Below are 57,671 nucleotides of genomic sequence, written 5' to 3' on the forward strand. Positions count from 1 at the left end.
CGATACCGACGCCGAGCATACGTTCGACGTCGGACGAACATCCCCGGACGAGGTTACGTTTCACGGAAAACGCGGAGAGCTTGCCTATTATTTGATCGCTGGCGGCTCCCTCACGGAGCTGCTTGGCAAGTATATCCAATTGACCGGCCCTTCTGCGATGCTGCCTATATGGGCGTACGGCCTCAGCTTCATCTGCAACCAGCAGGCGACGGCCCGCGATATGATCGAGGACGCTCTGAAATTCAGGCGCGAAGGCATCCCGTGCGACATGATCGGACTCGAGCCAACCTGGATGGAAGGCTCGTTCGATTACGATACCCCAGTACGGTGGCATCCCGAGAAATTTTACATTCCGCAGTGGATGCCGGAAGGCGCGCACACGTTTATGGGCGCCCTGAGCACCATGGGTTTCAAGCTGAGTCTGGGATTGTATTTGCCGAAAAGCACCGGCTATGAGGCCGGTTCGGAGGCCGATTGGCCCAGTGCGTACAACTTTTTGAAACCGTTTGTCGCCCAAGGGGTGCAAGGGTTCAAGCTGTGTACGGATGTGCCCGTTCAGGAGCAGGTGCGTTTGTCCGCCGATTCCGGGGAGGAAGACGCCGAGGCGGGTCTGACCGTTGCCGCCTCAATCAGCAAGGTCATTCAGACGGGTTATGCGCTGCAGACCGGCAAAAGGCCGATCGTTTATACGCCGGTTGGATATACCGGCGTGCATAAATATGCCGCGATGTGGTCGGGAGGCCGCAATCAGCCGCATTTGTCCATGCTCAGCCTGGGCTTGTCGGGCATTCCAAATATGGGCGTCGATATGAATCTGCATAAGCCGGGGGGGATCCATTTCGGCTTTTTCCAGCCGTGGTCGAAGGTGAACAGTTGGGCGTACTGGCGGCATCCGCTGCTGCTCGACTCGGACCTGCTTGCCGTATTCAAGACGTACGCGAAGCTGCGCTACCGGCTGCTGCCCTACATCTATACGGCGGCCAGCGTCGCCTGCCGCACGGGGCTGCCGATCGCGAGAGCGATGGCCCTTGCCTATCCGGACGATGCCGAGGCTGTTATGCTGCAAAACGAGTACATGTTCGGGGACGAGTTTCTCGTTGCGGTGTTCACCGATGAAGTATACTTGCCCTCAGGTGAATGGATCGATTACTGGACCGGCGAAACGTTCGCTGGACCGTCCCGCCTATCGTATCGGACTCCGCCGCACGCCGGCGGGCCGCTGTTCGTCCGCGCCGGCGCGATCGTACCGATGTGGCCGGACATGGAGCACGCCGGACAGCGGCCGACGGATCGGATGGAACTGCATCTATATCCCGGCAGCGACAGAACGTACTCGTTATATGAGGATGACGGTGAGACGCTTGGTTATTTGCAAGGCGAATCGGCAGTCACGGACATCGTCTGTACGCATGAGCGCGGCGTCTACCGCATCGATATAGGACCGCGCACCGGCTGGTTCCGCAGTATGCCCGAGCGGCGCCAGTGGGATGTAGTTATCCATACGCGCGACAAACCGGCGATCGTCAAAGTGAATGGAGACGTATGGCGCGAAGCTGCGGGAGGGCGTAAAGCCCCGGCTCCGGCACATTGGTCGTTTTACCGCCGGGCCGGTCTGCTCCGGCTGTCGCTCGAGGAAACGGCGGACGGGTCGCAGCGGCATACCCGAGTGGAGCTGATCGATTCCGCAGAAAGGGATGTCCGTCGCTCCGAGCCGCTGCCCGCAGACAGCGGCAAAACAAACAAAACGTCCAGCGAACTGGAAAAAGAGCTCGAGATCGGACTGGAAACGGGCGACGAAGCCAAAACGCTCTCGGCACTGCGCCGGTGGTGGGAGGTCCGGATGGCGGCGGGCCGTTCGCCTGAGCTCCTTCGCGAGCATCTGCTGTATATGAATGGGCTGTACGTCCGCTCCATCGAGCGAAAAGGAAGGACGCTTGGCGAAGTGCTCGGCGAGGAGCCGCTGCCGCAGTACGAGCCAGGCGCGGACGATGAAGCCGCCCAGGCTTACGACTCGCTTGCAGAGATGGCGAAACGAATCGTGGCGTATGACAACGGACAGCGCGGCAAAACGAATGAAATCATTCGCCGGACGACCGACATTATTAGGCAGGAGCTCGATCTGGAGCTTTCGCTCCAAGCCGTAGCGGACCGGCTTCATCTGAATTCCTCCTACCTCAGCAGAAGGTTCAAAAAAGAGGTCGGCCTGTCGTTCTCCGATTATGTGCTGGAAAAAAAGATGGAGCTCGCGAAGGAGCTCCTATTGGCCGGCTCGACCGTTGGCGCGACGGCAGAGCGGACCGGATTTAAGGAAACGAGTTATTTCATTCGTGTTTTCCGCAAATATTGGGGAGTCACTCCCGGGGAAATGAAACGGTGACGACATTGTCGATTCGGAACGAGTGGCTCCCCGTCCATTCGGTCCCCGGAAAATGCGTCATTCGGGACGAACGACCCGCTGCCGCTCCGCTTGCGGCGGCGTCCGCATAGAGGAAGCCCGGGTCCCCGTCCAGGCCGATCGCGGTCTGACCGGATGGCGCCAGCGGAGTTACGGAGGCGATCGGATAAGCGGCGGTCGTACCGTCCGGATGCGTAATGACCACATACCGGCCAACGACGCTCCTCGGAATATCGCCGTCTACGATCAATGCGTGTTCCCCTCCGGTACGATCCGGTTGTCTGACGGCTTGGATGATACCCGTTATCGGACCGACTCCCTGCACTGTACGGTCGCCTGCGGTCAAGCGGCTGCCGCCGACAAGCATCATATATCGGACAACTCCGTTCTCGAAACGGATGAATCCGCCTTTGCCCTCTAGCTCCCACTCCCCTGCCCGAAGCGGCTCACTACCGTCGTAATGCGGAGCACTCATCAGCACATCGGTCACGCTGCCGTAAGTTACGGTCACGACCGCCCGTTTCGCAGCTTCGTCCGACAGCGGCACCTCCACCCGTTCGATGGCCGGTTTGACTCCGGCCGCGAAAGGCTCCATTACATGCACGAATTGGCTGTCCAGAGCGGAACCGTCCCGGCTGTCGCGCCGCACGATCCATTTCGGCATATCGTACAGCACCGCCTCGCTGTTGCGATCCCCGTCCAGACCGAGAAGGCGTGTCGATCTAATAGAAGGGGCCCGCCCCAGAAACAGCCGATTGTTCCCCTTCCCCACATGGCCGAATAGTTTAAGCCCGGCGCGAACCCGCTTCCCATCGCCGGAAGTAAGCGTCATGTCATATACGCCTTCGGGCAGCTTGGCCGTTTTCACCTGTTTTACGTAAGTATAAGCGTAATATTGGTTGTCGCTTGTGCCGCCATAATCGGTTTCCTGCTTCGGAAGGACGATTTCCGGCTGACCTTCGACCAAATACGGACCGTAATCCGTCATCCCGATGTTCGCCGCCATATCGGAATCCCCATTCGCCTCGCCGTTCAACGTATACTCGTGCCGCAAACCGCCGTTTACGCGGAACAGGTCAACCGTATACCCCTCGGCGCCGGCCGCTCCTGCAAAGCCGACAAACCACAGCTCCCGCGAATATTCCTCCACCTCTTCGTAGGCGGTCTCCTGACAGGCGCGAATAACTTGAACGTTACCTTCTGCCGCAAACGCCTGGATGCTGCCGCCACGCCGCGCTTCACCGTTTATCCGTGCATCCCGTCCATTCACCGTAACGGTATTATGGCCGAGTGTGGAAACCGACCACTGCCGGTAAAACGTGTGCGTATAACCGAGATCGGGCAGCAGCTCCGTCCGTTCGGCGTATAACGCGATGCCCAGCGGATCTTTGTGGTCATGGCCGTTATTGGGCGAAAAGGTCAAATACAGCTGCGCCTGCCCCGGCCCTTCGCCCCGCGTCAGCTTCGCGATACCCGCCTGCGGCACGACAAGCGAGCGCGTCGACCGGGGAGCGGGCGCTGTCTGGAACGCCCAAGTATCGTTTATGGGAACGTTTTTTCCGTCCGGATAGGCAAGCAGATCGGGCAGCTCCAGCATGCGGGCAAGCTGCGGAACGGCAGACCTGGAATCGAAGTTGTCGTAGCGCCGGCCGTCACGCGGACTTACATACCCCGGCGGATCGCTCCATCCGTCCAGAGCGCGGATGGTCTGGATCAAGCCGCCGTACGTCTGCCGATGATACGAAAGCGATATTTCTTTCCAGAAGCCGTCCGCGAGGTACGAGCTTTGTACGAAACGTATCATCCGTTCCACGGCCTCGTGCACGTACTGCGGCTCGCGAAGCGCCATGCCGAGCCGGATCAGGCCGATCCAGTTCGGGAATTCGATATTGTGCTGAAGCACCGGATAAGAAAGCACCGATTCGAGCGACGGACGCAGCATCCGTTCCACGATGCGGGCCCGAACGTCTGCCCCTGCTTCGGCGCCGAGCAGCTCGAAGGCATTCGTCCGCTCCACTTCGAGAAAAGCATCGATCAGCGGCAGCAAACCGTGCAAATCCATCGAGCTCCAGCGATCCCACAACCCGCCGAAATACGGGTAAGGCGGCTCGGCATAACCCGGTATCGGATGCTGCACCCAAACCGAGTCGTTAAAGCGAACCCAGCCCTCATACGCGATCGCGAAACGAAGCAGCAGACGCGCCGCGCCAAGCGGGTCGACGGAAGCGAGCTTGCAGGTTTCGGCGACGGCATATTTGCGCTGATGGTGCCATAGATGAGCCGACAAAAAGTAACGTCTGCCAAGCTCGTCCTCGTAATACGGGTAGTCGACCGGCTCCCCCTTCCGGTTGCGAACGGTCAGCTTGTTCGATTCCGGATACCGGTCGTTCGGATAGGACATTCCGCCTTCGTCCACGGATACGATACTCCAGGGCGATTCCGGCGACCAAGTATAGTTAGCCGAACGAAAGCCGAGCAGCGGGCGATGCGGCACACCGGCGGCAAAAAAGCCGACTTGGTTAGGAACAAGCCGTTCCAGAAATCGCACCTTCTCCGAGGGCGGGGCCGATGATACTTGCTTTTTTGATCCGCCAGAATCGCTTGGCAAAGCGGCTGCCGCTCCGGCCAAACGTTCTCCGGCGGCGATCAAGTCGAAGCGGTCGAAGCAAACGATGTCGAACCGCTTGCCATCCGCGCCTTCCCCGCCCGCGAGCAGCCGGAGCTGATACAACCCGTCCTCCAGCGGCTCGGGATGGCTGAAACAAAGCGACCATTCCCCGCTCGGTCCGACCGATACGCGCAGCGTTATCGACGTCCTACGGCCCGACGGGTCGATCCAGTGCATAACGAGCCCCTGCGCCAGAGCGGCAGCCGATCTATCGTCAACATGAAGAATAAGTTTTTTTTCCGTGAAACTAGTATAAAGAAGCTTGATCGCCGAGGACAGGCGGCCTCCCGGAGACTTCCCGACGAACACCGTCCCTAGCCGGCCCTCATTTGCCACATACAAGTCGAGATGGAACACCCTTTGATCCAGCGAGCGGCGAACGTCATCCATGCGGACCGTTCCCGTTCGGATCGGCACCCAGGAGGAGAGCGGAATCGCGCCCCCGGGACCGCCGTAACGGACGATCGCCAGCCCCCACTCCGCGCCGGTCCGTAGATCGGCGTCGTTAAAGGCGGTCAGCGGAATCGCCGCATCCGCTCGCCAGCTTCCGTCCTCTCCCTTCGCGACAACCGTACGAACGCCCGTTTCTTCTGTCAAAGTCACGATCGTTTGCCGCCGATCCTTCGGCTCCGCTCCCGTCCAATTGTTATAGCCGATTATCGTCGGATGCGAACCGGGCGATACCTCAATCGGAACCGAATAAAACAAGTTCCCGTCGGCAGGCGTGGCAAGCAGAATGAATACGTTCTCCGCGTCCGGAGACGTTTCGTCCGCCCGTTCGCTAGCCAGCCCGATGTGAAGATACTCTCCGTCGCAGACCAGCCGCGCCCGTGTGTCCGGGCCGGCAGGACCGTTATAAAATGCGGTCACGAAGCCTTCAATAGAACCGTCCCGCTGCCCAATACGATCCTGATCGTCGGCTGTTGGAGCAACCATGTCCATAACCGTCCACTTGTCTGTGTAGATCCGAACGGCGCCGTTATCCCCTTTAAGCGGATTCATCCAAACCGCCCCTTTCCCGAACCTCACTGCGCTGCCACAGGGCTCAGCTTCACGATCCGCTCCTCGGCAGCCGATACATAAGCGGCTTCCATCAGCTGCGTCAAAACGATTCCCTGCCGGACCGTAATAGCCGGGGCTTTATCGTAGAGACAATAGTCCGCCCATTGATCGACCGGCGACGGCAATCCCGGCGGAAGCTTATCCGGCCGGAGCCACCCGGAATGGGCGCCCGAAGGCAGAAGCGAGCTGCGCAGCTCCACCTGGTTGCCGAGCAGCAGGCAGCCTTCCGTTCCATACAGTTCCACGAGCGCCGGGCAAAACCTGCTCGCGAAACCCGCTTCGATAACCGCCATCCCCCCGTCCGGGTAATTTAGCGTAACGACGGCATTGTCCTCCACCTCGCGACCGGTCACGTAACCGAATCGGGCCGATACCGAATCCGGCATACCGAGCAGCTCATACGTCATGGCCATCGGATGACAGCCCAGATCGATCAGCGCCCCGCCTCCGCATTCCGATTTGTCGAAAAAATGCGCGGGCAACCAGCCGTCAGGCGCCCCTTCCCTGGGAAGCGCGCCGTCATGGGCCAGCCTCATGCGGACGAAGGTAATCCGTCCGAGCAGCCCCTGATCGATGACCGATTTGGCGTAGATCGTCCTCGGATCGCCGAGCCGCGGCAGCGACACCGTGAGCTTGACGCCGTTTTGAATCGCGGCCTCGTCGATCCTTAGGGCATCGGCGGTCCGGAGCGCGAGCACTTTTTCCGTAAAAATATGCTTGCCTGCGTTCGCTGCCGCTACGATCACTTCCGGATGCATGCTGGATGGCGCATTCACAACAACCGCGTCAACGTCGGGGCGTGCAAGTACGTCCCGCAGCTCTTCGATAAACGGCACGCCGAATTGCTCGGCCATCTGCCTGCCGCGCTCTGGCACCTCGTCCCACACGGCAACGATGGCGCAGTCCGTTCTATCGCTCAGTTGTTTCGCGTATCCCCGCGCATGCACATGCCAAAAGCTGAGTATCGCAATCCGAAGTGTCATGATACGCGCCCTCCCGCCACATCCGGCTGTTTGGCCGGCACAACCTCATACCCGGCCGCGGCATAGATCGTTTCCGTAAAAGTGACGACTTTCAAGGCATACTCGGCCGGAACCAGCACCTCATGCTTGCCGCGTATCGCGTCGATGAAGCTGCGGTCCGGATCGGTTACGGCTTCGGGCAGCTTCGGCTCCACAGGCTCTTGACCGTTCAACTGCAGCGTAATGCGGCCGTTATCGTAAAAAATGGCGCCGGCTTCGCCGATAAAAGCGTACGTTTCCTTCAGCTTGGCGAGCGGAACCAGCCCGACAATGTTCATGCTGCCGATCGCCCCTTCCGCAAAGCGGATCGAAGTGAACGTATCGACCTCCACCGGCGAGCCGTGGCATTCAAGCTGGACGGCTACGTGCTGCGGCGTCAGTCCGGTCGTCCACAGCAGGACGTCGATAATGTGGCTGCCGGAATCCATCAGCATGCCGCCGCCGGACAGCTCGGGCATTTGCCGCCAAGTCCCCTTCTGCGCGTCCTTCCAGTCTTGCAGCAGCGTCGCCGTGACCGACGTAAGCTTGCCGATAACCCCGTCCGCTATGGCTGAGCGAATATACAGGAACGGCGGCAAAAAATGCCGTTGAAACGATACTTGCAGCTTTTTTCCGCTACGTTCCGCAGCGCTCATCAACCGCTTCGCTTCCTCCGAGGAACACGTCATCGGCTTCTCGATCAAGACGTGCTTGCCGGCCATCAGCGCCTCCTCCGCATGACGGGCGTGCAGCGTATGCGGCGAGCAGATGATAACAGCATCCATAGTATCGCTTGCCAGCATATCCGTATGACTGTCGAACTCGGCAGCCTGCTCGAGCCCGAATTTTTGCTTCAGCAGTTGTCTGCCCCGTTCCCCCGGGTCTGCGAGCGCTACAATCTCTACGCCTTCCAGTTGCGACATTCGGAGTGCATGGCTGTGGGCGATATTGCCGCAGCCGATAAATCCGATTCGAATCGTGTCCATGCTCGTTCCTCCCCGCTTTTGTTCGTAACGATGCTCATTATACGAAGCACTCCCGGAGCGGACAATGCAATCCGATGCTCTCAAGATGTACTCTCATTACCTGTACAGACAACAGCCTGAAGTTTTCCCGGCAACGTCACGAAAGTGCTATATCGGCTTACTCGGATGCAGCCGGACAAAGCTTCATTTGCCCCGCCGAACGATAAACTTCTCATGCGAAGCTTTATAGAAGCCGCCCCAATCGTATATGATGGTAGCATGACGCAGCCATACATTCGCCCGCCAGGCATTATGGCGGCCATGTCCCGCCAAAGTAGGAGGATCAGACCGGATGGAATTCAGGCAATTGCAATACGCGATCCAGATCGCCGCCGAGAAAAACTTCTCGCGCGCCGCCGAGAAGCTGCATATCGCCCAGCCCTCGCTCAGCCAGCAGCTGTCCAAGCTGGAGAAGGAGCTTGGCGTCCTGCTCTTTTACCGCAATACCAATTCCGTGGAGCTGACGCACGCCGGCAGCCTGTTCGTCGAGAAGGCGCAGCACATTATCGATAAGATCGGGGAAATCCGTCAGGAGATGGACGATATTTCCCAGCTTCGCAAAGGCAGGCTGATCATCGGCAGCATGCCGATCACCGGCGCTCATATGCTGCCGGCGGTGCTTCCCGTGTTTCGCGAGCGGTACCCTGAGATTGAAATCGTGCTCGTCGAAGAGACGTCGGCAATCCTGACGCAGTTAACGGCCGAAGGACGCACCGATTTGAGCGTGCTGTCGCTGCCCCAGCAGGAGCAGGCGCTCGAATACGATGTGCTGATGGAGGAGGAAATTCGTCTGGCTGTACCCCCTCATCATCCGGTCGCGCAAACGGCCGCTGAGCAGGGAACGGTAGATTTGGCCCTCTTTAAGGACGAGCCTTTTATCGTGCTGAAGAAAGGGCAAGGCTTGCGGCAGACGGCGATCGATTTTTGTCTGGACGCCGGCTTCTCCCCCCGCATCGTGTTCGAAAGCAGCAATATCGAAACGGTTCAATCTCTGGTCGCCGCCGGAATGGGGGTCGCTTTCGTGCCTTCCATGGTCGAAAGAGGCAAATGGAGCGAGCATTCGCCGGCGTATTTATCGATCCGCAGCAGACCGACGCGGACGATCGTTATCGCCAGACGAAAAGGACGTTATGTCTCGAAAGCCGCGGAAGCGTTCATCGCGACGACGCTGGAGCTTTTGGGCCAAAAGTAAAGGAGTGTAACTCGGACAGTGGATCGGTTGACATTTTTGGGTACGGGGGACTCGATGGGGGTTCCAAGAATGTATTGCGAGTGCGGCGTATGCGCGGAAGCTCGCGTGACAGAGCGCAATCGGCGGTTTCGTTCGGCCGCCATGCTGCATACGAACGCCGGCAGCCTCTTGCTCGACTGCGGACCGGACTGGGTCGCCCAGATGGAGCTGCTCGGGGAGCGGCGGTTGGAGCGCGCCTTGATTACGCATCCGCATCACGATCATATCGCCGGCTTGCCGGAATGGTTCGACGCCTGCCGCTGGACGGAGCGAACCGGTACGGTTTACGCGCCCGGCATCGTTTTCGAAACGATTCGCAGACAATATCCGTGGCTGGAACGCCGCTTGGCCTACATCCCGAACGACGAGGGCATCGAATTCGGGGGATGGCGCATCACGCCGTGGGAAGTATGCCACGGCCGGAACGGCACCTCGTTCGCCTATAGGTTCGAGAAGGGCGAGTACCGCTGGGCGTACTGCTCCGATTCGATCAGGCTGACGGAGCAACAAAAAAAGCCGTTGCACGGCTTGAACATGCTGGTGCTCGGCACGAATTATTACAAGGAGGAAGCAGCTCCGGAAACGCGCTCCGTCTACGATATGACGGAAGCCGCCCAACTGCTCCTGGAAGTTCAGCCGAAGCTTACCTACTTCACGCATATGTCTCATAGGGTCGATATCGATGCCGGATACCCTCTTCCCGTAGGCGTCGCGCTTGCTTATCACGGATTAAGCGTTCCTCTCGGCCGGTGACGCGGCTACAGACAAAAGGGCTGCAACGTTTTACGTTCAACATGCTCCGGGCCGAACCGGGCATTCCGCGCCCGGCGTAAGCCGGATGATCCGTTTATTAACCCTCGGTGCCGCTTCTGCGTTCCAGGCGATACCGGTGCACGATGTTTCTCCAGGCGAGGTCGTGGCGCTCCAGCGACTTGACAAGCAGTTCGGCGGTCGCCAGATTGGTCGCAACGGGCACGCATTGCACGTCGCACAAGCGCAGCAGTGCGGATACATCGGGCTCGTGGGCAAGCGCGACAAGCGGATCGCGCAGGAAAATGACCGCGTCGATCTCATTTTGCGCCACGAGAGCGCCGATCTGCTGATCGCCTCCGAGCGGACCCGATCGCAAACGAACAACGCCAAGTTGCGTTTCCTCGGCAATTTTGTAGCCGGTAGCTCCCGTTGCGAATAACGTATGCTGCGAGAAGACGTCCCTATAGGCGATCACCAAATTCACCAGTTCTTCTTTCTTCACGTCATGAGCAATTAAGGCGATGTTCATCCTAACCCACTCCTTTATATTTTGTTAGAAATTATAACATCAACTTGTTCATGATTGAATCTTACACCAAATAACAAACCGATACAATAGTTTATGTTATGTTATATGACATTAAAAAGAAAAATATTTTTAATATTCACATATACGTCACATTAAGTGACACAAAGAAACTGACCTTCCGAAGGAGATCAGTCTCTTCCTTTGTTAAAGTTTATTTTGACAGTCGTTTAACGTTTTCGGCGAAAATGCTCCGCTTCGTTTCCTCCGCCACGTCCACCATGTCGACAATCGCAAACGAGCTTTTCAAACAGTACAGCGGGTGCTGCGAGCCGTACAAGATTTTGTTTGCGGGAATCAGCTTCAGCAGCTCTTCCAGCACAAACACCTTGTCCTTAAGCCCGCATGTGTCGACAAACAGCCGCGGAAGCTTGTTCAATTCCGCCTTCATCTCGGCAATCTCGTTGAAACGGATGTTCAGCACAACGATGTCCAGGTCCGGCTCGCTGTTTACAAAGGCGCGCAGCGCTTCGACGGACAGCGGCTGCGGCTTCATCAAGTAATCGAGACGTTCGTCCTCCATTCGTTTCGTCACGAACAGCGGCAGCACGTTCCGCTTCAGCTCCTCGCACAGCCGCACGACCGGTTCCCCGTTCAGGTCGTATTCGTGATACGTCGGATAGATGCGTACGCCGCGAATGTCGAACCGTCTCAGCCCCTCTTCGATGTCGCGCTGCCATCCCGGCAATGTCGGATTCACTGTCAGGACGTGTTTATATTCCGTACCGCCTATGAGCTCGTGCAGCTCCTCGTCGCCCTCGAAAGGATCGTTGTAAAAAATGCTGTTCAGCGAAGCCACATAACCTCCGGTTATGCCGTTGTCGCGATGCACGCCGCGGAGGTGCTCCAGCGTGTTTTTGCGTATTTTCCGAAACGGCCAGTGGCCCAGCAGAGCATTTACATCGGTAACCATCGTTCGTCCTCCCCCGCAAAATTCGCCCGTTTACGTAAGTCAGGCGTTCAGGCAAGCCTGAAGCTTCGATCGAACAGCTCCAGTGCGTTCCGGTACATAATACGGTCCTTCTGCTCTTGCGTCAAATCCGCCTCTAGAACCTGCCCGTAGTTCACCAAATACGTAATCGGCATATCCGAGCCGTACACGATCCGGTCCGCACCCACCCGCTCTACGGCATAGTCCAGATCGTCGCGGCGAAACGGGCTGCCTGAAAAATCGTGCCATACGTTGCGGTATCCGCGCACCGCCTTGATGCCGTGATAGCAATTGCCGCCGAAATGCGCCATCAGCAGCTTCGCCTGCGGGTATCGCTCCGCCAGATTGGCGACGTGAACGCCGGTCGTTTCGTACGCGAGCTGACCGACCGTTTTGTAGAACGAGTGGATCAGGATCGGGATGCCCGCCTCGATGCAGATCTCGACGAGCGGATATACGCGCGGGTCGTCGCAATATGTAGCCACCCACAGCTTCATGCCGCTCATTCCATATTGCTCGATGCCATGCCTAAGCACCTGCTCCGCATTCGCATGAGCGGGATTCACATAACAATACCCTTCGACGAGTTCCGGCTGCTCCCGCATGAAGCGGTATACGTCCCGATTGAGAGCGGCTACCTCCTCTTCGCCCGGGTAATGGGATTTCAGCCCCGACACGTGCAGCTTCGATATGCCGAACAGCTCGCACGCGCGCAGAAGCTCGCTCACGCTTTCGTCGTACCGGTCTCCCCATATATGAGTGTGCGCATCAATAATCATCCGGCTCCGCCTCCTCTCCGCTTGTCTTTCCGCCGATTACGCCTTACTTGGCCCTGGCTTCGGCAAGCTGCTTGCATGCAAGTTCCATACGTTCCAGCGCTTCCGTTATGTCTGCGTCCTTGTGGCTGTAGTTGACGTAAGATACGTTGTACAGCGATACGCCGTTACGATAAGCAAGCCGCATAAACTGCTCCCGCACCGAAGGGCTTGCCCCGGTCTTCAAGGTGAACGTCGGACACGGCCAAAAGCCTTTCAGCTCCAGCGGCACCTCGTATCGGTCGAAGAGGCCGTTTAATCCGCCCCACAAATGCTCTCCCTGCCGCCAAAGATGTCCGACGACGTCCTGTTCCTTATATACGGTCATCGTCGCTTTCGACGCGGCGAGTGACAGCGTTTCTCCGCCGAACGTACTCGAGATGACGGTGCCTCCCCGGTCGCAAGCCTTCATCACGTCTTTACTGCCCACGTAAGCGGATAGTGGCATCCCGTTTGCCATACCTTTGCTGAATACGGCCAGATCCGGCTGTACGCCGAAATATTGCTGTACGCCGCCGATCGCGATACGGAAGCCAGTGACGATCTCATCGTAAATGAGCAGCGCGCCATGTTTGCGCGTAAGCTCACGGACGGCCGGGTAAAACGTTTTCCCGTCCGCCATCGAAGCGTAATCGGCTGCAATGACGACGGCGGCAATCTCGCTGCCGCAATGGTCGAACCAGCGTTCGAGCGCGGCGATATCGTTCCAGGGCGCTGCATGGTGCAGCTCGCCGACCGCGTTTGGCACGCCGGGCACCGCTTTCCCCGACGCCGCCTGGCCCGGCAGCGACTGGCCGCTTCCCGACAAACTGTTGACCCAGCCGTTGTAGCCGATCTGGATGATCCGGTCGCGTCCCGTATACGTGCGGGCAATCCGGATGGCGGCTGCGATCGCTTCTCCCCCGGTTTTCAGAAACCGCGCCTGCTCCGCGCAAGGAACAAGCTCGCACAGCAGCTCAGCTACCTCCGCTTCGAGCGGGTGAGCATGTCCGAAAATAATCCCGCTGCCAAGTTGGTCCCGGATCGCTTCATCGACTTCCGGGAACTGATACCCGAGCGTTACCGGCCCAAGTCCGTTGCGAAAATCTATATATTCGTTGCCATCGGCGTCCCAGACCCGGCAGCCCTTCCCCTTTACGATGACGGCCGGCTCCTCCGGCAGCAGCGAAGGCGCTTTCGAGCAAGTGCTCGAGCCCCATGGGATTGTCTTCCGGAGCCGTTCATGCCACTCTATCGTCGATGTCATGTTCGCCTTCTCCTTCTCGTCGCTAATTTTACATACAGGTTATGCACCTGTAAAAATTCAACCACAAAGCAGCTCCTGTTGCAAGACGGCTATAACTTCCAAAACGGCGGCAAAAGGTTGTTTCCCGCCTGTTCCTGTACAATTCGGCGCTTAATCGCGATAGGACGAAAAAAAGCGCCTGCCTATGCAGACGCCCGAGTTTCCACGGTGTTTATGCCGGTACAATTCGCGTGTTTGAAAAACGCTGCACGCAGGAGTACCGCGATTTATCGCAGCGAATACGTATAGGAGGCAAGCCGTTTAGTACAACTCCGGACGGCGATCGGCAAATACTGGAATCGTGCTCCGCACCTTGTCCACCACGGCCAAATCCAGCTCGGCGGTCAAAATCGTCTCCGCTTCGCCGCCCTCCGCCACTATCTCGCCCCACGGGTCAATAATCATCGAATGGCCGAAAAAGTGCGTCGTGCCGCTCGTTCCGACCCTGTTGCACGCCACCACGTACATCTGGTTCTCGATCGCGCGCGCCGTCAGCAGCGTGCGCCAGTGATGAAGACGCGGATGCGGCCATTCGGCCGGTACGATCAGCAGCTTAGCGCCGCCTAAAGCAAGCCTTCGAGTCAGCTCCGGGAAACGGATATCGTAGCAGATCATCATCCCCGCCGGAATGCCGTCCACGGCCAGCTCGCCGACCCGGTCGCCCGCCTGCAAATATTTCTCTTCATCCATAAGCCGAAACAGATGAATTTTGGAATAACTGCCAGTCCGGTTGCCCTCGCGGTCGAACGCATAGATCGTATTGCGCACATGATCGCCGCTTTTTTCGGCAATCGAGCCGGCTACGACATTCACTGCATGTTTGCGGCAAAATTCGGAAACGAACCGGATCGTCCTTTCGCCGCCGATATCCGCAAGGTCGTGAATCCGATCCAGCGCGTAGCCGGTATTCCACATTTCCGGGAATACGATCAAATCCGGCTTGCGCTCGGCGGAGACGGCCGACTCCAAAAGCTCCGAAAGCTTGGCAAAATTCGTCTCCGGTTCGCCGACCGTAATGTCCATCTGCAGGATGGCTACGTTCAGCTTTGCTTGTTCAGACATGTCGCGTTCACTCCGATTTCGTAATGTTCCTATTCATCATAGTCGATCGGGCACGGATGAGCAACGACGGACGGCAAAATATCGCTTTGAAAAACGGCTCCGGACAGGTATAATCCAAATGTAACGAGTTATTTAAGTCTATTATTCGGAGTGAAATACTATGAATTCGCCATTGAATCCGACCTCATCTTTCCGGATCGAAGCCGCCGACAGGATGAAACGGCTGCCTACGCAATTTTTTGCTTCCCTTGTCAGCAAAGTGAACCGGCAAATCGCCGCCGGGCACGATGTCATCAACCTCGGACAAGGCAATCCGGACCGGCCGACGCCCGCGCATATCGTCTCTGCCCTGCAGGAAGCAACGCCAAATCCGGCTTACCATAAATATTCCCCGTTCAGCGGGTTTACGTTTCTGAAGGAAGCGATAGCCGCCCGCTATCGCGAAGATTACGGCGTGAGTCTCGATCCGGAAACGGAAGTCGCTATTTTGTTCGGCGGCAAAACGGGGCTGGTTGAAATAAGCCAGTGTCTGCTGAACAGCGGAGACGTCTGCCTCGTACCCGATCCCGGCTACCCGGACTACTGGTCGGGCGTGGAGCTCGCCGGCGGACGGATGGTGTTCATGCCGCTGAAGGAAGATAACGCATTTCTTCCCGACTATTCGGCGTTGTCCGCTGACGATGTGAACAAGGCGAAGCTAATGTTCATCAACTATCCGAACAATCCGACGGCGGCTTGTGCCCCGGATTCGTTTTATGACGATACGATCCGGTTCGCCGCCGCAAACGGCATCGTCGTTGCGAGCGATTTCGCCTACGGCGCCATCGGCTTCGACGGCAAACGGCCGGTCAGCTTCCTGGAGCGGCCAGGCGCGAAGGAAGTCGGCGTCGAGTTTTATACGATGTCCAAAACGTACAACATGGCCGGCTGGCGCGTCGGCTTTGCTCTCGGCAACGCAGAAGTCGTCAGGCTGATCAATCTGATCCAGGATCATTACTATGTCAGCCTGTTCGGCGGCATTCAGGCGGCTGCGGCTCATGCGCTTACCTCTCCGCAGGACTGCGTCCGGGAGCTGAACGCCGTCTACGAGAGCAGGCGCAACGCCCTATTCGGCGCTTTATCGCGGATCGGCTGGGAAGCTACGCCGTCGGCCGGCTCGTTTTTCGCCTGGCTTCCCGTACCTAAGCGGTACACGTCGGCCGAGTTCGCAGACCTTCTGCTGACCGAAGCGAACGTCATGGTTGCGCCGGGGATCGGCTTCGGCACTCACGGCGAAGGCTACGTGCGCGTCGGGCTGCTCTCCTCCGAAGCGCGTCTCGAGGAGGCGGTAGAGCGGATCGGCCGATTGAACTTGTTCGGGTAGTCGATAAGAGGAGCGGAGTGGAACATTTGCATCTGGAGCAGCGAAGCGGTCGCCTTTACAATCGGATTTCAACCTTAGCATACTTCGATCAAGGAATCCGATTGTAAGAGCGAGCGGAAGATCAAATGTTCCCGCAGCGGCCGTTATACCAGCAAATCCACTAATACTTTCTTGTCACAAATCTCTTTACAAACTAGCGGCGGAATGCTATTCTATACAGTAATAATTTCGATCCCAAACGTGATGACGGGACCAGTAGGAACAGCCCACGCGTCCAGAGAGTAAATTCCGACGGCTGCAAGAATTTACCGTGATGGCTTTGCCGAAACCCACCCCCGAACGGCCAACGACGAGTTGGACAGCGCCTTGCTGTTAACAAGGACACAAGATGACGAAGCGTTATTTGCCGCGCTCGTTAATTAAGGTGGTACCGCGAAAGCCGGACTTTCGTCCTTAACAAGGATGGAGGTCTTTTTTTGTTTTGGGCCGGATTTGCATACGCCGGCTGACGATATTACGGTATACAAGGTGGGAATCAGGATGCAACAACGGATCGTAGTCAAAATCGGCAGCAGCTCCCTCACATCGGACGAAGGCGGGCTGAATCGCGCCAAAATCGAATATTTCGCCGCAGAACTATCCCGCCTCCAGCAAGCCGGCTGGAGCGTCGTGCTCGTCACTTCCGGCGCCGTGGCCGCCGGTTTCCGCAAAATCGGCTATGCGAAGCGGCCGAAAGCGCTGCACGAGAAGCAGGCGTCGGCTGCGGTCGGGCAAGCCTTGCTCATGCAGAGTTACAACGAAGCGTTCGGAACGCACGGTCAGACGGTTGCGCAAATTTTGCTGACCCGCTCCGACTTCCGAAGCCGCGTACGGAACCATAATGCGCTCATGACGATGCAGGAGCTGATGAGCCGGGGCGTCATCCCGATCATTAACGAGAACGATACGGTGGCCGTCGACGAGCTGAAGTTCAGCGAGAACGACACGCTGTCCGCACTAGTCGCCAACCTGCTCAAGGCGCAAAGATTGGTGATCCTCACGGATACGGACGGTCTGTACACCGACGACCCGCGGAAAAACAGCAATGCGCGGCGGATCGAGCGCGTCGAGGAAATTAGCGAGGACATTTACCGGATTGCCGGCGGCTCCGGGTCTTCGGTCGGCACCGGCGGAATGCGTTCCAAGATCGAAGCGGCGCGAATCGCCACGAGCGGCGGCGTGCAGGTATTCATCGGCAGAGCGACGGAGCCGGACGATCTGCTGCATGCGGTGCAGGGCGTCGGGAGAGGTACTTATTTCGATACGAGCGCACATACGTTGTCGACGAAAAAGCAATGGATCGGCTTCCACTCCGAGCCGCAAGGCAAAGTGAAAGTCGATCTGGGGGCGGAACGCGCTCTCGTGGACGGCGGTAAAAGCTTGCTGCCGGCTGGCGTAACCGAGGTAGACGGGGAATTCCACCCGGGCGATGTTGTCGAAGTCACCGACGCGGAAGGCCGAACGCTGGGACGCGGAGTCGTCAACTATGCATCGTGGCAGCTCAAGGCGGTTGCCGGATTATCGACGGAAGAAGTCCGCAAACGTGTCGAAGTGCCGCGCATCGAGGTCGTCCATCGCGACGAATGGATCGTATTTGCCGGGAGGTGACGTAAAGAAATGAGATTAAATCAGACGCTGATCCCTACTTTGCGCGACGATCCGTCCGACGCAGAGGCGAACAGCCACCGCTTCATGATCCGAGCCGGTCTCATCCGGCAGCTCGCCTCCGGCGTTTATTCGTACCTCCCGCTCGGCTACCGCGTGCTGCGCAAGCTCGAAGCGATCATTCGCGAGGAAATGGAGAAGGCGGAAGCCGTCGAAGTGCTGCTGCCGTCTCTCCATCCCGCCGAGCTGTGGCAGCAAAGCGGCCGCTGGGACCTATATGGAGACGATCTGATGCGGCTTAAGGACCGGCACGGTAGGCCGTTTGCGCTGGGCGCGACGCACGAAGAGGCGATCACCTCGCTCGTTCGCGACGAGGTCAAGACGTATAAACGGCTGCCGCTGACACTGTTTCAGATTCAGACCAAGTTTCGCGACGAACGAAGACCCCGGTACGGCTTGCTGCGCGGACGCGAATTTCTAATGAAGGACGCTTACTCGTTCGACGCCGACACGTCTGGGCTCGATCGCAGCTATAGCCGCATGTACGATGCGTACACGGCTATCTTCACCCGCTGCGGCTTGCGGTTTCGGGCGATCGAAGCGGATTCCGGCTCGATCGGCGGCACCGATACGCATGAATTTATGGCCGTTTGCGACATCGGCGAGGATACGATCGTGCACTGCGGCGGATGCGGGTATGCCGCCAATCTGGAGCTGGCTGTATCCGCTTCGTCGGCAGCCGAGCCAGGAAGTGCCTTAACCGCCCCGTCTCTCGCCGAAACGCCAGGCGTGCGGACGATCGCCCAGCTCACCCGTTTCCTGAACGTGATGCCTGAGCAAATCGTTAAATCGATCGCCCTGCTCGCCGATGAACGGCCGGTTCTCGTACTCGTGAGAGGCGATCGCGAAATGAACGAGACGAAGGTGAAACGTCTGCTCGGCGCAGCCGACGTGCAGCTCATGGGCGAGCTCGAAATAACCGGACTGCTGCGCTCGGCACCGGGCTTCATCGGGCCCGTGAACATTCCCGAGAACGTAATGATCGTGGCGGACGAAGAAGTTCGCGGCTTGCGGGACATCGTTATCGGAGCGAATGAGCTGGACCGTCACTGGACCGGGGTTACCCCGGAGCGCGACTTCCGGATCGACCGGTATGGCGATTTGCGGTCGGCGGCGGACGGAGACCGCTGCTGCCGCTGCGGACAGCCGCTTCTGTTCGATAAAGGCATCGAAGTCGGGCACGTCTTCAAGCTAGGCACGAGATACAGCGAAGCGATGCGGGCTTCGTTCTTGGACGACAGCGGCCGCTCCCTCCCCTACATCATGGGCTGCTACGGGATCGGCGTCTCCCGCCTGCTCGCCGCTATTGTGGAGCAGCATCACGACGAATCCGGTATCGTATGGCCCGAGAGCATAGCGCCGTACCGTGTTCATTTGATCGTCATTCAGCCGAAAGACCCCGTCCAGCTTGAATTGGCGGAGCGGCTGTATCGCGACTTGCAGGCGTCGGGCGTAGAGGTGCTGTTCGATGACCGCAGCGAGCGGCCGGGGGCCAAATTCGCCGATGCCGATCTGATCGGTATTCCGCTTCGAATTACCGTAGGCAAACGGGCGGCGGACGGTTTCGTTGAGTGCAAACGCAGATACGAGCCGGATTCGTTCGAGCTGGAAGCCGCGAAGCTGGGCGAACACCTGCAATCGGGCAAATAAACCGAAGACCGAAGGAGGAATCTATATGAGTGAAGTACGCGAAAAAGCGGCCAAAGCAAAAGAAGCCGCAAGACGGATGAACCGCGTAACGACCGAACAAAAAAATGAAGCGCTCCGCCTGATGGCCGACCGGCTTGTAGCCGAAAGCTCCGCCATCCTGGAGGCGAATGCGATCGACCTCGTAAACGGCAGGCAAAACGGAACTTCCGAGTCGCTGCTGGACCGGCTGGCGCTGAACGACAAACGGATCGGCGCCATCGCCGAAGGGCTGCGCCAAATTATCGACCTGCCGGACCCGACGGGTCGGCTGCTCGACGAGACACAGCGCCCGAACGGCCTCCTCATCCGCAAATACAGCGTCCCGCTCGGCACGATTGGCATCGTTTATGAGGCTCGGCCGAATGTGACCGTCGATGCGGCGGGCTTGTGCCTCAAAAGCGGCAATGCCGTCGTGCTTCGCGGCGGTTCGGCTGCGCTCGAATCGAACAAGGCGATCGTGCGCATCATGCACGAGGCGCTGGCCCAGTCTTCTCTGCCGGCGGACTGCATCCAGTTGATCGAAAGCTCGGATCGCGCCTCAGTCGATGAAATGCTGAAGCTGAACGGACTGATCGACGTCATCATTCCTCGCGGCGGACGCTCGCTCATTCAGAATGTAATCCAGAATTCGACCGTGCCGGTCATCGAGACGGGCGAAGGCATCTGTCATACGTACCTCGACGAAGAGGCCGATCCCGTTCAGGCGGAAGCAATCGTCATTAACGCCAAAGTCCAGCGCCCCTCGGTATGCAATTCGCTGGAAACGCTGCTCGTTCACGAAAGCTATGCGGAAAAGTTTTTGCCCGCCCTAGCAAACAAGCTGAAGGAACTGGGCGTCGAGCTGCGAGGCTGCGACCGAAGCCGCGCGCTTGTTGCCGGCATGGAAGCGGCGACGGAGGAAGACTGGCGCACCGAGTACAACGATCTGATTTTGTCCGTCAAAGTTGTCGGGGGTCTGGACGAAGCGCTCGATCATATCGCCAAGTACGGCACGCTTCATTCGGAGTGCATCGTGACTGCGAACGCCGAACGCGCCGAACGTTTTCTTCTTGAAGTCGACGCCGCCGCCGTTTATCATAACGCTTCGACTCGTTTTACCGACGGCTTCGAGTTCGGCTACGGCGCGGAGATCGGCATCAGCACCCAAAAGCTTCACGCTCGCGGGCCGATGGGCTTGCCTGCGCTGACGTCGACCAAGTTTGTCGTGCACGGCAGCGGTCAAATCCGCCGCTGATCGGCGTGCTGTCCCAAGACTGATTCAGGCAAGGAGAGAAAATATATGAGTGATACGGAACATCCATCTGCAATAGCTTTCATCGGCGCGGGCTCGATCGCCGAGTCGATTATGAGCGGCATTATCGAGAAAGGGATCACCGGGCCGGAACGGATCTTCGCCGTCAACCATCAGAATGACGAGCAATTGGCGTATTTGCGCCGCACGTACGGCATTCGCGCCTCCCGCATGCCGGAAGAGCGCGATCAGGCGATCCGCGACGCGGCGATCGTGATCCTGAACATGAAGCCGAAAGACGCTGCAGCCGCCATTGCCGACTACCGGCATTTGCTGCGCCAGGATCAGCTGATCGTCTCCGTAATCGCCGGACTATCGATCCGTACGATCCAGCAGCTGCTCGGCGGCGCTTACCCGATTGTCCGCACGATGCCGAACACATCGAGCACGATCGGTCTCGGGGCTACCGGCGTCAGCTTCTCGGCAGAAGTTTCGCCGCAGTGGCGCGAGACCGCACTGGAGCTGTTCCGTTCGATCGGCGAGATTTGCGTCGTCGACGAGGATCGGCTCGATATCGTAACCGGCGTGTCGGGCAGCGGCCCCGCTTACATTTATTATGTGATGGAGGCGATGATGGCTGCCGGCGTACAAGGCGGTCTGTCGGAGGAAGCCGCCCGGACGCTCACGATCCAAACCGTTCTTGGCGCCGCCCAGATGGCCAAAGCGACGAACGAAGCCCCTGCGGAGCTTAGACGGAAGGTCACTTCCCCGAACGGCACGACGCAAGCCGCCATCGAGCTGCTGGACGCAGGCGAAGTAGCCGGGCATATCTCTCGCGCCGTCTTGCGCGCAGCCGAAAGAGCCCGCGAAATCGGACAGGCGCTGGCCGAACAATCATTACCGAGCGGAAAGCAGGTGTAACGTAAAGTGAACTATTGTGTAGCGACGTACCGCTGTCACGACGACAAAGCGGACTTTCACAAAAAAGCGCATTCGATCGCGATCGGACTTACGGTCGGAAGCTGGACCGAGCTGCCGGCGGCGAAGCAAAAAGAAATGGAGAAGCATCTCGGCGTCGTGCTTTCCGTCGATGTGTTTGAGCCGTCCGGGTCCGCAGACGGTTCCGGGCGTTATGCGGATATTCGCATCGCCTACCCGGACATCAATTTCAGCCATGACATTCCGGCTCTGCTCATTACTGTTTTTGGCAAATTGTCAATGGACGGGAAAATCAAGCTGATCGACCTGCACTTTTCCCCTTCCTTCCTGAGCAGCTTTGCCGGTCCGAAGTTCGGCATCGGCGGCATCCGCGAGCTGCTAGGCGTACAAGACCGTCCGCTGCTCATGAGCATATTCAAATCGGTCGTCGGTCACGATCTCGAGGAGCTGGGCCGTCAATTTTACGGTCAGGCCGCGGGCGGCGTCGATTTGATCAAGGACGACGAAATTTTGTTCGAGAATCCGCTGACTCCGATCGAGAAGCGGGTGCAAACGTGTATGGAGGCCGCTCGGCGTGCCGAAACGGTAACCGGGCAAAAGCTGCTGTACGCCGTCAATATTACAGGTCCGGCCTCGAAGCTAGCTGAGCAAGCGAAAAAAGCGATTGCCGCGGGCGCAAACGCGTTGTTGTTCAATGTGCTCGCCTACGGCTTCGATACGCTGCGGGAGCTAAGCGCCGATCCGGATATTTCCGTTCCGATTGCGGCCCATCCCGCTTTGTCCGGAGCGATGTACCCATCGCCGCATTACGGCATCTCCGCTTCGGTATTGCTCGGCAAGCTGATGCGCCTCTGCGGAGCGGATCTCGTGCTGTTCCCGTCTCCTTACGGCTCGGTCGTGATGCCGAAGGAAGAGAACATGGCCATTCGTCATGCGCTTGTAACCGACGAGTTAGCCAAAGACTATGTGTACTTGTCTCCCGGACAAGCCGGCTCCGAAGCTCCGATCGCCCTGCGTGAAAGCTTCCCCGTTCCGTCGGCGGGCATTCATCCCGGGCTGGTTCCGTGGATCATCCGCGATTTCGGCGTCGATGTCGTCGTGAACGCCGGCGGCGGCATTCACGGCCACCCGCTCGGCACCGCGGCCGGCGGACAAGCGTTCCGGCAGGCGATCGACGCGGTTATGGGCGGCGTTACGCTTGAGGATTACGGCCGGACGCATCCCGAGCTTCAGGCGGCGACCCAGCTGTGGGGGGCGAAGCAATGAAACGACCTGTTATCTTTTGCGATTTCGACGGGACGATCACGGAGAGCGACAACATTGTCGCAATCATGAAACACTTCGACCCGCCAGGCTGGGAGCCGCTAGTCGAACAAGTCGTCACAGGCAAGATAAGCATCCGGGATGGAGTAGGACGCATGTTCGAGCTGCTCCCTTCGGCCAGCAGGGCGGAAGTGGCGCAATTCGTCTTCGATACCGCGAAGATCAGGGCGGGCTTTCCGGAGCTTCTCTCGTACTGCGACCGGCATCAGATCGAGTTTTTGGTGACGAGCGGCGGCATCGACTTTTTCCTGCTGCCTCTGCTGGGGCCGTTTCCGATCGCGCAGGACCATATTTACTGCAACGCCAGCGATTTTTCCGGCGAACGCATCCGCATCGTCTGGCCGAATCCGTGCGACGAGAACTGCAAGAACGATTGCGGCATGTGCAAAACGACGGTCATCCGCCGTTACCCGCAAGATAGTTATGTACGCATCCTTATCGGGGACAGCGTCACCGACTTCGAGGGAGCGAAGCTGGCCGATCTCGTCTTCGCCAGATCGCATCTGATTACGAAATGCGAGGAGCTCGGCCTCCCTTATGTTCCGTTCGAAACGTTTCACGACGTGGTCCGGCATTTAGGCGAGAATACGATTCAGGAAGGTGTGTAAGCTTTGAACGATCCGATCTATACGCTGGAGCAGCGCCAGCAAGCCTTCGCCGAGCTGCGCGAAGTGAAAACCGAGCTGGCTGCCCGCGGCTGGTTTCCCGCCACCAGCGGCAACTTATCCGTCCGCGTCGGCGACTTCTCGCCGGAGCGGTTCGCCTTCGCGATTACGTCGAGCGGCAAAGACAAATCGAAGCATACGCCGGACGATTACTTGATCGTCGACCGTGCCGGCAAAGCGCTGGAGACGACGAAGCTGAAGCCGTCCGCCGAAACGCTCATCCACTGCGAAATTTACCGGCTTACCGGCTGCGGAGCCGTCTTTCACGTGCATACCGTGTACAACAACATCATCTCCGAGCTGTACGCGGAGCAAGGCAGCGTTCCGTTTCAAGGCGTAGAGCTGATCAAGGCATTCAATATTTGGGAGGAAGACGCGAAGATCGAGGTACCGATTTTGCCGAACTATGCCGACATACCGCGGATCGCCGAGCTCGTAGAAGGGCGGATCGATCTGAAGGTTCCAGGCATCGTGCTTCGCAACCACGGCATCTATGCTTGGGGAGCGAACGTGTTCGAAGCGAAGCGGCATTTGGAAGCTTTCGAATTTTTGTTCGAGTACGCTTATCGCTGGAAAGCGCTGCGTTCTTAATTTCATCGAATCTGTTTGCGGCCGAAAGGCCGCTTTTTTGTTGGCCTCGAGAGCTAACTTACTCTGGCAAAAAAGCCGCCTCGCGGCCCAAACGGACCAGCGAAAGCGGCTCACAGACGGACGAACCATGGCTTAAAAAACACCGAGCCCTTTCCCTTCCTCAACGGGCTCCCCTGAACTTCTGCGTGTACTGCCGCGCCTGCTCGGGCGTCTGCACCCGGTTGCGGCTCCATTCGAGCAAGATCCGGTCGATATAGCGGAAATGGATAACCCCGGCGAATACCGCCTCCTTCAGCGCCAGCAGAATCAGCTCCTCCGGGTAACGGTCGCGGTCGAGCCACTGCGAAATGTTCTCGCATTCCATCGGCGTCAGTGGCCGGGCGAATTCCTTCTCGAATATGGTGAAAATGTTGTCGGTATCCGCTTTGGCCGGCATAACCGCTCCTCGTGCCGGTATGTTCGGCTTCTGGCGCTCCACCGTCTCCTCGAACCAGGCTTCGGCCAGCTTGCGGTACATCAAGGTCAGGTTGTAGTTTTCACTTAGAACGCCGGTCGATTGATCGATGTCGTCGTCGATCTCCAGGAACTCATCCTTCAGCAGCCGCTGCAGCGCCTTAATGACCGTCTCCGGCGGGGCGGACATCCGCTCCTGCAATTCCTCCAGCGTCGGAAACTCCTTGCCCTCCTTCTCCCTGTAAGCGATCAGGTGAACGAGCAGCATCGCCTCCGTATCGGAAAGATTCATTCGTTTGTACAGCCGAAGCAGCAGCATCGGAACGGTGACCCCGCCGACCTCCAGCGCCGCCATCAAGCCTCGCTCCAGCGTCTTGCGGTCTTCCCCTCTCGCCATGCGAACGCCCCCTTCGATTAAAGGCGCTTTCCGAAATGTACTTCAACTTCGGCAAGCCTCCTAAGGATACAACCGGTACAGCAGCCGCGGGAACGGAATCGTCTCTCTCACATGCTCCAGCCCGCATATCCAGGCGACGGTGCGTTCCAGTCCGAGCCCGAAGCCGGAATGCGGCACCGTGCCGTATTTGCGCAAATCCAAGTACCAGCGGTACGCGTCTTCCCCGAGCTCATGCTCGGCAAATCGCTGCTGCATCAGCTCCGGATCGTCGATGCGCTGGCTTCCGCCGATAATCTCGCCATACCCTTCCGGCGCGATCATATCCGCACATAAAACGACTTCGGGCCGGTTCGGATCGGGTTTCATATAAAAGGCTTTAAACGATGCCGGATAGTGGGTAATGAACACCGGCTTGTCGAACTGCTGCGCAATTTCGGTCTCGTGCGGCGCCCCGAAATCTTCCCCCCAAGTAATCTCATGACCATTTTCCTGAAGCCGCCGGATCGCTTCGTCATAAGTGATTCGCGGAAACGGGACCGTCACGCTCTCCAGCTTCGAAACGTCGCGACCGAGCGTTTCAAGCTCCTTCCGGCAATGAACCAGCACATTTTGCACGATGTAGGAGATGAATCGCTCCTGCACGACCAGATTTTGCTCGTGATCGACAAACGCCATCTCCGGCTCGATCATCCAAAACTCGATCAAATGCCGGCGCGTCTTCGATTTTTCCGCCCGGAAGGTCGGACCGAACGAATACACTTTGCCGAGCGCCATGGCCGCCGCCTCCATATAAAGCTGGCCGCTTTGGGTCAAATAGGCGTCCTCGTCGAAATATTTGGTGTGGAACAAGTTCGTCGTCCCTTCGCAGGAGGAAGGGGTCAAGATCGGCGGGTCGACCAAGTAAAACCCGTTCTCGTCAAAATATTGCTGCACGGCGCGGATGATCTGCGCGCGAATGACCATAATCGCCCGCTGGCGCGGAGAACGTAGCCACAAGTGGCGATGATCCATCAGGAAGTCGACGCCATGCTCCTTCGGCGTAATCGGATAATTGACGGCGACCTGGATGATCTCCACACCGCTGACGTCCAGCTCGAAGCCGCTTTGACTACGCGCATCCTCCCGCACGGTGCCGTTCACATAGAGCGAGCTCTCCTGAGTCAGCTTCGATGCTTCGTCCCATACGTCCTGCGAAACTTCATTTTTCACGACGACGCCTTGAATGAAGCCCGTTCCGTCGCGAAGCTGGAGAAACTGGATTTTACCGCTCGATCTTTTGTTATGCACCCAGCAGCCTATTCGTACCGTTTGGCCGATATGCTTGTGTACGTCCCGAATCGTCGTAAGCTCCATGCCCATCCTCCTATGTAATCGAAATCGTAGATCCGTATGTTCCGTCCGGAAAAAGATTGCCTCGCAGCCCGGCCGCCACGCCGCTTCTGCGGGACAATCCCTTCCTCGCACGTGCAAGTACACCGGGTGGTGCTAGCTTCCCGTTTGCTTCCTTAACAGGTGACCGCTCCCGCTTCTTCATCGGACAGTCCCCTAATTCTGGCCGCTTCCCGGAACGTATCCCGGGCAATGACCAGCTCTTCGTTCGTCGGTATAACCCAAACGTCCACTTTCGAGTCGGGAGACGAAATTTTACGGTCGCCGCCGCCTTTGCGCTCATTCGCTTCCGTGTCCAGCGTCAAGCCGAGATAGCTCAGCTGACTGCAGATCACCTCCCGCAACAGCGCGCTGTTTTCCCCGACTCCGGCCGTAAAGATGAGCGTATCGAAGCCGTTCATCGCGGCCGCGTAAGCGCCGATATATTTGCGCAGCCGGTATTCGTACATGTCGAAGGCAAGCCGCGCATTGCGGTCTCCTTCCTTCATCGCTTCCAGCACCTCGCGCATATCTCCCAGCCCGCCGGATACAGCGAACAAGCCGCTGTGCTTGTTCAGCATCGAGTTCACTTCGTTCACCGACAAATCTTCCTTGTCCATCGCAAACGGCACGATGGCCGGGTCGATGTCGCCGCTTCGCGTGCCCATCATTAAGCCTTCGAGCGGCGTCATGCCCATGCTCGTGTCGACCGATTGGCCGTGCTTGATCGCCGTAACGCTGGCGCCGTTGCCGATATGGCACGTAATCAGCTTCATTGTCTCGATCGGCTTGCCGCTCAGCTCGGCGGCCCGCTGGCTCACGTATTGATGCGACGTGCCGTGGAAGCCGTACCGGCGAACCCCGTGCTTTTTGTAGAACACATTCGGAATCGCGTAGCGGAACGCGACCGGCGGCATCGTCTGATGGAACGCGGTATCGAAAACGACCACTTGCGGGACGTGCGGCAAATTCGCTTCAACCGCTAGAATGCCCGTTAGCGCTCCCGGATTATGCAGGGGCGCCAAATCGAATAACCGCCGAATCTCCGCCTTCACCCGCTCGTCGACGAGAACCGAGCCGGAAAACGACTCGCCGCCGTGAACGACGCGATGTCCGACCGCGTGCACATCCTCCATCGAGGTTAGAACGCCCTCCTTCGGATCGATGAGCACGCGCAGCACTTTGCGGATCGCGGTCGTATGATCCCAGATCTCGCTAACCTCACGGAATTCCGACCGGCCGGCCGGCTCGTGCGACAGCATTGCGGTTTCCATGCCGATCCGCTCTACCTTTCCTTTGGCCAGCACCGATTCCGTTATCATATCGAACAGCTGATATTTTAGAGACGAACTTCCAGCATTGATGACGAGAATATTCATAGTCTGTCGCCGTCCTCATCGTAATGGAAAAAGCCTTCTCCCGACTTGACGCCGAGATGCCCCGCGCGAACCATCTGCTTGAGCATAAAGGAAGGGCGGTATTTCAAATCGCCGTATTCGCGGAACATCCGCTCCATCGCCGCCAGCACCGAATCGAGGCCGAACCGGTCGGCCAGCTCGAGCGGTCCGTACTTGAAGTCATATCCGACCTTCATCGCCTTATCAATGTCCTCGGCTGAGGCAACGCCTTCGGATAACGTATGCATCGCTTCATTAATCAATGTGCAGATAAGCCGGGTCGTGACAAATCCGGGCGATTCGTACACCATGATGGCCGTTCGCTGAATATGGCTCTCGACGAACCGGCGCACCGTTTCGTACGTTTCGTTTGACGTTTTGAGACCTCTTACAATCTCGACGAGCGGACTTCTGCCGGCCGGATACGTAAAATGAAGGCCGATCACCCGCTCCGGCTGCTTCGCCGCCCCGGCAAGCTCCGTCAAGCTGAGCGTCGACGTATTGCTGGCCAGAATGGCGTCCGGGCAAGCGACGCCGAGCTTCGCGAACACTTCCTTCTTGATCTCCAGATCTTCGGTCACGGTTTCAATAATCAAATCGCATGAGGCCAACTGCTCGAAAGTTATCGTTTTATGAATTTTGCTAAGTGTAAGCCTTTTCTCGGCGTCCGTGATCGCCCACTTCTCCAACTGCTTCAGCAGGCTGAGCTCGATATTCCGGATCGCATGTTCGAGCTGCTCCGGCGTATGCTCGAGCAGCAGCACGTCGATTCCTTTCGCCGCAAGCATTTCGGCGATGCCTTGCCCCATCGTTCCGGCGCCGACTACGCCAATTTTCGTAATTTGCACGGTTTATCTCCTTTACGCGCCTGATCTCGATGACTGAACTTACGGCTATACCTAAATGATACAACGAATAAGCAAATATTTCACGCCAGGACACAAAAAGGTCGTAAATGAACCCACAAACGATGAAGTTTGTGGGTCATTTTTTTAAAACGATATGGACTATGCAAGGCCCTGAGTCGACACGGGTGTAGCGTTTGTCTGTTCGACCTTGCCGAGCAGTTCCCGGAACTGGTCGCCGGTCAGCACTTCCTCGCGAAGCAAAATGTCCAGCGATTGCTCGAACACGAAGCGGAAGCGCTCCAGCATTTCTCTTGTAGCCTGGTGCAATCCGTTCAGGATGGACGCGTTCTCTTTCATCAATTGCTCCTGCGACACCATCTCGCTGTCGATGATGCCGAGTGATGTAAGGCCGGAATCGATCATCGTACGAACAAGGCGAAGCGCCTGTTCGAAGTCGTTTCGCGAGCCGGTGCTCCGGCCTCCGTAAAACATCTCCTCGGCAACGGCGCCGCCGAGCGCGATCATAATTTGCTGCTCCAGCTCGGCACGCGTGTACAAGTACTGATCCTGCGGCGGATTATGCCGTACGTATCCGAGCGCCTGACCGCGCGGACTGAGCGAAACGGTTGAAACCGTACCCGGCTTCACCTTCTCCGCAGCGATAGCGTGCCCGAGTTCGTGAAGCGCAACGCGCTTACGTTCTTCCATCGTCGCTTCACGGTCGGTTTTCTCCCCCATCATGACCTTATCGATCGCAAGCGAAAAATGCTGCTGGCCGATCTCGGCCCGCTCCTCCCGCATAGCATAGATGGCCGCCTCGTTCATGACGCTTTCGAGCTGTGCCCCGGAAAATCCGAACGTCTCGCCGGCGACCCGCTCGAGACTGGCCTCTGGCGACACCGGTTTATTGGCGGCATGAAGTTGCAAAATATGCCGACGTCCTTTTTTGTCAGGCAGATCTACCCCGATATGCCGGTCGAACCGCCCCGGACGAAGCAGAGCGCTGTCCAGCATCTCCTTGCGGTTGGTGGCGGCGATGATCAGGATGCGCGGCGTATCCGACGTATGGATACCGTCCATTTCGGTAAGCAGCTGGTTCAGCGTCTGATCGTACTCCCGGTGTTGACCGCCTTCCCGCTTGCCGCCGATCACGTCGATTTCGTCGATAAACAGGATCGCGCTCTCTTTGTTTTCCTTTGCGGCGCGGCTGCGCGCTTCCTTGAACAAATCTCGGACCCGGCTGGCGCCGACGCCGACATACATTTCCACGAACTCGCTGCCGGAAGCCGAGACGAAGACGGAATTCGTATAAAACGCCGCCGCTTTCGCCATCAGCGTTTTGCCGGTTCCCGGAGGTCCCGTGAGCAAGATGCCTTTTAACGGACGAATGCCGAATTTGCGTATTTCCTCATGCTTGATCAGAAAGTCGAGTGCTTCCATCAGCTCGTTTTTCGCGCGGTCTTGGCCTCCGATATCGTCGAACGTCAAATACGAGGGCGTCCGGCTTTTCCCTTTGCGCTCGGAAGAAGTTCCCCCGATATTCGCGCGCATACGCGTAAGGTACAATAGCGAAACTAACAAAACACCGACAAGAACGACCGGCATTACATTAACGCCCAAAAAGACGAGGAAGACGAGCAGCACTGGCACGAACCCGATGAGCATTTCTTTGCCAAGCTTACTCATTAGGCCACACCCCCATTTTAGGCGTGGTACGAGGCAGCAGCACATATTTGTCATTCGTACCGTCTGTCATATGAACGTACACGTATTTGTCGTCCATTTCCGTGCTGACCTGCATGCCCGGATAAGTCGACTTCTTCGCATCCAGCGCCGCCGGAATCAAGGCATATCGCTTGCCCTCCATCGCTTCTGCTACATCGAACAAAGCATCGGACCACCAACGGTCCAGCTCCGGCGTACTGGAGTCCTTGATCGCAAGCTCCACATCGCGTTTGCCTATAATCGAGCTGCCTTTTTCCGTAATCGATTTATATATTTCGCGGATGCTTGCATCCTGCTTCGGTGTTAGTTCTATTGTTACTTTGTCGCTCCCGACGCTAATCTGCGACGGTCCGACACCCGGCGTCTCCTGCACGATGCGGGAAAGAGGATTCTCCATCGCCAGGCTGTCATATAGAAACCAACCTCCGAACAGTACGACCGAAGATACAATAATGCTCGCCGCAATCGGCAGCCATCTGAGCTTCATTCGGACGTCCCTCCTTCATCCTTATAGAATTGTTATAGTTAAATTTGAGTCTGGATTTGAATACAATCTGTATATCACTGAATCAATACTGAAAGTATATCACATTCAGCATAGCAAATTCCGATGCAACTTGTGGTAAAGCTGGTATGACCGCCGGCGGCAGGCATAAAAAATCGAGCTGACGATAGAAAGGAACAAAGGAATGAAAGCGCTTCACGACGAATACGTATATCGTTGTATTTTGTCGAACTATTACGATAAGGGAGGATAACGTATGGGTGCTCGTTTCATTCAGGTATCGGTTATTTACTTTCTGATCGGAGTCGTGGTGGGGCTTGTGATGGGAATTGCGGAGCAATTTCAGTATACGTCCACTCACGCCCATATCAACTTGCTCGGTTGGGCGTCGCTTGCTTTGATCGGCGTCATTTACTCGGTATTTCCGGAGGCCGGGAATACGAAACTCGCCAGCGTCCAATTTTGGCTGCACAATATCGGGCTTCCGCTGCTGATCATCAGTATGATCTTGTTCGCTAACAATCTGTTAAGCGTCGGCATTCCGACCGCATCGGTAGGCGGCTTGCTCGTAATCGCTTCCGTCGTGTTGTTCGTCGTTAATGTATTCGGTAAGATTAAAGCCCGCACCTAAACTCAGAAAGGGCCGCCGCACGACAATAGGGCTGACCCGCCATTCTAGCGGATCAGCCCTATGCAGGACTAAAGAGGTAGCATTTTCCACGTATCAACTTCAAGGCCGTTGTCGAACCGGTAGTACGTATAGTAATAACGGTCCATGCCGTCTTCCTTACGCTTGTACAGCACTTCCCATACATACGCTTCATTCAGTACGCCCGGCATTACACGCAAAATGTCGTTATTCTCCTGCTGCTTCATCACTTGCTCGCGAACCCACGACTCGGTCACGCCGGCGGTTTCGTACTCCATATGGACTTCGCCCTCGTGAACCCAGGCGATGGCGGGTTTGCCCTCGCCGTCTTTGCCGAATACGATCCGGTACGAATCCTCGCCGACGAAGTTCTCGACCTTGTCGATCGTCCGCATGTACGTGCTGGCCGTAACGGTTTCGATGGCGGCGGCACGGTCCGCCCACTCCGCGCTATGTATCGTCCGGTAGAAGAATACGAGGGCAACCACAATCAGCAGCAGCACGGCAATCAAGCTGTACATGATTTTTTTGCCCATCGCCTTCTCCCCCCTTCCCGCACGTAGCCGCATCTTAGTTCGTCAAAAGCTCGAAACGCCGCTGCGCTTCGTATTTGATGCGCTCTTCATCGAGCGTCAGCGCTTCCCCGCCGCGAACGATTTGTTTGCCGTCAACAAATACGTCGGTTACGTCTTTCGCCGAAGCGGAATAGACGATATGCGATACATAATCACTTTTCGGCAGGAAGTGGGCTTGATCGACATCCAGAGCGATAAAATCAGCCTTCATGCCGACTGCGAGCGTTCCGACACGATCGAGCCAGATCGATTTCGCACCGTTCACCGTTCCCAGCTTGAGCGCTTCCGTCGCAGGGACAGCAAGCGGATCGCCGGACACGCCTTTATGGATAAGCGCCGCTAGACGCATTTCCTCGAACATGTCCAGATTGTTGTTGCTCGCCGAGCTGTCCGTCCCCAGGGAGACGAGAACGCCGGCCTTCAGCAAGTCAGGTACGCGAGCGACGCCGCTGGCCAGCTTCAGATTGCTACCCGGATTGTGCGATACGTGAACGTTATGTTCGCGCAGCGTCTCGATCTCGCGATCGGTCAGATGCACGGCGTGGGCCACGAGCGAAGGACGCGAGAACAAGCCCAGCTTCGCCAGATGATCAACCGGGCGCAAGCCGTACTGCTTCTCGTTTTCCAGCACCTCATGAAGCGTTTCGGACATATGGGTATGCATCGGCAGGTCGAGGTCATGCGCCGCTTGGACAAACTTCTCGATAAAGTCGGGCGGGCACGTATACGGGGCATGCGGCGACATCATCGTCGTAATGCGGCCATCCGCCTTACCGTGCCAGTCTTTGGCAAACTGGATCGCTTCCTGCAGCTTCTGCTCCTGTACATCGGGCGGACAGAGGCCGATCGCACCGCGGGTCAAGCAGCCGCGCATGCCGGATAACTCAACCGCTTGCGCAACCTCGTTCATATGATCGTACATGTCGACGAAGCTGGTTGTCCCGCCCTTGATCATCTCGAGGATGGAGAGCAGCGTTCCCCAGCGCACGTCTTCGCCGGTAAATTTCGCTTCGTTCGGCCACATTTTTTCTTGAAGCCATACTTGCAGGGCAAGGTCGTCCCCATAACCGCGCAGAAGCGACATGGCCGCGTGACAATGCGTATTGACGAGTCCGGGCATATACAATTTGTTCGTTCCGTCCATAATAACATCAAACGGCACGGAAGCATCCGGCTCCTTGTCCGACAAATAAATGATCGTATCGTTGTCAAATCCCATAAATCCGCGAACGAGCGGAGCTTCATCATTTACGGTAACGAACGTGCCGTTCCGGATTAAAGTTCTTGTCACTTCTTCATCAGCCTTTCCCCGTATAATTCGAATCATTGCATTTAGGCGCGATCAAAAAAATAGCGGACCTGCTGTTGATCTCGTCACACGCGTCACTACGCCTTTTCTGGACAACGGATGGGTCAACTATTTTTTTTGATCGCGCTTTACGCTTCAAATAGTACCCTTTAAATAAGTCAAAATCAAGAGAAACGGGATGAGAGCACCTATAATTCGCGAATATTCGTCATGATTCGTTTGCTTTTTTCTACCGCGATATGATAATTTTAATTTTGTGTAAACGACTGTATCCATCTATATCACTAATGGGGGTTATTCGCTTGATGATTTTTAATAAAAAAGGCGAGATCGATTTCCTGAATCTTCTCATTCAGGCTGCGGAAAATACGCTGAAAGGCGCGCATATGTTCCGTAGTGCCATGATGGGAAGCGAACCGCCTGCTACATATTTCACAGCATTGAAGGAAATCGAAAACGTGGGCGACTCATATACCCATGAAATTTTCAAAGGATTGAACAAAGTGTTCATTACGCCGCTCGACCGGGAAGATATTATGGAGCTGGCTGTCAGGCTCGACGACGTGCTTGACGGCATCGAGGCTTCGATCGCGCGCTTCGACTATCTGAACATTACGTTCACGAACACTTATATGAAGGAATTCTCCGAAGTGCTTGTATCCTCTTGCGAGCATCTTGTCGCCGCCTTCAAGCTGCTTTCCAAGAAAAAATATATGCAGATCCAGGAACATACCGTACAAATCAACAGCCTCGAAAATGAAGGCGACCGCTTAATGCGCGAAGGCATCCGCGAAATTTTCACGCATCCGACCGAGCCGTATCATGATTTCAAGCTGAAGGAGCTGTACGAGCGTCTGGAGCAAACGACGGACAGCTGCGAGGACGTAGCCGACATCCTCGAGAGTGTCGTTCTTCGCTACGCCTGATACGTATCCGAAACCTGCTTTTTACCCGCCGATTTCTCAGGCAGATTAGCCGACTGCCGAACGGAATCCGCTGCTGCCGTATGTCAATCCAAGCGTTAGGAGAAAATCATGCTTACTTTGGTTATCATCGTCGTCCTTTTGGCGTTATTATTCGACTTCATTAACGGATTCCACGATACGGCGAACGCCATCGCAACCTCCATTTCGACCCGGGCGATGTCTCCGCGGTTTGCCGTCTTTTATGCGGCCGTGCTCAACTTTATCGGTGCGGTTCTGTCCTCCGAAGTGGCGAAGACGGTCGGAGGAAGCATCGCCAATCCGGCCAAGATCGAGAATGGCATACAAATTGTCATGATTGCGCTCATCGCGGCGATCGCCTGGAACTTGTTCACCTGGTATTTCGCCATCCCATCGTCGTCCTCTCACACGCTGATCGGCGCGTTAGCCGGTGCGGTGCTGGCAGGAGCGGGATCGGCCTCGCTCAACTGGAACGGGTTTCTGGGAATCGTCAAAATATTGATTTTGTCTCCGATTATCGCCTTTGCCGTCGGTTTTCTCATTATGGGGATCATCAAGTACGCGATCCTGCTTAGCGGCAACACGTCCCGCTCGAAGCTGAACCGGGTTTTCCGCACGTTCCAGATTTTGTCCGCGGGCCTGCTCTCCTTCTCGCACGGCGGGAACGACGCCCAGAAAGCGATGGGGATTATCGTATTCGCCCTTGTTGCCGGAGAATTTCAATCGACGCTGGATGTGCCCATGTGGGTTAAAATTGCGGCTGCAACGGCTATGGGCCTCGGCACCTCGATCGGCGGCTGGCGCATTATCAAAACGGTCAGCAAAAAAATTATGAAAATCGAGCCGGTCAACGGATTTGCATCGGACCTGACCTCCTCGATCGTTATCCAGACGTCTACGGCTATCGGACAGCCTCTGTCGACCACGCATGTCATCACGTCGGCCATTATCGGTACGGGCAGCGTTATCCGCTTCAAGGACGTGAAGTGGGGTACGGTTACCCGCATGATCCTTACCTGGGTCATTACGATCCCGATCAGTATGGCGCTCGCATTCCTGTTGTACAAGCTCGTTTTCGCTCTGTTCTAGTTTCTAACGGCGGGATCGCACGGCCTATAGACGAAGAAGCGGCAAGGTGTTAAGCCCCGCCGCTTCTTTTTTTGTTATTCGGTTTACGGATGATCCAAGTAATAAGCCAGACTCATCAGCTCGGTCGTAAAATCGGCATGATGGACGCGCACTTCGCCCGGCACCTTGATGATCACGGGAGCGAAGTTGAGTATCGCTTCCACCCCGGCCTCCACAAACTGATTAGCTACGATCTGAGCTTCGAACGCAGGTACCGTAATGATGCCGATCCGCACTTTATGCTCCTGGATCGTACTGCTCAGCGCCTCCATCGGCAATACGGTCAGATTGCCGATCTGCGAGCCGATTTTCTCCGGAAAGCTGTCGAATACGGCGACGATCTTCATATTGTCCTTCAGGTAGGCGTTATAATTGCACAGCGCCCGCCCCAGATTGCCCGCTCCGACAAGCGCAACCGGAATAATTTGATCGAGCTTTAAAATTTGCCGGATTTTCTCGATCAAATAAGCGACGTCGTAGCCGATCCCTTTTTTGCCGAACTCGCCGAAATAAGCCAAATCTTTGCGAATTTGCGCCGGGTTCAAATCCAGCTTTTGCCCCAAGTCCTGGGACGAAACCATCTGCACATTTCGTCTGCTCAGCTCGTTCAAATAGCGTAAATAAACCGGAAGACGGCGAACGACCGCTTCCGATATTTTAGGCGTCTTCATTCCTTGTCTCCTCCCAGCCAACCGGAAATTCTGGATACCAAATGCTGTGTCGACAAATGCTCGATTTTCGGTCCCGGCAGCGAATACAGGAAGTTCCGCCCATAAGACGTTTCCAGCACTCTCGTATCGTAGATGATAACAACGCCACGATCCTTTGCGGTGCGAACGAGACGGCCGAACCCTTGCTTGAAACGAATGACCGCCTGGGGCACGGAAAGCGCCGTAAACGGATTTTGGTTGCTCTTCTTTATTTGCTCGTTTTTCGCTTCGACCAGCGGATGATTCGGCGGCTGGAACGGCAGCCGGACGATGGCCAGACAGGTGAGCGCCTCGCCGGGAATGTCTACCCCTTCCCAGAAGCTGCTCGTGCCAAGAAGCACGCTCTGCGACTGCGAGCGGAACATCCGGATCAGCTTGCTGCGGTTGCTGCTGTCGACGCCTTGACCGAGTACTTGAATCGAATGCGGCTTCAAACGCTCCTTCAGCTCCGGATGGATCTGCTTGAGCATCCGGTGCGACGTGAACAGGACGAGCATCCGGCCTTTCGTTTCAACCGCCACATCGGCTAGAGAACCGACCAGCGCCTCGAGGAAAACGGCGTCCGCCGTAGCGCCTTTGACGCTCGGGAAATCTCTCGGAATGAGCACAAGCGCCTGCTCCCTGTACTTAAAAGGAGACGACAATTGAATCGTCTTCACCTTCCGCTCGTCCGACAGCGGCTGCAAGCCAAGCTGTGCGGCGCTGTATTGAAACGACTTGTTGACCGTCAGCGTAGCGGACGTCAGCACGACCGTGTCCTTCGTATCGAAAAAATGCTGCTTCAGCAGATGGCTCACATCGAGCGGTACGGCAAACAATTGCAGCGACTTGCTCTTATAAAACGGCGAAGCTTCCAGCCAGTATACATAATCCGCCTGAGGCATTTGGAGGAAAAACCGCAAAATATCGCGCTGGCGCAGCAGCTGCTTCACGGAGCCGGACAAATCGGTCAATACGCTGCTTGTCGTAAATTCTTCCGTCTCTTCCTTCAGCTCGGTAATGAGCCGGTCGAGCTTCTTCGTCACTTCCGTCGCTTCCAAATAAATATTTTCTTCGATCACGAGCAGCGTGTTCCACGACTTCGGCAGCGATTCCGGTTTCAGTCGCAGCACGAGCTGGCCGGTTTCGTTTCCGGCTGAGTCGCTTCGCTCTCCGATCATCAAGTACAGCAGCTCGGTCAGCTTATCCCATTCTTCCTTGATCCGCACAAGCCGCGGATAAACCGATTCGATGACCGCGTTCCATTCGGTCGCCTTCTCTTCCGTTCCCCGCTCGAGGCGGAATTGCAAATTCGGCAGCTGACCGCTCTTCGAATCTTTAAACAGCCATACGAGCGTCCCGACTAACGATCCGTAGTGCAGATCCATGCCGAGATGCTTGCTCGCCACTTCCTCAAAATGATGCGCTTCGTCGATAACGAGCTGCTTGTAGGCGGGCAGCAGACGGTTCTCGGCCTGAACGTCCGTAAACAGCAGCGAATGGTTCGTCACGATGACGTCCGCTATATTCGCTTCGTGGCGGGCCCGGTGGTAAAAGCACTTTTTAAACCACGGACACATCCGGTTCAGGCACGAATCGGTATCGCTTGCGACCGTTTGCCAAAACTCGGCCCCGCGGCCGGCAAAAAACAGTTCCTCGTCGTCGCCGTGCTGCGTCTCGCTGAGCCAGACGACCATCTGCGCAGCGCTGACCCGGTCTTCCTTCTCGCTGGCAAAATCACGATTATACAGCTTCTGCTCGAATTTGCGCAAGCACAAATAGTGACTGCGCCCTTTCAGGATGGAAGCCCGGAAAGGAGCGGGAAAAATATCGTGCAAAAGCGGAATGTCTCTGGCCCGAAGCTGTTCCTGCAAATTGATCGTGTGCGTGCTGACGATCACCTTCTTGTCTTCCTTGATGCCATAATACAACGAGGGAATCAAATATCCAAGCGATTTGCCCGTTCCGGTGCCCGCTTCCACCATCAAATGGCGCTCTGCGTCAAACGAGCCTTCCACTTCCATAATCATCTGCTCTTGCGCCTCGCGCTCTTCGAAATCGTCGAATTTGCTGCGCAGATTCGCTTTGATTTTGCCGTAAAATTCGGCGAACGTTTCGCTTCTGAGCTCGCCTGCCCCATCCTTGCCTTCCCGTGCAGGCTTCTCTTCATCCCAATCGTCCACGTTCAGCGCGTACTGTCGAAAATAACGGCCCGTTTCGGGGTCGAGGCTCGTTTGCATCTCTTTGCGCAAGCGCATTTCCTGCATAAACCAGCCCATATCGCTCGGGTCGTTCTCGAATAGCTGGGCTATTTTCTGAACGGTAAGTAGCGGCAGCTCATCCAGCTTCTCGAGACATTTCAGCCAGATTAACGCCGTCACCTCGGCATCGCTGTCCGCCTGATGCGGCCGGTCATGTTCGAAACCGAAGGCAGCGCTAACCATCGACAGTTGCAAGCTCGTCAGTCCCGGAAACAAGATGCGAAGTACCGGTATCGTATCCAGTACGCGTCCGTCAAAAGGCAAATATCCGCTCTTCTCGCTAGCGTAGCGCAAAAACATATGGTCAAATCCGGCGTTATGCGCTACCAAAGCGCTTCCTTCCAGCAGCGGCAGCATATCGGTCAGCACGTCTTCGATAGGTGGTGCGTCCGCTACCATGCTATCGGTAATGCCGGTAAGCTGCACGATAAACTCCGGTATGGGCTTGTTCGGCTTTGCCAAAGAAGAGAATCTTTGGCTAATAGCTCCATCCTCTATAACAACAAGACCAACCTGTATGATATCATCGGAAGGTTGGTCTCCAGTCGTTTCCAAATCGAGTACCGCATATCTCATCCGGTTCGTCTTCAATCCCTTCTCTACGATTCCCCTTCATACTTATAAAAAAAATATATAAATTTCGGGGCCCCCGCAAAGTAACTGGAGTATTTTCGAAACCTGAACTCCACTTTGTGGGGTAATTGTAGCATACCAAATTCGAAACGTAAAAGGGAAGGGCTTATTCCGAATGTTTGTTTGTATGTGCCCCGCAAAGCGATAGCACATTAGCTGTAAATACTTGTTACTTTGCGGGGAATACCAGGAGCTAAATAAATAATTTCAATGAATAAATCCGTTGCCGGAGCTTGATGCGCCGCCGATCTGGGACAAACAGATGCCCATATTGATCATCGGTTCGACACTTGTCGGGTCGAGCGAATACGCCAGCTTGAACAAGCTTTGGGCTTGCTCCATATTCGCATTTTTGGCTTGAATACAGCCCATTGCATTATAAGATATGGCCTTCATCTGCGAGTGCTCGGCAAAGGAAGTAATGAACCGGAAATGCCGGTACGCCTCGACATCGTTGTCCAGCCGCATATGGCTCATCGCCAAATATAACCGGCCAAGCAAAAAATCCGGGTGCTGCTCCAGCATACTTTCGAATTGCAGCGCCGCCTTGTCGAACATGAGCAGTTGAAAGTAGCCCTGCCCTTTCTTGAACGTATCGGACGATTCGAGCGCCGCTTGGTGCGGATCGGGCGCAGCCGCTTGAGCGTCGGCCCAGCCGTTTTTCTGAATCGACTCGAGAGCTCGGGATAGCTTTTCTTCAAATTGCAGCCATTCCTCGATAAACGAATCGCTCATCGATTTTAACATTTCCAGCTTTTCGTTCAGATCCTGCTTGCCTTGGACGCCCACTGTCGGATACTGCTTCATCACTTCATCCAGTGTATCATTCATCGTGGCGAACAACTGTTTCAACATGACCTGATCCCACCTTGCCGTTACAAGATTGTGGAATGCGTCTCCACGTTTAACGTGTCGATGACTTTGTTGCCTTCTCCCATAATGGCGATTCGAGGCTTATAAACTTTGGCTTCCTCACGCGTCATCATCGCATAGGCGATGATGATGACCGTATCGCCGGGGTGGACGAGACGGGCTGCCGCGCCGTTCAGGCAGATTACGCCCGAGCCGCGTGGACCGGGAATCACATAAGTTTCGAGGCGCGCTCCGTTGTTATTATCTACAACCTGCACTTTTTCATTAGGCAAAAGTTCAACCAAGTCCATTAAATCCTCGTCGATCGTAATGCTGCCCACATAATTCAAATTCGCCTCCGTGACGGTGGCGCGGTGTATTTTCGATTTCATCATGGTCAAAAACATGGCAAGCTCTCCCTCCCTCTCTCTTCAGCCGAAAATGCGGTTGTCGATCAGACGCGTGCCGCCGAACTTGACCGCAAGCGCCACAAGTATCGGCTGATTGGCGTGCCACTCTTCCATAGACGCAACCGGCTCAAGACCGGGATACGTGCGGATTTCCGCATAATCGATGCGCGCAAGCGGTGCACTTTCAATATTTCCGCGAATATGCTGCGTCAGCTTTTCAATCGTCATACCGGGCTCCGCGACCCAATCGTCGATACGGCGCAGCGTTTCGATCAGCACTACGGCCTGCTTGCGCTGCTCTTCGTTCAAATAAACGTTACGGGAGCTCATGGCAAGCCCGTCAGGCTCACGCAGCGTCTCGCAGCGAACGATGCGAACCGGCGAGTTCAGATCGGCCGTAAACTGCTCGATCACGGCTACCTGCTGAGCGTCCTTCATCCCGAAGTAAGCCTGGTCCGGCTGCACGATATGGAACAGCTTCGTTACGACGGTCGCCACGCCGTCGAAATGGCCGGGGCGGGATGCGCCGCACAATACGTCTGTAATCGAGGTAACGATCACCTTCGTTTTGATCGGAGCGGGATACATCTCCTGAACGGAAGGCATAAACACAAAGTCCGCTCCCGCTTCCTCCGCAAGGCGTAAATCCCGCTCCGCATCGCGCGGATATTTATCGAAATCTTCGGTCGGACCGAATTGCAGCGGATTGACAAAAATGCTGACGACGACTAGATCGCATTCGCTTTTGGCCCGCCGGATCAGGCTCATATGTCCTTCGTGCAAATATCCCATCGTAGGGATCATGCCGACTGTCGAAGTGAGTTTCGTTTGTTCCACAGCCCGTCTCGCTTGCTTCAGCGCCGAGCGTATATCGTTTATTGTGTGCAGAGCCTGCATACCAGAGATCCACTCCCGTTATTCATTACTTATCCTTTTTGTCGCCGCCGTACAGATGTCCGGCGATTTCCAATTCGGCATGGAACGTATGCTCGGCGGCCGGGAAGCTGCGGCTTTTGACGTCATTGACATATTCGGCGATCCCTTTACGAATAGAATCTCCAATGTTCGCGTACGTTTTAACGAATTTTTTGGGATACAGCGGCGACGAATATTGCAGCATATCGTGAAATACGAGCACCTGACCGTCGCAATGCGGTCCGGCCCCGATGCCGATCGTCGGAATCGACAGCTGCTTCGTAATTTGCTCGGACAGCTCGTCGGTTACAAGCTCCAGCACAATGGCGAACGCCCCCGCCTGCTCCAGCGCTTTCGCGTCCTCGAGCAGCTTCTTCGCCTGCTCGCTATTTTTTCCCTGCACCTTATAACCGCCGATCTGGTAGACCGATTGCGGCGTTAATCCTATATGTCCCATAACCGGAACGCCCGCTTTGACGCTGGCTTCCACTGTATGGGCGATTTCCGTTCCGCCCTCCATCTTGACCGCTTTGCACAAGCCTTCGCGCATAAGACGGCCGATGTTCTGCAGCGATTGGTCGATGGAGCCGTGATACGTCATGAACGGCATATCGGCTACGACGAACGGCTCGGTAACGGCCCGGGTGACCATCTTTGTATGGTAAATGATTTCGTCCAGCGTCACCGGCAGCGTGGACTGTTGTCCTTGAACGACATTGCCGAGCGAATCGCCCACCAGAATGACGTCGACCCCCGCTTCCTCCGCAAGCTTGGCGGAAGGATAGTCGTAGGCGGTGATCATTGAGATCGGGATGCCTTCACTTTTCATCTTTTTCATTTTCGTCGTGCTCATTTTTTTCGGTTCCATCCGGACACCAACTTTCCTAATGTTGGCCCCGAACCGACGCGCAAACGTAAAAAAACCTTTTGGCCGAAAGCCAAAAGGAGTTCGCTGCAACAGGAAACAACATTCGAACGTTGTTTGTTTTCCGTCTCGGTCCTTTTGGGCTCAGAGCAGAATTACGGTCTTGCCTGATTACATTAACAAACGATATATCGATAAGCAGCGAGTGCAGTTCCGGGTAGGATACCGCCTCTTGGCTCTCATTATACCAGAGTGTTTACCATTTAGACATCCTTTTTTCGGGGAGCCCCAGCCTCGATGCCTTGTCTCCACTTAGCAGTGTTCTTTTTCAAATTTCCGCAGAATACAGCTTCGTTAGCGTACCGTCGGACTGACGGACGAGCAGAGCCCCCATTTCGTCGATCGACTCCGCCACCCCTTCGACATTCCCCTTCGTGGTGCGTGCGAGCAGCGGACGGCCAAGTGAAATCGTCAACGCCTCCCAAGCGACCCGGATCGGCTCAAAGCCTTCCTCGTGGTACAGTGTGTACAACTGCTCGAATTGCTCCAGAAACGTCCGGATCAGCTCGCTCCGGTTCCATTCGGCGCCGGATGTGATCCGAAGCGATGTAGCCTTCTCCAGCAGCTCTCCAGTATAGTCTTCGGCGCGCAGATTAACGCTTATGCCGATTCCGGCGATCACATATTTCAGACGTTCGTCCTCCGCGCTCGACTCCAGCAAAATGCCGCTAACTTTCTTCCCTTCGATCAGCAAATCGTTCGGCCATTTGATCGCTACCGGAACCTGCTCGATTTGACGGATCGCCCGGCACAACGCTACCGCGACAAGCAGCGTAAGCTGCGGCGTAAACTGGAGCGGAACGAGCGGCCGAAGAATGAGGCTCATCCAGACGCCTTTTCCTTTCGGCGAATGCCAGCTGCGCCCCATCCGTCCGCGCCCGGCCGTTTGCTGCTCGGCCAGCACGAGCGTACCTTCCGCCGCTCCTTGCGAGGCGAATTTATGGGCGACCGTCTGCGTCGATTCCACCGAATCGAAAAGCTTGATCGTCCGTCCCATCGTTGTTGTATGCAGCTTGGACAGCAGCTCCGCGAGGTCGTATCGATCGGGCACCCCAGTAAGCCGGTATCCTCTGCGCGGTACGGCCTCGAACGAATAACCCTGATCTCTCAGGGCGCTAATATGCTTCCAGACCGCCGTACGGCTGCAGCCGAGCTTCTCGCTAAGCTGCTCCCCGGATATGTATTCGTTTGGATGTAACTCGAAGTAAGCCAGTATTTGTCGATCCATTATGCATTGTCCCGCTTTACCCGTATTTTAGCTATTTCCAAAAGGCTCGTCCGCTCGTTCGGAATAGTTCCCAGCGCGACTTCCGCAAGCAGCTCCTGAAGCAGAAGGCCCAGCCACGGACCGGGCCGCTTGTCCAGCAGCGCTGCAACCTCCGACCCGCCGATCGCCAGATCGGTAACCTTGTCGGCCGCCACAAGCTCCACCCATTCTTCCGCCCGCTTAGCAAAAACGAGCCAGCCGCGTTCGCCAAGCGCTTCCTCGCGCCATGCCGCGAGCCGCAGCCATTCCCGCACTAGCGGCTTGCCGAATTCGACACAGACCAAAGCAACCAGGCCATAGCCTGCTTTTGCGTTCTCAGCCGTATCCGAAGCGCGAATAACGTCTGTTGCCCGTTCCTTCATCCAAGCGTCCGCCTTGAGCAGCTTAACGACCGCGTCGCTTTTTTTGCCGGCGAACTTGAGCCGCTTCATCGCCTCTTTTGCCGCTTCGGCATCCATTCCGAGTTGCACGAAGAGCGCTGTCCAGCGAAGCTCCGAGCCTTCGATAAGCCCGAGCACGGCAGGCCACGCCGGTTCGGTCCCGGCTTCTCCGTTTGCCAGAGGCCAATCGATTGGCTGCTTGAAATGACGGGGCAGACGGCTCCGGTACAGCAGCTCGGCTGCCCGGTCCGGCGCGTGGCCCGAAATCATTTTGTCCAGCTCCGCACTAACCCGCTCCATCGCCACATGGCTCAGCAGCGCCGCGTGAGCGAGCAGCGCGCTCCACGTATCCGGCTCCAGCTCGAAGCCGTACTCGCACGCAAAACGAATGCCGCGCAGCATCCGAAGCGCATCCTCGTGAAACCGCTCCATCGGATCGCCGACCGCGCGAACCAGCTTCGCCGCCAAGTCGGCTTGTCCCCCGAACGGATCGATGCAGCTGCCATCAGCCGCGATCGCCATCGCATTGATCGTAAAATCGCGTCGGCGCAAATCTTCGTTCAGATCGGAAATAAACTCGACCGACTTCGGCTTGCGAAATAACTCGTACTCGGATTCTTTGCGAAACGTGGTCACTTCAAACGTATACCGCTCCATAATGACCGTAACCGTGCCATGCTGGAGACCGGTCGGAGCGGTTCTCGCAAACAACCGCATAACTTGCTCCGGCAGCGCCGACGTAGCGATATCGATATCTTTGAGCGGACGCCCCAGAAGCTTGTCCCTGACGCAGCCGCCCACGAAATAAGCTTCGTAGCCGGCTTCGCCGAGACGGGCAAGCACTTCCTTTCCTTCAAGCTCCATCGCTTCCGACATGATTCGCCTTTCCTTTCTCCGTAATACGCTCACCTGGATCGTTATTACGCTTGACACATCTCATTGATATTAATTTCCGGAACCGGTCTGCCAAGCACCCGGTAATAAATCTGTTCGTACTGCGCCGTAATCAGATCGTTGCAGAACGTTCGTCTCGCCCGATCCAGACAGGCTTTCGACATCGCCTCGTACAAGCTGTCGTCTTGAAGCAGCCGCACCGCATAGTCGGCCATTAACTCCGTATCGCCGATTCCGGCCAAAAATCCGGTTTCACCATGTGTAATCAGCTCCGGTATACCGCCCGCATTCGAACCAACCGTCGGAACGCCGCACGCCATCCCCTCCAGCGCTACCAGCCCGAAGCTCTCCTTCTCGGAAGGGAGCAGCATGACGTCCGCCATCGAGATGACCTGTGCGACATCATCCTGCTTGCCGGCAAAGATGACGCGGTCCGTCAGCCCCATCTCCTTGACCTTGCATATCGTCTTCGACAGCTCCGGGCCTTCGCCGACGAACAGCAGCTTGGACGGCACTTGCCTCAGCACTTTGGCGAATACGTCCACAACGTCTCCGATCCGTTTGACGGGGCGGAAGTTCGAGATGTGCAGCAGCAGCTTTTCGTCCGGCTTCACGAAATCGCGCCGCATTGACGCTACGTCCCTCGGGTAGTACACCCGTTTGTCCACGAAATTGTACGCCAAATCGATCGGCTTGTCGATCGAGAGCAGCTCCCGCGTTTCGCGGATCAAATCCTGGGACACCGCCGTCACCGCATCGCTGCGTTCGATACCGAGACGGATCATATCGCTCAGCGACTCGTCTTGTCCGAGTACCGTTATATCCGTTCCGTGAAGCGTCGTAATAACTTTCAGGTCGCTGCCGGCCATTTCCTTCGCCAAAAACGCGCACACCGCATGCGGTACCGCGTAATGTACGTGGAGCAGATCAAGCTGCTCCATTTTGGCGACCTGCGCCATTTTGCTCGCCAGCGACAAGTCGTACGGCGGATATTTGAACACGTAGTAGTCGTTAACCTCAACTTCGTGATAAAAAATGTTTTTATGAAATTTCCCTAGCCGGAACGGTACGCTGTGGGTGATGAAATGGACCTGATGCCCTTTTTCCGCGAGCAGCTTGCCGAGCTCCGTAGCGACTACGCCGGAGCCGCCAAGCGAAGGGTAGCACGTAATGCCGATCTTTAGACGGTCACTGTTCATTCGTTTCGTCCCTCCTCTGCCTTTACTATATTCCGTCCGTCGTCAAAATAGGTCGACTAACAGCGGAAGCTTGGATACGAAGCCCTCGGCATACGGAACCAGCCGTTTTTGCCCGAGCAGCCGGTCGCGCGCCTCTACCCGCTCCAGATAATCCTGGTTGAGCGGCGTCGCCACGAAGCCGTTACCGCCCGAAACGGGAGTGAACTGGCTGGCGTACGCCTGCAAAGACGCCGTTTTGGATGCATATGTATTCGTAACATCGACCATTACGTCGCATTCGTATAAATCGTTTATGAAATAAAAGTACAATTGCTGAACGGCTGCCGCCTCCGTATCCGGCAAGTAGCGGCGCAGCTTGGCGTTAAACACCGCCTCCTGCACAAGGTGGCTGCATGCGATATGATCCGGGTGACGATCCTGCCAATACGGCGCGAAGACGATACGCGGCTTCAGCCTGCGAATCTCCTCGGTAATCGCGTCCACGGCGTCTTTGGACATGTACAATCCGCGGTCCGGCATGCCCAGATTGGAGCGCTGGGCAAGCCCGAGGATACGCCCTGCTTCTTCGGCTTCCCGGCGTCTCGTTTCCACATCGCCGTTCGAGGACATTTCAGCCCGGGTCAGGTCGCAAATGGCCACCCGAAACCCGGCCAACGTATGCTTCGCTATCGTGCCGGCCATCCCGATCTCGGCATCGTCGGGATGGGCGCCGAAAATTAATAGATCTACTGTTTGATCAAGCATATCAGATCACACCCGGTTTATATTTATCTTTCAGGTCCCGCCATCCGAACTCTCCGCGTCCGAGCGAGCGTACAAGCAGCTCTGCGGAAGCAATGTTCGTGGCCACGGGAATGCCCTGGACGTCACACAACCGAAGCAGCGCAATAATATCCGGTTCGTGCGGCTGCGCCATAAGCGGATCACGCAGGAAAATGACGAGGTCCATCTCGTTGCGGGCTACCATTGCGCCGATCTGCTGATCACCGCCGAGAGGCCCCGACATAAAGCGGTGCACTTGCAGGCTCGTGCTTTCCATCACCTTCGTGCCGGTAGTTCCCGTTGCAAACAGCTCGTGATGACGGAATACTTCTTCATAAGCGATAACAAAATTGACCATTTCTTCTTTTTTACGGTCATGGGCGATTAAAGCGATATTCACTCCAGTTCCCCTCCAGGTTCGTCTCTGTGTATGCGGGCAATCCAAGTTTTAGGATGTTTATAGCATCATTAGTCGATAAAATGTTCGAACCCGTAAACGATACCGCTTAGCTCCATCGCCTTCTTGATCGACAGATTGACGCCCGGCATGTACCCGGCGCGATCATAGGAATCATGGCGTACTTTCAGCGTTTGTCCGAAGCCGCCAAAGATGACTTCCTGCTGAGCGAACACGCCTGGCAGCCGCACGCTATGAATGCGGAAGCCGTTATAATAGCCGCCCCTTGCGCCTTCGATCGTTTCTTTTTCGTTCGGATTTCCTTGCCGCAGCTCCTGGCGGTTTTGCGCGATCAGCTCGGCCGTTTTGATCGACGTGCCGGATGGGGCGTCGAGCTTCTGATCGCCGTGATATTCGATAATTTCCACATGCGGCATATACTTCGCCGCTTGGGCGGCAAATTTCATCATTAGAATCGCCCCGATCGAGAAGTTCGGCGCGACGATGCCCCCGATGCCGTTATCCTTGCAGAGCTTGTCCAATTCCTCGATATGTTCCGGAGCGAGCCCCGTCGTACCGATAACCGGCCGAACCTTATGCTTAATGGCGATGCGGCTGTTGATCATAACCGTATGCGGGGTTGTAAAGTCAACCAATACATGCGCATCCGCGTTCTCCAGCGCTTCTTCCAGATCCGTCTTCACCGTGATGCCGCAAGGCTCCTTGCCCACTAGCGTACCGGCGTCCATTCCTGCGCCCGAACGATTCACTACCGCCGCCACAAGCTGCAGTTCGGGATCGGCGAGCACCATCTTGACAACCTCCTGCCCCATTCTTCCGTTTGCTCCGGCTACTGCTACGTGAATTTTTGCGTTCATTTCCAGTTCCCCTTTATCGATAAGAAGTAAGTTGCAAGAAGTAAAATGGAACAGGCGAAACCGCGCTCGGTCCGTTCGCCTATTCGGTGAAATCCGTACAGCATATGACAGCTAGCCTTGTTCGGTGTCCTTTTTGGTCCACCGGTCGGCATCGCGGGTTTGAAACTTCTGCATAACCGCATCATGCGCCTTCGTCAGATCGATCCCGAGCGAATTGGCGAAGCATACGGTAATAAATAAAATGTCGCCGAGCTCCAGTTCGATGGAGTTGTCGGCTTCCGTCGCTTTTTTCGGCTTCTGGCCGAACTGATGATTCACTTCGCGGGCCAGCTCGCCGACTTCCTCGGACATCCGGGCTAGCATGGCAAGCGGACTGAAATAGCCTTCTTTGAATTGTGAAATGTACTTGTCCACTTCCCGCTGTATTTCTTGCAGCGATTTTTCCGACATACGGCTCCCCTTCCGTTAGTTGCGGCTGCAATATCGAGCCCTTTTTAACATATATACATGTTAACGCAAAAGGGAGGATGAAAACAAATATTTTTTGCTGCCGCCTCGCACCGTATAGAACGCGGGCGCACGTTCCGGGTATACTAATGGATAACGATGCGCTAGAAGCGGAGAGGAGTGAACCACCCGGGTGATATCACGAGGGCTGCAAGCACTGAAACTGTGGATACCTATCGCCATTGGAACGGCTATTTACGCGTTTGGACTTCATTATTTCGTATTGCCGAATGAGCTGATGGAAGGCGGCCTCACCGGCATTTCCTTGCTGCTCCATTATTCGCTTGACCTGCCGATCTCCGTGACGACACTCGTTCTGAACATCCCCTTGTTCATTCTCGGCTGGAAAACGATCGGGAGATCGGCCATGTTGTATACGGTGCTGGGTGCGGTCGCGTTGTCGTTTTTTTTGTGGGTGATGGAAATAGCCATCGAGCGCGGCTGGATCGTTCCGTTTCGAACGGAGCAGGACTTCTTCCTGTCGACGCTGTATGCGGGACTTACGCTCGGCATCGGGCTTGGCATCGTGTTCCGTTTCGGCGGCACGACCGGCGGGACGGACATTATCGCCAGTCTGCTCTCCAAAACGCGAGGCTGGAGCATCGGCCAGGTCATTTTGGCCGTCGATGTGCTCGTCATCGGCACTTCTCTCTTGTACATACCGAAGGAAAAAGTGATGTATACCCTCGTTGCCGTTTTCGTCGCTTCGCGTACGATCGATTTTATTACGGAAGGCGCCTATTCCGCCAAAGCGTTCACGATCATGTCGAGCGACGGCAAAATTATCGCCGAAACGATCACGCGGGAGCTCGAGCGAGGCGTGACCTTGTTCCCGGCAAAGGGCGCGTACTCGCAAACGAGCAAAAACGTCGTATACTGTGTCGTCTCACGGCAAGAAACGAGAAGACTGAAAACGATCGTCAAACGCATCGACCCGAACGCTTTCATCGTCATTTCCGATGTGCACGACGTCCTCGGCGAAGGGTTCAAAGGCCGTTAGGAGCTTCTAGTTGCAAAAATGACAAGGGCACGGATACGTTCCTCCGTGCCCTTCAGCTTATATATGTATACGACAAGCGTTCTCCACAATTACCGCCAGGTACGTCTACCATCCGCCGCCCCGGTGCCCGCCTCCGAATGAATTGCGCTCAAAGTCGAAAATGCGCCAAGCCGCAAACGATAAAACAGCGACGATAATCGAACCGAGCACGAGCACCCATGTAAGCGGAACATGCTTTTGCACGATCGGCATATAAACGGCGCGGTCGCTTCGCCCGAACAGCTCGTCAAGCGTCGTATGCATATGCATCAGCCCATTGTCCAATTGCCGCAAATCGAGATCCGTTTGCGACAACTGCTTACGCATGAACACAAACAGCGAATCCAGCTTTTCCACATCGCTCGGCGTTCGGCTGATGAGAAGCGATGGCCGGATCGTAGCGTAGCGGGATTGCAGCTGATTCAGATAACCCTCGGCCTGCGGCTTGTTGCGCGCTTGAACCGCTTGTCCGAACTGCGTCGTCAGCTCTTTCATCCCTTTATAATATTGCAGCCACATCGGCTGATTCGCGTGCGTCAGTGCGTCGGTAGCGAGCCGGATTTGAGCGGCGGCGGCTTGTCCTTCCTCGGCGGAATATTGCGAAGACGAAAGCACCCGCTTGGCATATACGATCGAGTCGCTTAAAGCGCCCACCCCTTCGACCGAAGCGATCCCCGTAAAACGAATATCGGTCATTTTGCCGCTCACTTCCTCCAGCGTGGCACGCGCATTATCCAAACGCCCGTCCATCACATGGCGGTAAAACTCGTCAGCAGCCGCGTTTAATTGCTCCACCTGTTTCCACTGCTCGGCTGTAACCGCCTTCCCCGATTCGGCCGGTTTTTCTTTAACGCATCCCGCCAAAGCGAAGAAAACAAATACGACTGCCAATACGATAGCGGCGGGCGATAAACGTCCCCCGGCTCTAACAAACATCGGACATCCCCCCTTGAGATCATCTTATGGGGGTTTGTCCGATTTTAGACCAACGTATCGTAAGCGCAACGACTGCCGTGCTAATCACGGTCATCGCCCATGTAAACAGCTCAATGACGCCCAAATCGTCCAGCAGGACGTCCCGCAGCCAAGGATAGATCAGTTGATGATAGTCCAGCCAGTCGTTCAGGAACAGCAGCGCCATCGCAAACAAAAGATGGGCAAGCCGCACGCGAAACCGGCCGATGAACAGAAGCGCTTCCACCGCCATGCCAAGATGGGAAGCAATCAGCATCCACTCTTCCCAGACGAGCGTGCTGCCTTGATAAGCTACGGCGGCATTCATCGCCACTGCCCAGACGCCGTATTTGACCGAGGAGACGGCGCCGAGCGCGGCAATAAAGCCGACTCCGTACGTTCCCGCCACTTTCGGGGCGAACAGGATGATCCCGAGCGATACTGTGAACCAAAGGCTGGCCGTCGGGCTATCCGGTACGAACAATACAAGCCAGGCGGGCATTTTGCTCACCGTATCGACGATTTGATCCCAATACCAGACATACCCGTATACGGTGCCGAGTACGTTGATGACGAACAGCAGGAGCAGGAACGAACGATTGTGCATCACTATGCGGTTAAACCAATACCAGATCGACACTTGCATTCCTCCTTCCCGCTTGCCTACAGAAAAGCCTGACCGTTAGAACAAACGGTCAGGCCTCATTTCTTGCCTATTGCTTCTTTTGTTTAGCGAGCCATTCGGCCATTTTGTCGATATCGGCTGCGCTCAAGCCTTTTTGGATGTTGGCGTCGTATTGCGCGCTCATCCCCGGAGCTTGACCGTTTTTGATAATATTCATAATCTCGTCTTTCGTATGCTTGTCGCCGATTCCGCGAAGCGTAGGAGCCGCTGGGCTGCCTTTCAAATCTTTGGCGTGACAAGATACGCAAGTCGCTTTTTGATAAGCCTGATAGCCCGGATCGTCTTCGGCGACAATTGCGGCTGCCGCAGGTTTCTTGGCGCCGCCGCTGCCGGACGTATTACCGGCTTTTTTCGCTTCTTTCATTTCTTCTTCACGCTTGATATGCTCCGGAACGATGTTCTTATCCGTCAGCTCTTTCTCATAGTGCATCCAGGAGACGACTGTCAAGTGGATACAAGCGATTAAGGTAACGAACATGAACGCCGAAGCCATCGGGCGTCTGTAGAAGCGTCTTTCTTTACCCGTGTCCAGGAACGGAGCGAGCAGCAAACCGCCGAACGCGATACCCGGAATGATGATCGAGCCGATAAAGATTTTCAAAGCGCTGCCCGAAACGTACGGGTATTTCAAGAATTGGTACAAAAACAGGAAGTACCAGTCCGGCATCGGAATAATAGCCGTATTAGTCGGGTCAGCCGGATATCCCAGCGGAGCCGCCTCTTGCATAACGAGCACTAGCACGCCTACGAGAGCGACGCAGCCGACCATCCATTCCTTTAGCAGGAAGTTAGGAATAAATACTTCCGACTTGCCGGGAAACGCCGAATAATCGGGTGGAACCTGCAAGCCGCCGCCTTTGCGTACGCGGGAATCCCCGACGTATACCACTTTTTCATTTGATTTATGGCCGTGTGCCACGCATTCGTCCTCCCTTCGATTATAGCGGTCCGGAAATGCCTTGCTTGCGGATCATGAAGAAGTGACCGGCGAGCAGCGCAAGTAGAACCCCAGGCAAGAAGAATACATGAAGCGCGAAGAAACGGGTGAGCGTCTGAGCGCCTACGATCTCGCCGCCTTGCAGGAAAATACCGATGTATTCACCAATAACCGGTACCGAAGTCGCAATCCCGATACCGACCTTCGTTGCGAAGTACGCTTTGTTGTCCCAAGGCAACAAGTAACCGGTAAATCCGAGGCCGAGCATGATGAAGAAAATAAGCATCCCGACGACCCAGTTCATTTCGCGAGGCGCTTTGTACGAACCCGTAAAAAATACGCGAAGCGTATGTAGGAACATCATAACGATAACCAAGCTCGCGCCCCAATGGTGCATCCCGCGGACGATTACGCCGAATGCGACTTTATTCTGCAAGTAGTCGACGCTCGTATACGCGTTAATAATATCGGGCACGTAGTACATCGTCAGAAACATCCCCGACAAAATCTGGATGATGACCAGGAAGAAGGTCAGTCCGCCAAAGCAGTATACGAATGCGGAAAAGTGATGCGCCGGGTTGACATGCTCCGGTACTTCGTGATCAGCTACGTCTCGCCATAAAGGGGTTATATCAAGACGCTCGTCAATCCAGTTGTACATGCTTTTGAACATTTGATCGTAACGCCTCCTTATTTCGTGACATGCTGATTCGGCTGTACTTTACCGAGATACACAAATCCGCTCTCGATCTTGATCTTGTACTCGTCAAGAGGAAGCGGAGCTACAGCCAAGTTCTTGCCTTCCTTGGTGTAATGCGCTTCGTGACAAGGACAGAAAAATTGGTTCGGATACCGCGTATCCGCATTCCAGTTTACCGTACAGCCGAGATGCTTACACACCGGAGACAACGCGTAGACCGCGCCCTTCTCGTCCTTCATGATCCAGGCTTCAAGTTCGATATCGCTTTCGTACCAGCCGTCGACTTGATGAATCTGGAACTTGAACGACTTCGGTTCGTTCGTGATTTTGCTTTCTTCGACAACCTTCACGAAGTCGCCTGCGCCGGTCGGTTGCAGAATCGGGTCGACCGCAAAACGGATCATCGGTATCGTCACACCGGCCGCCATGAAAGCAGTCGTTCCTCCGAGGGCATACGATAAAAATTGACGGCGGGACATTTCGCGCCGTGTCGTCGGTTGTTCGGAAGAGTGCTTGTGCTTTGCGTCATTCATTCGTCTTCTACCCCCTTTTATGCCATTTATCGCACGTCGTAATTTACGACACTTCATTGCACAATACTAGGACATTACTATAATAGCTTAGGACATGTAGAGCGTCAAGAATGTTAACTTTGCATTTCCGAGCCGTTTCGATTTGTTCGAGGCAACATTTAACGAAATTGTCACAAGTTCATCCCGAACTTATCGTTCACCATTTTCCTGACAATCATACGTATCGGAATCAATCTGTTTTTGCGTTAGACACAGCGGCTTTTTGCCAGATGGAGCGGACTTCGGAAGCGATCCTGACGCGGAACGCATCGCCGCTTTCCGTATCTCCTTCCGCCGATTCGGGGCACAGGAGCAGATCCGCATCGGGATAATCGGCCGTCATGACCGAGCTGTTCGCCGATATGAGGATGACGTAGCGGAAGCTGCCGCTTTTCAGCCGCTGGCAAACCGTGTTGACCGCGCTCGCCCCCTCCGGGCTGTCTGTGTAATGGAATGCCGGATATGTAACGATTCTGCCCTTGTAAGGCACTTCGATGCAGTCCATGACGTCGCGCAAAAACTCCAGCTCCTGCGTCGCTTCCCATGGCTGCTCGAAGCCCGTCAAGCCGGTTACCGGCAGCAGGCATGTATCGAGGTACGGACTCAGCCCTTCCCAGTCCGATTTTGCGATATCGCTAAATTTCAAAGCTCGTCCACTCCTTGTATCTCTGTTCTCCGCAAGGCGCCTCCACAGCGCCTATAATAATGTAGCACAACCTCGAGCCGAAAGCGACAGGCGCTTATAGCGCTAAACGGCAAAAAGACGGTTGAACTGGGTGTTCACCGTCTGTTCGCCATCTGCATATCGCTCCGCTTCCTCAGGAATGAAGCTGCTTCCACTGCTCGGTTAGTGCCAGAAACGACTGTTCGTCCCCTCTCTCCAGCGCGCTGTCGATTTCCCGGTATAGAGTCTGTTCCCTCATCTTGCGTATCGCTTCGTCGAGAACCATTTCTGCGAAAAGCCCTAACATCGCCCCATAACCGGAAACGTCCATTTTTTCCAAGGCGCATCCCTCCCCATATGGATATCGAGCCTACTCGGAGGAAGCGGACGAATCGTTTACAACTCGCCCTTGTATTCTCTTCCTTTCAGCACATAGCTCTCCATCGTTCGCTTCATTCGCTCTAGATCAGACTCCGTAAGCTCGCGGACAACTTTGGCCGGCGAACCGAGCGATAGCGTATAGCTCGGTATTTGTTTGTTCTCCGTAACGAGAGAACCCGCCCCTATTAAAGCATATTCACCGATGTCCGCCCCGTTTAGGACGATCGCCCCCATGCCGATTAATGTGCCGCTGCCTATCGTGCATCCGTGGATGATCGCTCCGTGCCCGACCGATACCCCGTCGCCTACGAGCAGCGGCTGATCCGTATTGACGTGGCCGATACATCCGTCCTGTATGTTCGTTCGCCGGCCGATGCGAATCGGCGCCAAGTCTCCTCGGAGCACGGTGTTGTACCAGACGGATCCTTCTTCGCCAATGGTTACGTCACCAATCAATTGAATCCCTTCCGCCAAATAGACGGATGGATGGACGACGGGAAAGGCTTGTTTGTATCGATGCAGCATTGTTATGTTCTCTCCGTTTCTGTTAGGGCGTGTGAACTAACACGCCGTAGGATGGAAATGGAGAAAATTGTATCAAGCGAGCGATCCGCTGTCAATGACGACCGGGATCGTTTCTTCATCGGGTACGTACGTTCCGGAGGCGACGCTTTCGCCAAGCTTCGTAAACAGGATCGTATGCCTGCCGCTCTCGTCTTCTCCGATCCGGACGAGTCCGAGATGCATCAGCATTCGCACGATCCGCTGTTCGAATATCGATTCCGGGGAATCGTAATAAAACGGCTTGATCAGCGGACAAAGAACGTCCCCGAGCGATTGGACGCTGACCCAATCTGACGCGAGCCGGCCGGTCCAGTATACAAGCGATTGCAGATTCGGTATCGGGCCTTTGTACAACTTGAGCCAGAAGCGGTATACCGACGCGATATTTTCCCGTTTACCCCGAAGCACGACCTCAGTTCCGATGCCGGTCAGCTCCAGCCGTCCGGGCAGCTCCTGGATGTAGCCCTGATAGTAGCAGTAGTCGTACAAAAACGACAGCCGGTCGGGCAAATCGCGGTATTTGCGACCATAACCGAAACGCCACCCCCCTTTTGCCACCGGCTCCTCCTTGATCGCAAGTGTATCCAGCAGGTGCAGCAGAGTGCGCTTGTAGATCGCTCCGTCCGACGTCAAAATCACTTCGTTGTGATATATATAATGAAGCAAGGCATACAGATCATGGGCGATCAGGTTCTGTTCGTCCCTGTAAACGTCCGGTTCGTCGGCAAATTCGAGCTTCGTGCCAAACGTGCGCACCATCGAATCGGTAAACCGCTTCTTCAAATCTTGCGGGAATTGAAACAAATATTTCGTCGTTTGGGAATGTCCGTTGAACAGCCAGCCGCGCTGCCGGAAGCTTGCGATCATCTCGCGCGCGCTGCGTTTTGGTTCGGCTTCGCCGAATTTCGACTGCTGGGCCCGGGCGATCAGCTCTTCCAGACTGAACAGGTCGCGCATTTCGAACAGGATGGAATTGAGAAAGCGAATATCCTCCAGCTCCAGCGCGTTCAGTTGTTTTTCAAAAACGTCTCTCCGGTTCACATGCGACAAAATGGACTGGATCAGTTCATTTTTCGAATGTCCGTTGCATTTGCAGTCATAGGTGTTCGCGATATTGCTTAGTTGTCCGATATCGGCATAGCAAAGCATGTCGGCCAGGTTCATAGCGATCCTCCTTTGCTTTACTAACCATTATCGCTATTTTTGTAAAAATTAAACGCCGCCTGGGAAAAATCGTCCGCCTTTCTTGAACAAAAAAAGCCCGGGATTCGCCGAAGCAATCCGCTTCGCGTCCCGGGGCTAATATTTGTACCTTCCGCTTACACTTCCATATGAGCCGTGCAATTGAATAACGGACAAGTCCAGCCATCCACGCTCCGCTGTATGATGCTGACCGACGTATTCTGCAGCGAGCCCTCAGGCATGACGTCCAGAACGCCCTCCAAGAGTACGGCGATAAAAGCGCCATGCGTAACGACAAGCACGCGTTTGCCGGGATAAGCGGCATGCAGCTCTTCCAGGCACTCGATTCCCCGCTCAAACATTTGCCCGCTCGTTTCAATGCCGTGGTCCAGCTTCTTCCAGTCCGCTCCATAAGCCGCTTCGCGCTCTTCCAGCGTAGTGCCGTCGAGTCGTCCCCACGTCCGCTCACGCAGACGACGGTCGGCGAGTGCCGGTCCGATTCCGGCAATGCCCGCGATAATGTCCGCCGTCTCCTTCGCCCGGGAAAGATCGCTGCTTACGATCAAGTCCCAGCGCTCCTGCTTCAGCCGTTCGCCGAGCGTGCTTGCCTGCCCCCTTCCGGTTTCATTCAAAGGAATATTTTGTTGGCCCTGCAGTCTGCCGGCCGCATTCCAATCCGTCATTCCGTGACGAATCAGTCCGAACGTAGTCATGATGCGTTCCTCCAGCTTGTCGTGTAAGTTTCGTGAAAAGAAACGACCTCCTGATCAAGAGGTCGTGTAAGCCGTTATGCTTTTGTACGGGATAACCAGTTCATAATGAGGATCGTCCCGGTAAAGCCAAGCAGCGAGATGACGATCATATAATCCGGCACGCTGCGGATAGGGCCCATCGTTACCATATACGGGTCCTTCAGGCTCGCCGTCGCGACCGGGAGAGATTTGGTTTTATTCGATATGCTGTTCAGATCGGTCGATACGCTCGCCACCGGCTTGAGCCCGTATTTCGGCGTCTTGTCCGCTCCTACTCCCGCAATGGCAAACACGAAGCCGAAGATGAACAAAGTCATGCACAACGCCACAACGGCGGCCAAATTGCGGCGCATCTTGTAGGAGAAAGCGTACAGCTTGCTTGGAACCGGCATACGCCACGATTCATCGGCATAAATGCGACTCATAACTTGATTCGATACGGGGACGTATTCCACCCGCTCCTCATTGCCTTGCGCGGTGCCCCGGATCAACTCCAAACTTTCCATCCATATATCGAATTCTTCGCGGCACGATTCACACTGCTCAATATGCTGGTCGACGGCTTGGCGCCGATCGTCATCCTCGGGCAAATCCCAATAGGCACCCAGCCACTCCTGAACATGTTGGCATTTCATCGTTGATTCATCCCTTCTAC

The 57,671-nt window shown here is 55.9% G+C and carries 55 protein-coding genes and 1 pseudogene (2 of these 56 cut by a window edge); 15 read left to right on the forward strand and 41 right to left on the reverse strand.

The genetic code is table 11. The features are described from left to right. Positions 1-2,377: the 3' portion of a TIM-barrel domain-containing protein gene (locus D7M11_RS28425; RefSeq protein WP_158606879.1), read on the forward strand. Its footprint begins 500 nt before the window's first position; the window shows 2,377 of its 2,877 coding nt (coding positions 501-2,877); the start codon falls outside the window, past its left edge; it ends in the stop codon at positions 2,375-2,377. Here the strand turns inward: D7M11_RS28425 and D7M11_RS28430 are convergent. The 3 genes from D7M11_RS28430 to D7M11_RS28440 are packed head-to-tail and all read right to left on the reverse strand — an operon-like array spanning position 2,352 to position 8,112. Continuing rightward, on the reverse strand, positions 2,352-6,065 hold the full coding sequence (locus D7M11_RS28430) for a heparinase II/III domain-containing protein (RefSeq protein ID WP_120750658.1): 3,714 nt from the start codon (positions 6,063-6,065) through the stop codon (positions 2,352-2,354). The two genes, D7M11_RS28425 and D7M11_RS28430, sit on opposite strands and share 26 nt — an antisense overlap. 23 nt (positions 6,066-6,088) lie before the next feature. Next, positions 6,089-7,108 (reverse strand): Gfo/Idh/MocA family protein, encoded by a 1,020-nt coding sequence (locus D7M11_RS28435; protein ID WP_120750659.1) that lies wholly within the window; start codon positions 7,106-7,108, stop codon positions 6,089-6,091. Beyond that, a complete protein-coding gene (locus D7M11_RS28440) occupies positions 7,105-8,112 on the reverse strand; it encodes a Gfo/Idh/MocA family protein (protein WP_120750660.1) in 1,008 nt (335 codons plus the stop codon). The genes D7M11_RS28435 and D7M11_RS28440 overlap by 4 nt, the downstream gene beginning before the upstream one ends. 331 nt (positions 8,113-8,443) lie before the next feature. On the opposite strand from D7M11_RS28440, the gene D7M11_RS28445 reads away from it, so the two are divergent. Together D7M11_RS28445 and D7M11_RS28450 are read left to right on the forward strand one after the other, a co-directional pair. Then, a complete protein-coding gene (locus D7M11_RS28445; RefSeq protein WP_120750661.1) occupies positions 8,444-9,343 on the forward strand; it encodes a LysR family transcriptional regulator in 900 nt (299 codons plus the stop codon). 18 nt (positions 9,344-9,361) lie between these two features. Further along, on the forward strand, positions 9,362-10,135 hold the full coding sequence (locus D7M11_RS28450; protein ID WP_120750662.1) for an MBL fold metallo-hydrolase: 774 nt from the start codon (positions 9,362-9,364) through the stop codon (positions 10,133-10,135). 97 nt (positions 10,136-10,232) lie between these two features. On the opposite strand, the gene mgsA is transcribed toward D7M11_RS28450, so the two are convergent. From mgsA to D7M11_RS28475, 5 genes are all read right to left on the reverse strand, one after another. Then, entirely contained in the window at positions 10,233-10,664 is a 432-nt protein-coding gene (mgsA, locus tag D7M11_RS28455) for a methylglyoxal synthase (RefSeq protein WP_120750663.1), read from the reverse strand. 211 nt (positions 10,665-10,875) lie between these two features. Beyond that, a complete protein-coding gene (locus D7M11_RS28460) occupies positions 10,876-11,634 on the reverse strand; it encodes an amidohydrolase family protein (protein ID WP_120750664.1) in 759 nt (252 codons plus the stop codon). Positions 11,635-11,681: 47 nt separating this feature from the next. Then, positions 11,682-12,431, reverse strand: coding sequence for an amidohydrolase family protein (locus tag D7M11_RS28465; RefSeq protein ID WP_120750665.1), 750 nt, complete (start codon positions 12,429-12,431; stop codon positions 11,682-11,684). A gap of 43 nt (positions 12,432-12,474) precedes the next feature. Continuing rightward, entirely contained in the window at positions 12,475-13,713 is a 1,239-nt protein-coding gene (locus D7M11_RS28470) for an aminotransferase class III-fold pyridoxal phosphate-dependent enzyme (protein WP_120750666.1), read from the reverse strand. Between the two features lie 300 nt (positions 13,714-14,013). After that, positions 14,014-14,814, reverse strand: a complete 801-nt coding sequence (locus D7M11_RS28475) for a carbon-nitrogen family hydrolase (protein ID WP_120750667.1) — start codon at positions 14,812-14,814, stop codon at positions 14,014-14,016. A 160-nt stretch (positions 14,815-14,974) separates the two neighbouring features. On the opposite strand from D7M11_RS28475, the gene D7M11_RS28480 reads away from it, so the two are divergent. The 8 genes from D7M11_RS28480 (at position 14,975) to D7M11_RS28515 (ending at position 24,319) form a co-directional block, all read left to right on the forward strand. Then, positions 14,975-16,177 carry a pyridoxal phosphate-dependent aminotransferase gene (locus D7M11_RS28480; RefSeq protein WP_120750668.1) on the forward strand — a complete coding sequence of 401 codons (1,203 nt, stop codon included), beginning with the start codon at positions 14,975-14,977 and terminating at the stop codon, positions 16,175-16,177. A 540-nt stretch (positions 16,178-16,717) separates the two neighbouring features. Next, a complete protein-coding gene (gene proB, locus D7M11_RS28485; protein ID WP_120750718.1) occupies positions 16,718-17,824 on the forward strand; it encodes a glutamate 5-kinase in 1,107 nt (368 codons plus the stop codon). Positions 17,825-17,833: 9 nt separating this feature from the next. Then, a complete protein-coding gene (locus D7M11_RS28490) occupies positions 17,834-19,531 on the forward strand; it encodes a proline--tRNA ligase (RefSeq protein WP_120750669.1) in 1,698 nt (565 codons plus the stop codon). 25 nt (positions 19,532-19,556) lie between these two features. Next, positions 19,557-20,804, forward strand: a complete 1,248-nt coding sequence (locus tag D7M11_RS28495; RefSeq protein ID WP_120750670.1) for a glutamate-5-semialdehyde dehydrogenase — start codon at positions 19,557-19,559, stop codon at positions 20,802-20,804. 45 nt (positions 20,805-20,849) lie between these two features. Then, positions 20,850-21,722 (forward strand): pyrroline-5-carboxylate reductase, encoded by an 873-nt coding sequence (gene proC, locus D7M11_RS28500; RefSeq protein WP_120750671.1) that lies wholly within the window; start codon positions 20,850-20,852, stop codon positions 21,720-21,722. 6 nt (positions 21,723-21,728) lie between these two features. Beyond that, a complete protein-coding gene (locus D7M11_RS28505) occupies positions 21,729-23,006 on the forward strand; it encodes a 2,3-diketo-5-methylthiopentyl-1-phosphate enolase (protein WP_120750672.1) in 1,278 nt (425 codons plus the stop codon). Beyond that, positions 23,003-23,671: a 2-hydroxy-3-keto-5-methylthiopentenyl-1-phosphate phosphatase gene (locus D7M11_RS28510; protein WP_120750673.1), complete on the forward strand. Its 669-nt coding sequence runs from the start codon at positions 23,003-23,005 to the stop codon at positions 23,669-23,671. The genes D7M11_RS28505 and D7M11_RS28510 overlap by 4 nt, the downstream gene beginning before the upstream one ends. Positions 23,672-23,674: 3 nt before the next feature. Then, a complete protein-coding gene (locus D7M11_RS28515; protein ID WP_120750674.1) occupies positions 23,675-24,319 on the forward strand; it encodes a methylthioribulose 1-phosphate dehydratase in 645 nt (214 codons plus the stop codon). Positions 24,320-24,479: 160 nt separating this feature from the next. Here the strand turns inward: D7M11_RS28515 and D7M11_RS28520 are convergent, their stop codons facing one another. From D7M11_RS28520 to D7M11_RS28545, 6 genes are all read right to left on the reverse strand, one after another. Beyond that, positions 24,480-25,169, reverse strand: coding sequence for a DnaD domain protein (locus tag D7M11_RS28520; protein ID WP_120750675.1), 690 nt, complete (start codon positions 25,167-25,169; stop codon positions 24,480-24,482). 60 nt (positions 25,170-25,229) lie between these two features. Then, a complete protein-coding gene (gene asnS, locus D7M11_RS28525; RefSeq protein ID WP_120750676.1) occupies positions 25,230-26,528 on the reverse strand; it encodes an asparagine--tRNA ligase in 1,299 nt (432 codons plus the stop codon). A 146-nt stretch (positions 26,529-26,674) separates the two neighbouring features. Further along, entirely contained in the window at positions 26,675-27,916 is a 1,242-nt protein-coding gene (locus tag D7M11_RS28530) for an acetate/propionate family kinase (protein ID WP_120750677.1), read from the reverse strand. Continuing rightward, the gene (locus tag D7M11_RS28535) at positions 27,913-28,782 is read right to left on the reverse strand and encodes a 3-hydroxyacyl-CoA dehydrogenase family protein (protein ID WP_120750678.1); all 870 of its coding nucleotides are present in this window, start codon (positions 28,780-28,782) and stop codon (positions 27,913-27,915) included. Before D7M11_RS28535 ends, D7M11_RS28530 begins: the two co-directional genes overlap by 4 nt. A gap of 159 nt (positions 28,783-28,941) precedes the next feature. Next, positions 28,942-30,468 (reverse strand): AAA family ATPase, encoded by a 1,527-nt coding sequence (locus D7M11_RS28540; RefSeq protein ID WP_120750679.1) that lies wholly within the window; start codon positions 30,466-30,468, stop codon positions 28,942-28,944. Next, the gene (locus D7M11_RS28545) at positions 30,461-30,994 is read right to left on the reverse strand and encodes a hypothetical protein (RefSeq protein WP_120750680.1); all 534 of its coding nucleotides are present in this window, start codon (positions 30,992-30,994) and stop codon (positions 30,461-30,463) included. The genes D7M11_RS28540 and D7M11_RS28545 overlap by 8 nt, the downstream gene beginning before the upstream one ends. Positions 30,995-31,268: 274 nt before the next feature. Here D7M11_RS28545 and D7M11_RS28550 point away from each other — a divergent pair, with 274 nt between their 5' ends. Next, the gene (locus D7M11_RS28550; RefSeq protein WP_120750681.1) at positions 31,269-31,643 is read left to right on the forward strand and encodes a cytochrome-c oxidase; all 375 of its coding nucleotides are present in this window, start codon (positions 31,269-31,271) and stop codon (positions 31,641-31,643) included. A gap of 68 nt (positions 31,644-31,711) precedes the next feature. On the opposite strand, the gene D7M11_RS28555 is transcribed toward D7M11_RS28550, so the two are convergent. Both D7M11_RS28555 and D7M11_RS28560 read right to left on the reverse strand, forming a co-directional pair. Continuing rightward, a complete protein-coding gene (locus tag D7M11_RS28555; protein ID WP_120750682.1) occupies positions 31,712-32,197 on the reverse strand; it encodes a cell wall elongation regulator TseB-like domain-containing protein in 486 nt (161 codons plus the stop codon). A gap of 34 nt (positions 32,198-32,231) precedes the next feature. Continuing rightward, positions 32,232-33,527, reverse strand: a complete 1,296-nt coding sequence (locus D7M11_RS28560; protein WP_120750683.1) for an amidohydrolase — start codon at positions 33,525-33,527, stop codon at positions 32,232-32,234. A gap of 323 nt (positions 33,528-33,850) precedes the next feature. Between D7M11_RS28560 and D7M11_RS28565 the strand changes: the two genes are divergently transcribed. Together D7M11_RS28565 and D7M11_RS28570 are read left to right on the forward strand one after the other, a co-directional pair. Beyond that, positions 33,851-34,471: a DUF47 domain-containing protein gene (locus tag D7M11_RS28565; RefSeq protein ID WP_120750684.1), complete on the forward strand. Its 621-nt coding sequence runs from the start codon at positions 33,851-33,853 to the stop codon at positions 34,469-34,471. A gap of 108 nt (positions 34,472-34,579) precedes the next feature. Beyond that, positions 34,580-35,578 (forward strand): inorganic phosphate transporter, encoded by a 999-nt coding sequence (locus tag D7M11_RS28570; protein ID WP_120750685.1) that lies wholly within the window; start codon positions 34,580-34,582, stop codon positions 35,576-35,578. Between the two features lie 83 nt (positions 35,579-35,661). On the opposite strand, the gene D7M11_RS28575 is transcribed toward D7M11_RS28570, so the two are convergent. The 13 genes and pseudogenes from D7M11_RS28575 to D7M11_RS28635 all read right to left on the reverse strand — a co-directional run bounded on the left by D7M11_RS28575 (position 35,662) and on the right by D7M11_RS28635 (position 48,529). Next, the gene (locus D7M11_RS28575; RefSeq protein ID WP_120750686.1) at positions 35,662-36,288 is read right to left on the reverse strand and encodes a redox-sensing transcriptional repressor Rex; all 627 of its coding nucleotides are present in this window, start codon (positions 36,286-36,288) and stop codon (positions 35,662-35,664) included. Next, positions 36,285-39,143, reverse strand: a complete 2,859-nt coding sequence (dinG, locus tag D7M11_RS28580; protein WP_120750719.1) for an ATP-dependent DNA helicase DinG — start codon at positions 39,141-39,143, stop codon at positions 36,285-36,287. The genes D7M11_RS28575 and dinG overlap by 4 nt, the downstream gene beginning before the upstream one ends. A 264-nt stretch (positions 39,144-39,407) precedes the next feature. Next, positions 39,408-40,055, reverse strand: a complete 648-nt coding sequence (locus D7M11_RS28585) for a hypothetical protein (RefSeq protein WP_120750687.1) — start codon at positions 40,053-40,055, stop codon at positions 39,408-39,410. Positions 40,056-40,075: 20 nt separating this feature from the next. Then, the gene (panD, locus tag D7M11_RS28590) at positions 40,076-40,459 is read right to left on the reverse strand and encodes an aspartate 1-decarboxylase (protein ID WP_120750688.1); all 384 of its coding nucleotides are present in this window, start codon (positions 40,457-40,459) and stop codon (positions 40,076-40,078) included. Positions 40,460-40,489: 30 nt separating this feature from the next. Continuing rightward, a pseudogene (gene panC / locus D7M11_RS28595) lies at positions 40,490-41,359 on the reverse strand (pantoate--beta-alanine ligase); the annotation flags it as partial. 25 nt (positions 41,360-41,384) lie between these two features. Beyond that, a complete protein-coding gene (gene panB / locus D7M11_RS28600) occupies positions 41,385-42,245 on the reverse strand; it encodes a 3-methyl-2-oxobutanoate hydroxymethyltransferase (protein WP_120750690.1) in 861 nt (286 codons plus the stop codon). 325 nt (positions 42,246-42,570) lie between these two features. After that, positions 42,571-43,530 carry a biotin--[acetyl-CoA-carboxylase] ligase gene (locus D7M11_RS28605; RefSeq protein ID WP_120750691.1) on the reverse strand — a complete coding sequence of 320 codons (960 nt, stop codon included), beginning with the start codon at positions 43,528-43,530 and terminating at the stop codon, positions 42,571-42,573. Beyond that, the gene (locus D7M11_RS28610) at positions 43,530-44,825 is read right to left on the reverse strand and encodes a CCA tRNA nucleotidyltransferase (RefSeq protein ID WP_120750692.1); all 1,296 of its coding nucleotides are present in this window, start codon (positions 44,823-44,825) and stop codon (positions 43,530-43,532) included. The genes D7M11_RS28605 and D7M11_RS28610 overlap by 1 nt, the downstream gene beginning before the upstream one ends. A gap of 44 nt (positions 44,826-44,869) precedes the next feature. Continuing rightward, the gene (bshA, locus tag D7M11_RS28615; protein ID WP_120750693.1) at positions 44,870-46,042 is read right to left on the reverse strand and encodes an N-acetyl-alpha-D-glucosaminyl L-malate synthase BshA; all 1,173 of its coding nucleotides are present in this window, start codon (positions 46,040-46,042) and stop codon (positions 44,870-44,872) included. Between the two features lie 42 nt (positions 46,043-46,084). After that, positions 46,085-46,786, reverse strand: a complete 702-nt coding sequence (gene bshB1, locus D7M11_RS28620; protein ID WP_120750694.1) for a bacillithiol biosynthesis deacetylase BshB1 — start codon at positions 46,784-46,786, stop codon at positions 46,085-46,087. A gap of 1 nt (position 46,787) precedes the next feature. Then, positions 46,788-47,204 (reverse strand): methylglyoxal synthase, encoded by a 417-nt coding sequence (locus D7M11_RS28625; protein ID WP_120750695.1) that lies wholly within the window; start codon positions 47,202-47,204, stop codon positions 46,788-46,790. 68 nt (positions 47,205-47,272) lie between these two features. Beyond that, the gene (gene dapB / locus D7M11_RS28630; RefSeq protein ID WP_120750696.1) at positions 47,273-48,079 is read right to left on the reverse strand and encodes a 4-hydroxy-tetrahydrodipicolinate reductase; all 807 of its coding nucleotides are present in this window, start codon (positions 48,077-48,079) and stop codon (positions 47,273-47,275) included. A gap of 111 nt (positions 48,080-48,190) precedes the next feature. Then, complete coding sequence (locus D7M11_RS28635; protein WP_120750697.1) at positions 48,191-48,529, reverse strand: nucleotide pyrophosphohydrolase; 339 nt, start codon at positions 48,527-48,529, stop codon at positions 48,191-48,193. 190 nt (positions 48,530-48,719) lie between these two features. Between D7M11_RS28635 and D7M11_RS28640 the strand changes: the two genes are divergently transcribed. Then, the gene (locus D7M11_RS28640) at positions 48,720-49,586 is read left to right on the forward strand and encodes a YitT family protein (protein WP_420818447.1); all 867 of its coding nucleotides are present in this window, start codon (positions 48,720-48,722) and stop codon (positions 49,584-49,586) included. A 105-nt stretch (positions 49,587-49,691) separates the two neighbouring features. Here D7M11_RS28640 and D7M11_RS28645 read toward each other — a convergent pair whose 3' ends face one another. From D7M11_RS28645 to D7M11_RS28700, 12 genes are all read right to left on the reverse strand, one after another. Next, positions 49,692-50,561 carry a sporulation protein YpjB gene (locus D7M11_RS28645; RefSeq protein WP_120750698.1) on the reverse strand — a complete coding sequence of 290 codons (870 nt, stop codon included), beginning with the start codon at positions 50,559-50,561 and terminating at the stop codon, positions 49,692-49,694. A gap of 19 nt (positions 50,562-50,580) precedes the next feature. Then, complete coding sequence (locus D7M11_RS28650) at positions 50,581-51,219, reverse strand: DUF1405 domain-containing protein (protein ID WP_120750699.1); 639 nt, start codon at positions 51,217-51,219, stop codon at positions 50,581-50,583. Between the two features lie 73 nt (positions 51,220-51,292). Beyond that, positions 51,293-52,183 (reverse strand): c-type cytochrome, encoded by an 891-nt coding sequence (locus tag D7M11_RS28655; RefSeq protein ID WP_120750700.1) that lies wholly within the window; start codon positions 52,181-52,183, stop codon positions 51,293-51,295. A 19-nt stretch (positions 52,184-52,202) separates the two neighbouring features. Further along, positions 52,203-52,874 carry a menaquinol-cytochrome c reductase cytochrome b subunit gene (gene qcrB, locus D7M11_RS28660; protein ID WP_120750701.1) on the reverse strand — a complete coding sequence of 224 codons (672 nt, stop codon included), beginning with the start codon at positions 52,872-52,874 and terminating at the stop codon, positions 52,203-52,205. 17 nt (positions 52,875-52,891) lie between these two features. Continuing rightward, positions 52,892-53,434 carry a QcrA and Rieske domain-containing protein gene (locus tag D7M11_RS28665; RefSeq protein WP_120750702.1) on the reverse strand — a complete coding sequence of 181 codons (543 nt, stop codon included), beginning with the start codon at positions 53,432-53,434 and terminating at the stop codon, positions 52,892-52,894. Positions 53,435-53,663: 229 nt separating this feature from the next. After that, complete coding sequence (locus D7M11_RS28670) at positions 53,664-54,119, reverse strand: DUF2487 family protein (protein WP_120750703.1); 456 nt, start codon at positions 54,117-54,119, stop codon at positions 53,664-53,666. 172 nt (positions 54,120-54,291) lie between these two features. Next, positions 54,292-54,468, reverse strand: coding sequence for an IDEAL domain-containing protein (locus D7M11_RS28675; protein WP_420818448.1), 177 nt, complete (start codon positions 54,466-54,468; stop codon positions 54,292-54,294). Between the two features lie 65 nt (positions 54,469-54,533). Then, positions 54,534-55,043 (reverse strand): gamma carbonic anhydrase family protein, encoded by a 510-nt coding sequence (locus tag D7M11_RS28680; protein WP_120750705.1) that lies wholly within the window; start codon positions 55,041-55,043, stop codon positions 54,534-54,536. 72 nt (positions 55,044-55,115) lie between these two features. Beyond that, positions 55,116-56,246 (reverse strand): hypothetical protein, encoded by a 1,131-nt coding sequence (locus D7M11_RS28685; protein ID WP_120750706.1) that lies wholly within the window; start codon positions 56,244-56,246, stop codon positions 55,116-55,118. A 155-nt stretch (positions 56,247-56,401) separates the two neighbouring features. Next, the gene (locus tag D7M11_RS28690; RefSeq protein ID WP_120750707.1) at positions 56,402-56,977 is read right to left on the reverse strand and encodes a histidine phosphatase family protein; all 576 of its coding nucleotides are present in this window, start codon (positions 56,975-56,977) and stop codon (positions 56,402-56,404) included. Positions 56,978-57,051: 74 nt separating this feature from the next. Beyond that, positions 57,052-57,651 (reverse strand): anti-sigma factor family protein, encoded by a 600-nt coding sequence (locus D7M11_RS28695; RefSeq protein WP_120750708.1) that lies wholly within the window; start codon positions 57,649-57,651, stop codon positions 57,052-57,054. 16 nt (positions 57,652-57,667) lie between these two features. Beyond that, a protein-coding gene (locus tag D7M11_RS28700) for an RNA polymerase sigma factor (RefSeq protein ID WP_120750709.1) crosses the window boundary here: on the reverse strand, positions 57,668-57,671 show its 3' end. Its footprint extends 578 nt past the window's final position; only the last 4 of its 582 coding nucleotides appear in the window; the start codon falls outside the window, past its right edge; the stop codon is at positions 57,668-57,670.

It is taken from the genome of Paenibacillus ginsengarvi, assembly GCF_003626695.1.
Classification (GTDB): Bacteria; Bacillota; Bacilli; order Paenibacillales; family NBRC-103111; genus Paenibacillus_AB; species Paenibacillus_AB ginsengarvi.

Excerpts from the sequence above, each read along its gene's own strand:
- D7M11_RS28430 (WP_120750658.1), bottom strand. The coding sequence starts at position 6,065 with ATGAATCCGCTTAAAGGGGATAACGGCGCCGTTCGGATCTACACAGAC.
- D7M11_RS28435 (WP_120750659.1), bottom strand. The coding sequence starts at position 7,108 with ATGACACTTCGGATTGCGATACTCAGCTTTTGGCATGTGCATGCGCGG.
- D7M11_RS28440 (WP_120750660.1), bottom strand. The coding sequence starts at position 8,112 with ATGGACACGATTCGAATCGGATTTATCGGCTGCGGCAATATCGCCCAC.
- D7M11_RS28445 (WP_120750661.1), top strand. The coding sequence starts at position 8,444 with ATGGAATTCAGGCAATTGCAATACGCGATCCAGATCGCCGCCGAGAAA.
- mgsA (WP_120750663.1), bottom strand. The coding sequence starts at position 10,664 with ATGAACATCGCCTTAATTGCTCATGACGTGAAGAAAGAAGAACTGGTG.
- D7M11_RS28460 (WP_120750664.1), bottom strand. The coding sequence starts at position 11,634 with ATGGTTACCGATGTAAATGCTCTGCTGGGCCACTGGCCGTTTCGGAAA.
- D7M11_RS28465 (WP_120750665.1), bottom strand. The coding sequence starts at position 12,431 with ATGATTATTGATGCGCACACTCATATATGGGGAGACCGGTACGACGAA.
- D7M11_RS28470 (WP_120750666.1), bottom strand. The coding sequence starts at position 13,713 with ATGACATCGACGATAGAGTGGCATGAACGGCTCCGGAAGACAATCCCA.
- D7M11_RS28475 (WP_120750667.1), bottom strand. The coding sequence starts at position 14,814 with ATGTCTGAACAAGCAAAGCTGAACGTAGCCATCCTGCAGATGGACATT.
- D7M11_RS28480 (WP_120750668.1), top strand. The coding sequence starts at position 14,975 with ATGAATTCGCCATTGAATCCGACCTCATCTTTCCGGATCGAAGCCGCC.
- proB (WP_120750718.1), top strand. The coding sequence starts at position 16,718 with ATGCAACAACGGATCGTAGTCAAAATCGGCAGCAGCTCCCTCACATCG.
- D7M11_RS28490 (WP_120750669.1), top strand. The coding sequence starts at position 17,834 with ATGAGATTAAATCAGACGCTGATCCCTACTTTGCGCGACGATCCGTCC.
- D7M11_RS28495 (WP_120750670.1), top strand. The coding sequence starts at position 19,557 with ATGAGTGAAGTACGCGAAAAAGCGGCCAAAGCAAAAGAAGCCGCAAGA.
- proC (WP_120750671.1), top strand. The coding sequence starts at position 20,850 with ATGAGTGATACGGAACATCCATCTGCAATAGCTTTCATCGGCGCGGGC.
- D7M11_RS28510 (WP_120750673.1), top strand. The coding sequence starts at position 23,003 with ATGAAACGACCTGTTATCTTTTGCGATTTCGACGGGACGATCACGGAG.
- D7M11_RS28520 (WP_120750675.1), bottom strand. The coding sequence starts at position 25,169 with ATGGCGAGAGGGGAAGACCGCAAGACGCTGGAGCGAGGCTTGATGGCG.
- asnS (WP_120750676.1), bottom strand. The coding sequence starts at position 26,528 with ATGGGCATGGAGCTTACGACGATTCGGGACGTACACAAGCATATCGGC.
- D7M11_RS28530 (WP_120750677.1), bottom strand. The coding sequence starts at position 27,916 with ATGAATATTCTCGTCATCAATGCTGGAAGTTCGTCTCTAAAATATCAG.
- D7M11_RS28540 (WP_120750679.1), bottom strand. The coding sequence starts at position 30,468 with ATGAGTAAGCTTGGCAAAGAAATGCTCATCGGGTTCGTGCCAGTGCTG.
- D7M11_RS28545 (WP_120750680.1), bottom strand. The coding sequence starts at position 30,994 with ATGAAGCTCAGATGGCTGCCGATTGCGGCGAGCATTATTGTATCTTCG.
- D7M11_RS28550 (WP_120750681.1), top strand. The coding sequence starts at position 31,269 with ATGGGTGCTCGTTTCATTCAGGTATCGGTTATTTACTTTCTGATCGGA.
- D7M11_RS28555 (WP_120750682.1), bottom strand. The coding sequence starts at position 32,197 with ATGGGCAAAAAAATCATGTACAGCTTGATTGCCGTGCTGCTGCTGATT.
- D7M11_RS28565 (WP_120750684.1), top strand. The coding sequence starts at position 33,851 with ATGATTTTTAATAAAAAAGGCGAGATCGATTTCCTGAATCTTCTCATT.
- D7M11_RS28570 (WP_120750685.1), top strand. The coding sequence starts at position 34,580 with ATGCTTACTTTGGTTATCATCGTCGTCCTTTTGGCGTTATTATTCGAC.
- D7M11_RS28575 (WP_120750686.1), bottom strand. The coding sequence starts at position 36,288 with ATGAAGACGCCTAAAATATCGGAAGCGGTCGTTCGCCGTCTTCCGGTT.
- dinG (WP_120750719.1), bottom strand. The coding sequence starts at position 39,143 with ATGAGATATGCGGTACTCGATTTGGAAACGACTGGAGACCAACCTTCC.
- D7M11_RS28585 (WP_120750687.1), bottom strand. The coding sequence starts at position 40,055 with ATGTTGAAACAGTTGTTCGCCACGATGAATGATACACTGGATGAAGTG.
- panD (WP_120750688.1), bottom strand. The coding sequence starts at position 40,459 with ATGTTTTTGACCATGATGAAATCGAAAATACACCGCGCCACCGTCACG.
- panB (WP_120750690.1), bottom strand. The coding sequence starts at position 42,245 with ATGGAACCGAAAAAAATGAGCACGACGAAAATGAAAAAGATGAAAAGT.
- D7M11_RS28605 (WP_120750691.1), bottom strand. The coding sequence starts at position 43,530 with ATGGATCGACAAATACTGGCTTACTTCGAGTTACATCCAAACGAATAC.
- D7M11_RS28610 (WP_120750692.1), bottom strand. The coding sequence starts at position 44,825 with ATGTCGGAAGCGATGGAGCTTGAAGGAAAGGAAGTGCTTGCCCGTCTC.
- bshA (WP_120750693.1), bottom strand. The coding sequence starts at position 46,042 with ATGAACAGTGACCGTCTAAAGATCGGCATTACGTGCTACCCTTCGCTT.
- bshB1 (WP_120750694.1), bottom strand. The coding sequence starts at position 46,786 with ATGCTTGATCAAACAGTAGATCTATTAATTTTCGGCGCCCATCCCGAC.
- dapB (WP_120750696.1), bottom strand. The coding sequence starts at position 48,079 with ATGAACGCAAAAATTCACGTAGCAGTAGCCGGAGCAAACGGAAGAATG.
- D7M11_RS28635 (WP_120750697.1), bottom strand. The coding sequence starts at position 48,529 with ATGTCGGAAAAATCGCTGCAAGAAATACAGCGGGAAGTGGACAAGTAC.
- D7M11_RS28645 (WP_120750698.1), bottom strand. The coding sequence starts at position 50,561 with ATGTTTGTTAGAGCCGGGGGACGTTTATCGCCCGCCGCTATCGTATTG.
- qcrB (WP_120750701.1), bottom strand. The coding sequence starts at position 52,874 with ATGTTCAAAAGCATGTACAACTGGATTGACGAGCGTCTTGATATAACC.
- D7M11_RS28665 (WP_120750702.1), bottom strand. The coding sequence starts at position 53,434 with ATGAATGACGCAAAGCACAAGCACTCTTCCGAACAACCGACGACACGG.
- D7M11_RS28675 (WP_420818448.1), bottom strand. The coding sequence starts at position 54,468 with ATGGACGTTTCCGGTTATGGGGCGATGTTAGGGCTTTTCGCAGAAATG.
- D7M11_RS28680 (WP_120750705.1), bottom strand. The coding sequence starts at position 55,043 with ATGCTGCATCGATACAAACAAGCCTTTCCCGTCGTCCATCCATCCGTC.
- D7M11_RS28685 (WP_120750706.1), bottom strand. The coding sequence starts at position 56,246 with ATGAACCTGGCCGACATGCTTTGCTATGCCGATATCGGACAACTAAGC.
- D7M11_RS28690 (WP_120750707.1), bottom strand. The coding sequence starts at position 56,977 with ATGACTACGTTCGGACTGATTCGTCACGGAATGACGGATTGGAATGCG.
- D7M11_RS28695 (WP_120750708.1), bottom strand. The coding sequence starts at position 57,651 with ATGAAATGCCAACATGTTCAGGAGTGGCTGGGTGCCTATTGGGATTTG.